The organism is Gordonia prachuapensis (assembly GCF_036350515.1).
Taxonomy (GTDB): domain Bacteria; phylum Actinomycetota; class Actinomycetes; order Mycobacteriales; family Mycobacteriaceae; genus Gordonia; species Gordonia prachuapensis.
Genome location: NZ_JAZDUE010000010.1, coordinates 114,804 through 171,356, shown reverse-complemented (window position 1 = coordinate 171,356; position 56,553 = coordinate 114,804). Strand labels below are relative to the sequence as shown.

Below are 56,553 nucleotides of genomic sequence, written 5' to 3'. Positions count from 1 at the left end.
CGGATGGGTGATCCAGTCGTCATAGGGGAACGGGAAATCCGGACCGAAGATGGTCACCGGCGGATCGGGGTGCACAGGTCCAGCGTATGGCGAGGGCGCACCGGCCGCGGGGTTCCGCGATGCCGACGCGCCGTGACCACCCGATGAAGATCTCGCGATTGCGGACCTTTGCTGTCCGCGATCCGGTTGAGAATGAGGACACCGAGATCAACGAACTACTGAGAGGCACAACCATGGACTGGACACTCGAAGTCGCGTTTCTACCTGTCACCGATGTCGATCGCGCGAAGGAGTTCTACACCAGGATCGGATTCAACCCCGACCACGATCAGTCCCCCAGCGATGACGTCCGGTTCGTCCAGATGACGCCACCGGGATCGTCCTGCTCGATCGCATTCGGGAAGGGGATCGTCGACAGGTCCGGCCCCAATGCGGGACCGCTCATGCTGTGTGTCTCGGACATCCAGGTGGCCCGCAAGCAGCTCGTCGAGGCCGGGGTCGATGCGAGCGAGGTCGACGAGCAGCCGTGGGGCCACTTCGTCTACTTCACCGACCCGGACGGCAATGACTGGAACGTGCAGTACCTGCCGTACCGGTACGAGAGCTGACCGTCCCGAAGCCGAGTGCGTCCGCCGTTTCGTGTGCGGCGGGCGCGCCGGGGCACGACACTGTGAGGTATGCAGTCGGCAGGTGTGCAGGCGGGCACCGTGGGTGCCGAGCCGACCGTGCTGATGGGCACGATCGTCAACCCCGCGGGCCTCACGCTCGCCAAGATCGTGCCGCGGAACCGCATCCCGGTGTTCGCGTCGGCCGGTTTGGGCGCCAGTCCGACGTGGCATGCCTTCGCCGCCGACCAGGTGGGGATCGCCTTCACCGACGCGATCGGCGTCGTCGGCGATCAGCGCATCCGGATCGATCTGGAGGCGATGCGCACCATCGACACCGGTCTGGCCTGGGCGCCGGGCGAGTTCTTCGCCCAGGACGGTGAGCCCATACCCCAGTGCGCACGAGGAACGTTGCGCCGCGTCGTCGACCGGCTCGCGGCGGCAGGTCTACAAGCACTGGTCGGACACGAGATCGAGTTCGTCGTCACCGGCCCGCACGGTGAGCGCGAGCCGTCGGATCTGTGGGCGCAGTACGGCGCCGCGGGGGTGCTGGAGTATGAGGCGTTCGTCCGGGAGGTGCTCGCGGCGTGCGAGTCGGCCGGGATCGGTGTCGAACAGTTCCACCCGGAGTACGGGCACAATCAGTTCGAGCTGTCCGTCGAACCGCTCGACCCGGTGGCCGCCGCCGATCAATTGGTGTTGACCAGGATCGTCCTGGGCCGGGTCGCCCGACGCCACGGCTTGCGAATAAGCCTGTCACCCAAGCCATTCGCCGACGGAGTCGGTTGTGGTGCGCATCAACACATCTCGTTGGGGCGCGACGGGGCGCCGGTGTTCTCGGGCGGTTCGGGCACGGCGGGCATGACCGTCGACGGCGAGCACGCGGTGGCCGGCGTCGTCGACGCGATGATCGACCTGCAGGGCGTGCTGTGCGGATCGGTGGTGTCGGGACTGCGGATGCTGCCCGGCCAGTGGGCCGGCGCCTTCGCCTGCTGGGGTGTGGAGAACCGGGAGGCAGCGGTCCGACTCATCAGCTCCGGCCCGGCCACGCCGCGTGGCGCCAACCTCGAGGTGAAGGCCATCGACGCCTCGGCCAATGTGTACTTCGCGACCGCCGCGATCCTCGGCGCCGCCCTGAGGGGCATCGACGCACGGATGACGCTGCCGCCGCAGGTCACCGTCGATCCGTCGACGCTCACCGAGGTGGAGCGCGCCGACGCCGGCATCCGTCCGTTGTCGGCGGATCAGAGCGCAGTCGTCGACACGATGGACTCGTCGCCTGTGCTGCGCGACATCCTCGGCGACCCGGCTGTCGACGCCCTCGTCGCAGTCCGGCGCTACGAGGTCACGCATTTCCCCGATCACACCGCGCAGACCCTGGCCGACCGGTTCCGGCTCGCGTGGAGTGTCTGAGCGAATGGCGTTGTCCCCCGGTTCGATCGCCGACCACATCGCTGACATCCCGCTGGTGGATCACCACGTTCACGGCTGCTGGACCGGCGGTACCGATCGAACTCGGTTCGAGAACGCACTGAACGAGGGCAACACCGATCTTGTCGAGTCCGACGACGCCCCGTTCGACTCGCAGATCGGTTTCGCCGTGCGCCGTTGGTGTGCACCGGTCCTCGGCCTGCCGGCACACGTCACCGCAGACGACTACTGGCGATGTCGGGCAGCGCTTGCCGAGGACGAGGTGGCGCGGCGATTCCTGGGCGCCGCCGGGGTGAGCGACTGGATCGTCGACACAGGTCTGCCCGGCGTTGCCGATCCGCCCACGCTGGCGGTGTGGTCGGGATCGGCTGCGCACGAGGTGATCCGGCTCGAATCGCTCGCCGAGGACGCCGTCGCCCGCGGCGGCAGCTACGTCGCCGCATTCGACGAGATTCTCGACGACCGGTCCGTGACCGCGGTGGGAACGAAGTCGATCCTGGCCTACCGAGGCGGCTTCGACGGCGACGTGACCGACCCGCACCCGAGCGAGGTCGAGGAGGCCGCCCGGCGGTGGCGTGACGCCGGGCGATCACGGCTGACCGACCGGACGTTGCTGCGCTTCGGTCTGCACCGCGGGCTGCGACTGGGCAAACCGCTGCAACTGCATGTGGGGCTCGGTGACCGCGACGCCGACCTCCACCGCACCAATCCCCTACTGCTACTGGATTTCCTGCGGAACAGTGGCGCCACGCCGGTGATGCTGCTGCACTGCTATCCCTACGAACGCGAGGCCGGTTACCTCGCCCAGGCCTTCAGCAACGTCTACGTCGATGTCGGGCTCGCGGTGAACCACCTCGGCGCACGCGCCCCCGAGCTGATCGCACGCGTGCTGGAGTTGGCGCCGTTCCGGAAGATCCTCTACTCGTCAGACGCCTTCGGCCCGGCCGAACTGCACTACCTTGGTGCGGCGCTGTGGCGCCACGGGTTGGCGACGACGCTTCAGCGCTTCATCGACGCGGATGCGTGGACGCTCGACGACGCGGTGCGGGTGGCCGAACTGATCGGGTTCGGGAATGGGCGGCGGGTGTACGGACTCACTGGACCCTGATGTTCCAGACAATGCCTGCACTTCCGAAAGATCGGATGCCACCGAGCAATCTAGGCGACATCAGAGACACGCCGGACCGCCTCGGCGAACAGGGCGTTGAACTCTTGGAAATCGGGCGTCGCTTGAAATCCGTCGACCTCCTGATAGAACTCGACTTGAAGCGACCCGACCTGCGCATATCCGACAACTGTCTGCCTTCGGGACGGAATTTCACCCGAAGCGGGCAGCGGGTCCGTCGTCACGTCTATCACAATGACCACACTGTCCTCGGCAATGACCTCGGGGGGCGCGGGCAGAACACCGTATGTCTCGATAGCTTTTCCCACACCGGGGACCTCGGTGGTCGTCTCGCGACACGTCTCCGCGAGAGCGCGCTGATCGTCGAGCGTCGGCCCATCAATCACCAACGACTCCGAATAGCGCTCGTCATGAGGCCTCTCGGGTGCCACTGCCACGATTCCCACTCGCTCCGATGCCGCGACCACAGGCACCTGGTCGGACGTTGCCTGGACACACGCCGGATTGTCCGACTCCTGCCCGGTGACCAGTTCGGAGAGGGAGCGCGCTTTGTCCTGTGAGGTCTCGTTGTTCGGTCGGACGCTGTATCCAGGTGGGAAAGCTTCCTGCGTGAGAAGCTTTGCCTCGTCAATCGCGTTGGCCGGCTGCTCTGGCTCCCCCGGACCGTTACATGCAACACATACAGCCATCGCTAGCGCAGCAATTCCGACGACAACGCGTTCGTGTCGGAAACCTCCCAGAGTGCTCACCGATTCGCACCCGGGTCAGGCAGTGGCACACCGCGATTGGCAAGTCCGGCTGCCTCGGCGCCAGAGATCGACTGCCAGTTGGCGCTATTCGAGTCCGGTACTTGTATCCCATTGACTCCGTATGTGCGCACCTTGTCCACCTCGAATTCGTAGTCATACGTGACTGTCAGATAGCTGATCCCGTCGACCTCGACCGACCCGACATGAGAGGGCTGCGCGCCCACCACCCGAACGCGTTGGTTCTCTGTGGCATCGAGATCCAACGATCCGCCAGCACGTCCGCCACCCGTTTCGGGCCGGCCGGCCTTGTTCGGCAATACCCGCCGATCCTCGCCGATTCCCGGGACCCCGACTCCCTGATCGGTGATGCGGTTTCGGCCCAACAAGTTGCCCGACGCGCCGCCCGTCGCCCCGGGAGCGTTTGGGTCCAACGTGATCTCTTTTGCATACATTCTGGCCAGATCCGATGACATGTCTGGATCACTCCAACCTCGGGGGACCTGCACCGGAAGCACTCGGGTGCTCGAGGTCTTGGCGGTCGGACCTACCGTGGTTACACCCGGCGCGGTCTCGAACTCGCGTCCTGGGAGGTGGTCCAAGGTTTCGGCAGGCGGGAGCCCCAGAGACACTCCGCTTGATGCGCGTGAAGGCAGCTGACCTACCGCGACCTGAATCGCCATCGCCAGATCGCGATCAGCATCGTCGGCGGCCAGCATCACCCGGTTCAGCATGACTTGCGCCGTGTCGCGATCGTTCGCCCGGTCGACGTTCATCGTGCTGATCTCCCACGACGGGAGTTCCACGTTCCCCGATGCGTCATCGATCACCAAGCCCTTGGCCGCGGCGAAGGCACGTACCTCCTCGAGTTGCCGCTTGACCGCCTCGACTTCTGCCTGCGCGACCGACGCGGCCTCTGCGACCGCCGCCACCTCGTTTCCGTGGGCGTCGATGTCTGCCCGCTTCTTCCCCGCCGCCTCGTCCGCGGCCTTACCTGCGGTACCACCCCATGTCTCGAAGAGCTCAGGTGATCTGAGTTGTTCACTCGTGGTCGAGCACGCCTCCTGGCGAGCCTGGCACACGCGAAAGACCTCTCCGATCTGCGCGGGGTTCCAGCGGTCGATGTCCTCGGGTGTCATCGCGACTCCGCGCCTTCAGTCCAGATTCAGCAACGGTGGCTGGTCGTCGTCGCCGCTGGTGATCCTGCGGAGCCGCTCCGCGTTCTTCATTTCCTCGTTCTCGAACCTGTTCGCGGCGTCGTGAATCCCACGTGCGTGATCATTGACCGCCGTCACCAAGGTGTCGGCTGTCGCGCGCCACTGCCCTGTGACGGCGGACAACGCCGCCTTCGAAGCGCCGGCCCAGCCGCCGAGAGCCGCATCGAGTTCGCTGTGCTCACGGTCGAAGGTCTCGGAGACGTCACTGGCCGTCTGGCCAATCCGCGTCCCTGCCGCCCGCATGACGCGAAAATCTGCCCTCAGCTCGTCCTCTGAACTCATCTCTCCCCCGCACGTACTGGTAGATCAACCGTATCCACCCTCTGAGTAGGACGCGCGGGAGGGCTTGTCGGTTCCGTCATCCACCGGCCGATTCGCCGCCGATCCGGGTTCGCCATACTGTCCGATGTGCGCGAACCAGGATCAACCGTCATCGAGGCCTTCGACGTCGCCGAACCTGTGTGGGCCACCGCGGGAGCCCTGCTGTTCGTGCTGGTACTCGCGATGGTGTTCGGCACGGTGGCGCGATGGGTGTTGCGGCGTCGGGCCCGGCTGAGCTTCACCGCGTCCGTCGTCCTGTCGATTCTGGGATCGGCGGTAGGCCTCCTGGTCGCCGGCGTGGTGAACCCCGACGCCCGGGTGTGGAGCGCCGTCACCGTCATCCTCTGCCTGCTCAGTTCGATCGGCGCGGTCGCCACCTATGGCGCAATCGCGACCCACTTCCAGCGACAGCACCACGTCCCGATCGCCGAGCTGTTGGCAGCGGGTGAGTCCGACCGCGTCGAGTTCAAGTCGACCGCACGGATCAACATGCGCACCGGCGACAAGGATGCGCGGATGGAGCACGTGATCGTCAAGACCGTGTCCGGTTTCCTCAACGGCGGGGGCGGCACCCTGCTGGTCGGCGTCGACGACGACGGCAACCCGCTGGGCCTCGATCGCGACTACGCCACGTTGAAGGTGCCTGACGCCGATCGGTTCGAGCTGTGGCTGCGGGATCTGTTCACGACGTCGCTCGGCCAGAACGCGGCCGCCGCCATCGGCGTCAGCATCGAGGACGTGACCACAGACGACGGGGCGCAGCCGGTCTGCCGGATCAGCTGCTCACCGTCGACGCGACCGGTGTATCTGCGTGCCGGCAAGAACGCCACACCCGAGTTCTGGGTACGCACCGGCAACTCCACACGCCAGCTCACGGTCGACCAGGCGGCCGACTACGTCATGAACCGGTGGCCACTGGGCGCCGGTTCCGCGGTCGCCGCGCAGGTGCGTGCCGCGGTGCGGTTCTCCGTCGAACGCTGACCCGACCTACTCCGACCGTCCTGCGGCAGCCGCATCGGCGACCTCGCCCACCAGGTGCTCGATGACGTCCTCGAGCATCGCGGCGCCGACGATCGAGTCGTCGTCCGCGGTCACCAGGGCGACATGGGTGCCGCGGACCTGCATCTCCGACAACACCTGCTCCAGACTGTCCGTCTCACGCACCCGGATGATGGAACGGATGTGTTCGTCGGGCAGAACCGAATCGGGGGGCACGTGCAGGATGTCCTTGATGTGGACGTAGCCGGAGATCACGCCCCGGTCGTCGCGGATCGGGAAGCGCGAGAAACCGGTGTCGACGCACAGTTGGTGAAGATCCCCGATCGTGTCGTGCCGATCGATCGCGATCAGTCTCGTCATCGGCACCGCGATGGCGCGAACGGGCGTGCCGGCGATCGCGATCGAGCCTGTCAGCAGGGTGTGCGTGCTGTCGTCGAGCAAACCCTCCCCCTTGGATTCCTCGATGAAGGCCGCAACCTCGTCGGCGGTGAAGGTGGATGCAACTTCGTCGCGAGGCTCCACCTTCAGCAGGGTGAGGATGTGGTTGGCGATCCAGTTGATCAGGCCCAGGAACGGTCGCAACACGGTGACGATCGCGTACAGCGGCGGCCCGAGGATCAATGCCGCACGGCCCGGCCCGGCAATCGCGATGTTCTTCGGCACCATCTCCCCGACCGTCATGTGCAGTGACAGCACGATCGCCAAGGCGATCGCGAGAGCGATCGGGTGCAGCAGTGCCGATGGCATACCGAGGGCCTCCAGCGGGATCTCGAGCGCATGTGCCACAGCGGGTTCGGCGATCGCACCGAGCCCGAGCGAGCACATGGTGATCCCCAACTGAGCGCCTGCCATCATCAGCGACACATTCTCCAGGGCACGAAGCGTCATCCGCGCCGCCCGCCTGCCACTCGCGGCGAGCGGTTCGATCTGCGTACGGCGCGACGCCACCAAGGCGAACTCGGCACCGACGAAGAACGCGTTGCCGGCCAGCAACACGATCCCGACCACCATCCCGACGACGTCAACCACTGTCATCACCCGATGGCGAATCGTCCACGCGCTCGAACACGATCTGGACACGTGCCACGCGGCGCCCATCGACCTGGGTGACCCGAACCCTGACCGTCACCGGCGTGGGGACCCCATCCACATCCGGCCGGTGGATGTCGTGGGCGTCGAGGTGGAGTTCGTCGCCGACTCGAGCGAATCGGCCCAGCGTCTCCACGACGAGTCCGCCGGAGGTCTCGCTGTGTTCCGGTTCGGGCAGCGCTATTCCGGTCACGTCGGCGACCTCGTCGGGGCGCATCAAACCGGGGATCGACCAACCGCCACCAGGAAGGCGCCGGGGCCCACCTCCCGGACGGTCTTGCTCGTCGGTGATGTCGCCGAGTACCTCCTCGACGAGATCCTCCAGAGTGACGACCCCATCGGTGCCGTCCCACTCGTCGACGACGACCGCCAGTTGTAGACCACCGCGCAACTCGCCGAGTACCTCACCCAGCCCCATCGAGCTGGGTACGGCACGAATCGGTGCCATGATGTCGGCCGCGACCGTGGTCGACCGATCCTCGACCGCGACAGCGAGCGCCGCCTTGAAGTGAACGACTCCGACGATGTCGTCCACCGAGTCGCCAGTCACCGGGAATCGGGCATGTCCGGTGCTCGACACCAACGCGAGAACCTCACCGATCGTGGTGTCGCGGTCCAAGAAGGTGACGCGCGGCCGCGGGGTCATGACGTCGGCCGCGGTGCGCTGTGCGAAGACTGCAGCTTCTTCGACCCGGCGCGCGAGCCTTCGATCGAGCACACCCCGCTGGGCGGACCGGACAGCCATCGAACCGAGTTCCCGAGCCGACCTCGCCGAGGCGAGTTCCTCCCGCGGCTCGATGCCGAGCATCCGCACGATGCGGTTGGATGCGCCGTTGAGGACGACGATCAGCGGTTTGGCGGTTGCGGTGAACACGCGCTGCGGGGTGGACACCGCCCGTGCCACTCGCATGGGCTCGGAGATCCCCCAGTTCTTCGGGACCAGTTCACCGAACACCATCTGCACGATGGTGGCGACAAGGAACGCGATGGTGAGCGATACACCCATGCTCGCCCGCTCCGGGACACCCAGAAACGCGATCGGGCCGCGGATCAACGCGGCGACCGACGGCTCGGCAACGTAGCCGACGAGGAGGCTGGACGCGGTGATACCCAGCTGCGCGCCCGACAACTGCGTCGACAGTGCGCGCAACGCCATCGCCACCGACTGCGCGCGCCGATCACCGCCGCGCGCTGCCTCGTGGACGGCGGGTCGATCGACCGCGACAAACGAGAACTCCGCGGCGACGAACAACGCGTTGGCACCTATCAGGAGCACCGCGACGAGCAGGAGTAACCACTCGGTCAGCACGCGCCGTCCTTCGTGCGGACCGAGGCCTCCGAGCGGTTCTCGCCGGTGTAGTCCACAACACGACTCTACCGATCGATGACGAGACGGACCGCGTGCGATTTCGTGCGGGATCTGTCCCTGCGGAGCACCTTCTGGCCGCACCTGTAGGCCCCCGCACTCGAAAGTGTGAGGGCCGTGGGTGTTTCGGCTTGCGTGATCTCGAGATGTCCTCGGCAAGTGGACCGCGTCGAGTTCAAGTCGTCCGCACGGATCAACATGCACACCGGCGACAAGGATGCGCGGATGGAGCACGTGATTGTCAAGACCGTGTCCGGTTTCCTCAACGGCGGGGCGGCACCCTGCTGGTCGGCGTCGATGACGACGGCAACCCACTGGGCCGCGACTACGTCACCCTGAAGGTTCCCCCGCCAGTGGGCGCCGGTTCGGCGGTCGCCGCGCAGGTGCGGGCCGCGGTGCGGTTCTCCGTCGAACGCTGACCCGTACGCTCCTGGCCGACCTGCCTCACTCGCCGTCGAGGATGCGACGCAGGGTCTGGGCGAAGCCTTCGGGTTCGCCGTGCATGCCGTACTCGCCACCCAGGAAACCGTTGTGCCCACTGGGGAAATCAACTTGTTCGAGGCCGGCCGCCGCGGCCAGCGCGGCGGCGCCCCGATGGGCGACCTCGCCTGACGATTCGACGCCCGTGCCGATCACCACCCGGGTCGACGCTGCGCGCAACGCATCGATGTCGAACTCGTAGCTGGTGCAGGTCCTGATGTTCAACCCGATGAGCGGGTCGGAGCGGTCCCCGTCATCCTCCGTCGGCAGACCGAACTGGGCCGGATCCGGTTCCGATTCAACCAGATACGACGAGGTCAACTCCCCCTTCCGGGAGACCAGGGCGATGAACTTCGCCATCGCCGGCCCGAGTCCCCGCACCTGATACGTGTCGTACATGTCGTCGCACACCGCCAGGATCACATCACGGTCGAGCAGAAACTGTGCCGTCGGCGGTTCGTGCGCCACAAGGGTGGTCAGCAGGTCGCCGTCCCCGCGTCCGACCAGCGCCAGCGCGTTGACCGCTCCCCCGCTGCTGGCGAACATGTCCACCGGACCGGCATCGAGTTCGGTGATGACCGCGGCGATGTCGTCGGCATGGACGAGTGGGGTGTACTCCGCGGCGTCGTCGGTCCGGCGGCTACGGCCGACGGCCCGCGGGTCATAGGTGACGATCACCCGATCCGCGAAGTAGCCCGAGAGGGTTGCGAACCCGCTTGCGTCCATGGGAGATCCGACGAGAAACAGTGGTCGGTTCGATGCACCAATGGCCGCGGGGCGGATGTCGTAGGTCAGTGCTGCACCGGACACGTCGAGGGTGTGGGTTTCCGATGTGGTCATGATCAGTCCTTCTGTCTGGATGGACGCCATCGGTCAGACACGTTGCATCGCAGCGTATCCGAGGGTGAAGGGCGCATTCTGCTCATTCGTGCCGTGGACGATGGCGGTCTGTCGCGTGCCGTCCGACGCTGCGGTCCACGACCGGATCGTCCTGGTCGTGTTGCCGGGCCGGGGGCAGGTCTGCACCGGCGGGTCCAGTTTCGCGGTGTTTCCACGGACGAGCATCGACCAGACACAGCCGTCGTCGGTCTGCGCCGTGATGCGGTTGCCGTAGTCCGCGGTCATCAGGACAGCCCCTTGCTCGGGGGCCGGTCGCACGCCGTCCGCGGCACGCACGACGCTGATGTTGCGCATCGACGCGGGGTCTGCGGCATCGAACCGCCACGTCCCGACGAACGCGGAGACCGCCGCCCCGTCGCCGTCGTCGGTTCTCGTTCGCGCCCCGGTGGGCAACGCGAAGTCGAGGTCCCGGTCCGCCCGGTGGCTCTTGGCGGTGATCTTCTCCGTCATGGCGTCCCCGTCGACAGTCGCCGTCCACGATGTGATCGTGTACGAGACGTTGGAGGTCGGGTTGTTGCACAGCTGCGCGGGCGGATCGAGGCGCAATGCGTCTTCGCCGGCGTGGAATCGCCAGGTGCAGCCCACGTCGGTGCGCCCGAACACGATGTCGCCGTTGGGATTCTGCGGATCCCGGGTGAAGACGACATCGCCCACCTGTGGCGCCCGCTGTGGGCCCGTCGGCAGTGCGAGTTCGGCCATGTTCACGCCCGACGACGGATCGGGCTGATCGTAGTTCCACTTCCCGAGGTAGCGGTCGACGGTACTCTGCGCCGATTCATCGGTCGGCGAACTGCACGCGGCGAGGACACCGACGAGCAGGATGGGAATGGATAGCAGTGAACGTCTGGTCATGGGTGGCTCCCGACGATATAGTGACCCGGCTGAAGGAGAGTAGATTACCTATTGACTAGATAAACTAGTTATCAGATTAGCGAGGTATTTACGGGTGTCAAGCGCTCATGCGGATCTCACGCGCGAGATCGCTCAGCGGCTGGGCCGCACGGTGGAGTGGGGAATGCGGATGAACCACTCGGCCGCATCGTCGTTGAACATCAACACCAGTGACATGTTCTGTCTGCAGGCCCTGCAGTCCGGCTCGAAGACAGCCGGCGAACTCGCCAGGCACCTGGGCATTACGACCGCATCGACGACGACGATGATCGATCGGCTCGAGCGCGCCGGGTTCGTCACTCGCACGCGGGATCCGCAGGATCGCCGACGGGTCGCCGTGCAACTCGTCGACGATCGCGCACGTCAGGAGATCGCGCCGCTGTTCGCTCCCCTGGTGCGATCCTGGCTCCAACACCTGGCCGACTACGACGAGGCTGAGCTCCGGGTGATCGCCGGGTTCCTGGCGTCCGTTGAGGAGTCGTTCGCGGCGGAGATCGAGGGGTAGCTGCGGTTCTGGCCGCAGTACGCGACCCCCCGCGCTCTCCGAAGCTGCGGGGGCCGTTGGCGATCCGGCTTACGCGATCTCGATACGCCCTCGGCTAGCGCCTCGGACTACTCGATCGGCGGGTGGGGCGGACTACTCGATCGGCGGGTGGGGCGGACCACTCGATCGGCGGGTGGGGCGGACCACTCGATCGGCGGGTGGGGCGGACCACTCGATCGGCGGGTGGCGGTTCTGGCCGCACCTGCAGGTTCTGGCCGCAGTTTCGGGTCCAAGCCGGAACCTGGAACTGCGGCCGGAAATGCGAACGGCCCCCGCACTCGAAAGTGCAGGGGCCGTTTGCGATTCGGCTTACGTGATCTCGATACGTCCTCGGCTAGCGCCTCGGACTACTCGATCACCGGTGGAAGCTAGCCTCGGACTACTCGATCACCAGTGGGGCCTACCGGTAGTCGTTGGAGAAGCCGTAGTCGTCCAGCGGCACCGCAGCACCGGCAGGAGCACCGAAGGTGCCGTCCGGGCTGTAGTAGGTGTCGTCGTAGGACGGCACCGCGTAGGCCGCGGCGCGTGCCTCTTCGGTCGGCTGCACCTGGATGTTGCGGTACCGGTTGATGCCGGTACCGGCCGGGATCAGCTTACCGATGATCACGTTCTCCTTGAGACCGATGAGCTTGTCGCTGCGGCTGTTGATGGCCGCATCGGTCAGGACACGCGTGGTCTCTTGGAACGACGCCGCCGACAGCCACGACTCGGTCGCGAGGCTGGCCTTGGTGATACCCATCAGCACCGGACGTCCGGCGGCGGGCTCGCCACCCTCGGTCACGACGCGACGGTTCTCCGACTCGAACTCGGCACGCTCGGTGAGCGAACCGGGCAGGAACTCGGTGGCACCGGAGTCGATGATCGTCACGCGACGCAGCATCTGACGCACGATGGTCTCGATGTGCTTGTCGTGGATCGACACACCCTGGCTGCGGTAGACCTCCTGGACCTCGTTGACGAGGTGCACCTGCACCTGACGCGGGCCCATCACGCGCAGCACCTCGTGCGGGTTCGCCGAACCCTCCATGAGCTGCTGGCCCACATCGACGTGGTCACCGTCGGCCAGCAGCCGCTCGGAACCGTCGTCGTGCTTGAACACACGCAGACGCTGACGCTTCGAGATCTTGTCGTAGACAACCTCTTCCGAGCCATCATCGGGGATGATGGTGATCTTGTAGAAGCGGTCGTCGTCCTCGAGACGCACCCGGCCGGAGACCTCCGCGATCGGCGCGACACCCTTGGGCACGCGCGCCTCGAAGAGCTCCTGGACGCGGGGCAGACCGCCGGTGATGTCCTCACCGACGCCACCCTGGTGGAACGTACGCATCGTCAGCTGGGTACCGGGCTCACCGATCGACTGGGCCGCGATGATGCCGACGGCCTCGCCGATGTCGACGAGCTTGCCGGTCGCCATCGAACGGCCGTAGCAGTGCGCGCACACACCGGTGCCGGTGGCGCAGGTGAGCACCGACCGCACCTTGACCTGGGTGATACCTGCAGCCAACAGTGCCTCGATGGCCGGGTCGCCGAGGTCGTGACCACGTTCGACGATGACGTTGCCGTTCTCGTCGAGCGCGTCGGTCGCCAACGTGCGCGCGTAGGTGGAGGTCTCCACGTGCGCGTCGCGGATCAGCGTGCCGTCGGGCTGCTTCTCGGCGATCGTGGTGTTGATGCCACGCTCGGTGCCGCAGTCGGTCTCGCGGACGATGACGTCCTGGGACACGTCCACCAGACGACGGGTCAGGTAACCCGAGTCGGCGGTACGCAGCGCGGTGTCGGCCAGACCCTTACGGGCACCGTGGGTGTTGATGAAGTACTCGGCCACGGTCAGGCCCTCACGGAACGAGGACTTGATCGGACGCGGGATGAACTCACCCTTCGGGTTGGTCACCAGACCCTTCATGCCCGCCAGCGAACGGATCTGGGTCATGTTGCCCGCCGCACCCGACTTCACGATCATCGGGATCGGGTTGTCGTCGGGGTAGTGGGCCTCCATGACCTGGCCGACCTCTTCCGTGGCCTGCTTCCAGATCTCGACCAGCGCGTCACGACGCTCTTCCGGAGTCAACGCACCGCGCTGGAACTTGCGCTCCAGGCCGTCGGCCCGCTCCTCGTACTTGTCGAGGATCTCCTTCTTCTGCGGCGGCACCAGCACGTCGGCCATCGACACGGTCACACCCGAACGGGTGGCCCAGTAGAAGCCGACATCCTTGAGCTTGTCGACGGTCTGGGCGACCACGATCATCGGGTACCGCTCGGCCAAGTCGTTGATGATGACGGCCTGACGCTTCTTCGGCATCTGCTCGTTGACGAACGGGTACTCCACCGGGAGCAGCTCGTTGAACATGACGCGGCCCAGTGTGGTGTCGCAATCCCAGGCCTGACCGTAGGTCCAGCCGTCCGGGAACAGCTCGGCCTCGATGTCGGCCGGCGGGCGCTGATCGGTCAGGCGCACCTTGATGCGCGACTGCACGGTCAGTGCACCGAGGTCGACGGCCATGATGGCCTCGGCCGGAGTGGAGTAGACACCGCGCTCGACGTCGTCGTTCGATGCCGGGCTGTACTCGCCGGTCGCACCCTCCTTGAGGGTGGTCAGGTAGTACAGGCCGGTCACCATGTCCAGACGCGGCATGGCGAGCGGACGGCCCGATGCCGGCGACAGGATGTTGTTCGACGACAGCATCAGGATGCGCGCCTCGGCCTGCGCCTCCGCGGACAGCGGGAGGTGCACGGCCATCTGGTCACCGTCGAAGTCGGCGTTGAACGCCTCACACACCAGCGGGTGCAGCTGGATGGCCTTGCCCTCCACCAGCTGCGGCTCGAAGGCCTGGATGCCGAGGCGGTGCAGCGTCGGTGCGCGGTTCAGCAGCACCGGGTGCTCGCCGATGACCTCTTCGAGGACGTCCCACACGGCCGGACGCTGACGCTCCACCATGCGCTTGGCCGACTTGATGTTCTGTGCCTGGTTCAGGTCGACCAGACGCTTCATCACGAACGGCTTGAACAGCTCGAGCGCCATCAGCTTGGGCAGACCGCACTGGTGCAGCTTGAGCTGCGGGCCGACGACGATGACCGAACGGCCCGAGTAGTCGACACGCTTGCCGAGCAGGTTCTGACGGAAACGACCCTGCTTGCCCTTGAGCAGATCCGAGAGCGACTTCAGCGGGCGGTTGCCCGGTCCGGTGACCGGACGGCCGCGACGGCCGTTGTCGAACAGGGCGTCCACCGACTCCTGCAGCATCCGCTTCTCGTTGTTGACGATGATCTCGGGGGCACCGAGGTCGATCAGTCGCTTGAGGCGGTTGTTGCGGTTGATGACACGGCGGTACAGGTCGTTGAGGTCGGAGGTCGCGAAGCGGCCACCGTCGAGCTGCACCATCGGACGCAGCTCCGGCGGGATCACCGGCACGGCGTCGAGCACCATGCCCAGCGGCGAGTTGCCCGACTGCTGGAACGCGGCGACGACCTTCAGTCGCTTGAGTGCGCGCAGCTTCTTCTGGCCCTTGCCGTTGCGGATGGTCTCGCGCAGCGAGTCGGCCTCGGCGTCGATGTCGAAGTTCTCCAGGAGCTTCTTGATCGCCTCGGCACCCATCGCGCCGGCGAAGTACTCGCCGAAACGCTCGTCGAGCTGACGGTAGAGCTTCTCGTCGATGATCAGCTCGCCCGGGCTCAGCTTGACGAAGCGATCCCAGATCTCCTCGAGCTCGTCGAGCTGACGCTGCGCGTGGTCGCGCATACGACGCATCTCACGCTCGGCACCGTCGCGCACCTTGCGGCGCACGTCGGCCTTGGCGCCCTCTGCCTCCAGCTCGGCGAGATCCTCTTCCAGCTTCTGCTGACGCTCGTTCAGATCGACGTCACGCTGGTCGGCGACGGCCTTCTTCTCGACCTCGATCTCGGCCTCACGGGTCGACAGCTCCGCGTGACGCAGCTCGTCGTCGACCGAGGTGATGACGTAGGCGGCGAAGTAGATGATCTTCTCGAGATCCTTCGGCGCCAGGTCGAGCAGGTAGCCGAGCCGGCTCGGCACACCCTTGAAGTACCAGATGTGGGTGACCGGGGCGGCCAGCTCGATGTGGCCCATCCGCTCACGACGCACCTTGGCGCGGGTCACCTCGACGCCGCAGCGCTCACAGATGATGCCCTTGAAGCGGACGCGCTTGTACTTGCCGCAGTAGCACTCCCAGTCGCGGGTCGGTCCGAAGATCTTCTCGCAGAAGAGTCCGTCCTTCTCCGGCTTGAGGGTGCGGTAGTTGATGGTCTCGGGCTTCTTGACCTCACCGTACGACCAGTTGTGGATGTCATCGGCCGTGGCGAGACCGATCTTCAGTTCGTCGAAGTAATTGACGTCGAGCACTTGTTACCTTTCGAGAGCTCTAATGTCGTGGGTCGGTGAGGGTCAGTTCGCGAGATCGTCGACCGTCGCGGACTCGTTGCGCGACAGGTTGATTCCCAGGTTCGCCGCAGCGCGCTCGAGATCCTCGTCGTCGGAGTCCTGCATCGTGATCGCGGCACCGTCGGACGACAGCACCTCCACGTTCAGGCACAGCGACTGCAGCTCCTTGAGAAGCACCTTGAACGACTCCGGGATGCCCGGCTCGGGAATGTTCTCGCCCTTGACGATCGCCTCGTACACCTTCACGCGGCCGACCACGTCGTCCGACTTGATGGTGAGCAGCTCCTGCAGCGTGTAGGCGGCGCCGTAGGCCTGCATGGCCCAGCACTCCATCTCACCGAAGCGCTGACCACCGAACTGCGCCTTACCGCCGAGCGGCTGCTGCGTGATCATCGAGTACGGACCGGTCGAACGCGCGTGGATCTTGTCGTCGACCAGGTGGTGCAGCTTGATGATGTACATGTAGCCGACCGAGACCGGGTACGGGAACGGCTCGCCGGAGCGACCGTCGAACAGCGTCGCCTTGCCGTCGCTGTTGACCATCACCTCGCCGTCGCGGTTGGGCAGCGTCGAACCCAGCAGGCCCTGCAGCTCCTCCTCGCGCGCACCGTCGAACACCGGGGTGGCGGTGTTGGTGTCGGGCTCCGCGGAGTACATCTCCTCGGGCAGCTTCGACGCCCAGTCCGGCACGCCGGAGGCCACGTTGATGTTCCAGCCGGCCTTGGCGACCCACCCGAGGTGGGTTTCCAGGATCTGACCGATGTTCATACGACGCGGCACACCGTGGGTGTTCAGGATGATGTCGACCGGGGTGCCGTCGGGCAGGAACGGCATGTCCTCCTGCGGGAGGATCTTGCCGATGACGCCCTTGTTGCCGTGGCGGCCGGCCAGCTTGTCGCCGTCCTGGATCTTGCGCTTCTGAGCGACGTACACACGCACGAGCTCGTTGACGCCGGGAGCCAGATCGTCGTCGTCGTCGCGGCTGAACACGCGCACGCCGATGACCTTGCCGGTCTCGCCGTGCGGCACCTTAAGCGAGGTGTCACGAACCTCGCGCGCCTTCTCACCGAAGATCGCGCGGAGCAGACGCTCTTCCGGGGTCAGCTCGGTCTCACCCTTCGGGGTGACCTTGCCGACCAGGATGTCGCCGTCGCGGACCTCGGCACCGATACGCACGATGCCACGCTCGTCGAGGTCGGCGAGGACCTCGTCGGAGACGTTCGGGATGTCCCGGGTGATCTCCTCGGCACCGAGCTTGGTGTCGCGGGCGTCGATCTCGTGCTCCTCGATGTGGATCGAGGTGAGGGTGTCCTCTTCGACGAGACGCTGGCTCAGGATGATCGCGTCCTCGTAGTTGTGACCCTCCCACGGCATGATCGCCACGAGCAGGTTCTTGCCCAGGGCCATCTCACCGTCTTCGGTGCACGGACCGTCGGCCAGGACCTGGCCGGTCTCGACACGCTGGCCCTCGTCCACGATCGGGCGCTGGTTGGCGCAGGTGCCGTGGTTGGAGCGGGCGAACTTCCGCATCCGGTAGGTGTCGCGGCTGCCGTCGTCGGCCATCACGGTGATGTAGTCGGCGGAGACCTCCTCGACCACACCGGTCTTGGTGGACACGACCACGTCGCCGGCGTCGACGGCGGCACGCAGCTCCATGCCGGTACCGACCAGCGGCGACTCGTTGCGCACCAGCGGCACGGCCTGACGCTGCATGTTGGCACCCATCAGGGCGCGGTTCGCGTCGTCGTGCTCGAGGAACGGGATCATCGCGGTCGCGACCGACACCATCTGGCGCGGCGAGACGTCGAGGTAGTCGACCTGATCGGGGTTGACGAACTCGACCTCGGAGCCCTTCTTGCGGACCAGCACACGGCTGTCGGTGATCTGCCCGTTCAGGTCGTAATTGGTGTTGGCCTGGCCGACGAGGTAGCGGTCCTCTTCGTCGGCGGTCAGGTACTTGACGCTGTCGGTGACCACACCGTTCTCGACCTTGCGGTACGGGGTCTCGATGAAGCCGAACGGGTTCACCCGCGCGTACACCGAGAGCGAACCGATCAGACCGATGTTCGGACCCTCAGGGGTCTCGATCGGGCACATACGGCCGTAGTGGCTCGGGTGGACGTCGCGGACCTCGAGGCCGGCACGTTCACGGCTCAGACCGCCGGGGCCCAGCGCCGACAGACGACGCTTGTGCGTGAGGCCCGACAGCGGGTTGTTCTGGTCCATGAACTGCGACAGCTGGCTGGTGCCGAAGAACTCCTTGATCGCCGCCACGACGGGACGGATGTTGATCAGGGTCTGCGGGGTGATCGCCTCGACGTCCTGGGTGGTCATGCGCTCACGCACGACACGCTCCATACGCGACAGACCCACGCGGATCTGGTTCTGGATCAGCTCGCCGACGGTACGCAGACGACGGTTGCCGAAGTGGTCGATGTCGTCGACCTCGACCGGGACCTCGACGCCACCGGGCACCGTCATGAAGGTGGTGGTGTGCGGATCGGCCTCGTGCAGGCGGACCAGGTACTCGACCGTCGCGACGATGTCCTCGCGCGTCAGCACGCCCTCGCCGGACATGGGGTTGTCGGTGAGGCCGAGCTTCTTGTTGATCTTGTAGCGGCCAACGCGGGCCAGGTCGTAGCGCTTCTCCTTGAAGAACAGGTTCTCCAGAAGGTTCTCCGCGGACTCCTTGGTCGGCGGCTCGCCCGGACGCAGCTTGCGGTAGACCTCGAGCAGCGCCTCGTCCTGGTTGGCGGTGTTGTCCTTCTCCAGGGTGGACATCATGATCTCGGAGAAGCCGAAGCGCTCCGCGATCTCCTCGGTGGTCAGGCCCAGTGCCTTGAGCAGCACGGTGACCGGCTGGCGACGCTTGCGGTCGATGCGAACGCCCACGGTGTCGCGCTTGTCGACGTCGAACTCGAGCCAAGCACCACGGCCCGGGATCACCTTGACGGTGTGCAGGTTCTTCTCGGTGGCCTTGTCGATCGAGGAGTCGAAGTAGACACCGGGGCTACGCACCAGCTGGCTCACCACGACACGCTCGGTGCCGTTGATGATGAAGCTGCCCTTGTCGGTCATGATCGGGAAGTCGCCCATGAAGACGGTCTGCGACTTGATCTCACCGGTGTTGTTGTTGATGAACTCCGCGGTGACGAACAGCGGCGCCGCGTAGGTCATGTCCTTGTCCTTGCACTCCTCGACGGAGGCCTTGACCTCGTCGAAGTGCGGGTCGGAGAAGGACAGCGACATCGAGCCGGAGAAGTCCTCGATCGGGGACAGTTCGTGCAGGATGTCCTCGAGGCCGCCGGTCGGGTTGTCGTCACCCCGGGCGATGGCCTTGGCACGCCACTCGGGGGATCCGACGAGCCACTCGAACGAATCGAGTTGGAGGTCGAGGAGGCCGGGGACCTCCAGTGGCTCGTCGATCTTTGCAAACGATGCGCGCTTGGGCGCGCCGGGGATGGTTGAGGTGGACTGGCGGTCGAGTGCCAAGATGCGTCCTTCCAACACGAAGTGTTCTACCTAGCTCGGTGCTTGGCTTGATGGGCCGTTCGCTGGTGACACCTGCGATTTCGGCGATCACCACGAGCACACACAGCAAAGGTGGCCAGAGGAAGGATCGATACATGGACAGGAGGCAGCCAGCGCAACGTCCAACTGTAGCAGAAAATAGACGCACTTTGTCAAGCCGCGTCTTGAAGTGGCTCCGCGCTGATGGCTGCCTGCACGTCGATCACTGGTGACAGACTGGCCCGACGTCGCGGCCACGTCAAGCGGTACACGCAGATTTGTTGCAGAACCGGAGTGGTTTCGACGGGCGACGAGCTGGGCCCGGCGGCCGGCTGGCTGATCGCGGGCAGATCACGTGCGGCCCTCGGCGAATCAATCCTGGTGTCGGGATGGGTGCAACGCCAGCTTCAACTGCACCGATCGCATTGCCGCAAAGGTCTCCTCATCCGAGATGAGACTGAAGTCCGTCCACTCCAGACCCACACCGATGACATTGCTGGCAAAATTGACCTCGGCCGCCGCCAACGTCCGTCTCCAGTCTCGAAGACTCAGCTCTCCTGCTCCCTGCAGTGCATCCAGCAGATCCCGCTTGCGTGCCCTGAATTCTGCGGCGTCGTCGAACCCGATCGCGACAGCCAACGCATCCGACATCGCAACGGGACCGCCCCATTCCACCAGCCCGGTCACCAGAATATCGCGCTCCGGAGTTGTGAGATCAAGCGCCAACAGCCCTTCGCTCACCGATCCTCCACGCTGTCGAAAGAACGCCCTGGAAACGCCCTCGGCCTCGTTGGCGAGGTCGCCTGTGTCGCTCGGAGACTAGAACGCCTCGACCTTGTTGATCAGCCACGCATCGCCCTGCTTGACCATGCCGAACTGATAACGCGGGGCCGCGCTCTGTCCGGCGATCCCGGCCTGCTGCTGGCTGACGATCATGTTGACGACGACCCGTGCGGTGTCGCCGTCATCGCCGCCGCTGAGATCGGCGACGCCGACGGTTTCCACCCGACAATCGGCAACGGCCTGGGTCTGCCCGAGGATCTCGCGCTGCTGTGGCAGATACTGGTCGAATTCGGTGAGCGCCTCGCCGGTCAACACGGCGCGCGCCTGCTCGGCCCATTTGTCGACGTCGACGGTGTTGACCGTCAACGCACATGCCTTGCTCTGCACCTGCGAGGTCAGCTCGGTCGTCGCGGGCCGGTCGACGAAGGCCTTGTTGGGCCCGATGTCGGCGCCGGGATGGAGTCCCGCGATGAGGGCGAAGATCCCCAGCACCGCCGCGATCGCGGCCAGGACGACGACGGTGGCGCGTCGTCGTGAGCCGCCGGGGCGGCGGCCGAGCGATGTCGCCGGTTCCGCCGGTTCCGCCGCGGGTGCGCCGTCGCCGGGGCGAAGGGTGGACACGCGGGACACGGGACGCTTCGACGCCTGCTTCGGCTTGTCGGCGTCGGCGGATTCCGGCGAGTCGGTGGCTTCGGGGGTTTTGTCGGCGGGATCTGGGGTTCCGTCGGCGGCTTCCGGGGTTCTGTCGGCGGGATCTGGGGTTCCGTCGGCGGCTTCCGGGGTTCCGTCGGCGGGATCGGCGGGGACCTGGGTGCTCTCGACGGGCTCCGACGACGACGTCTGGCCGGGGCCCGGACGGCCCGCGACGCGGGGTGTGGACCGCCGCTTCGGTGCCTTGCGCGACGGGCGTGGGTTGTTCGGCATCAGTTGCCCCCTCCCTCGGCGCCCGGTGCCGGGGCGGCCGCGTTGGGGTCCTCGTACTGCAGCGAGTCGAGCGGCACGATGTCGTTGGCCTTCCAGGAGTCGCCCTCCTTGGTCATCGACACGGAGAAGCCCATGGTCTGGGTGACGCCGGCCTCGTTTTCCCGTTTCGACGTGGCGGCGACGTACACCAACACCTTGGCCGATCCCCCGTCGGCGTCGACCTCAGTGGGCGCACTGCGCACCAGACGTGACGTCAGCGTCGCGGCCTGCGGGCCGGCGTCGGTGATCATCGAGTTCAGGTTGCTGACGTCCTGATTGGTGATCTGTTCGCGCGCCTTGCCCGTCAGCGACGCGTCCACCCGGCGCTTCCAGTCCGCGGTGTCCTGCGGATCGACCGTCGTGACGTTGATGATGGCCTGCTCGGCCCCGCCGACCGCGCCATCGCGCGCGTCCTGGATGGGCTTCTGGACGAAGTAGGCCTGGTAGCCCTGATAGCCGAACCAGACGGCGCAGACGGCCGCCGCGATCACCGCGATGATCGCCGCGGCCAGCGCCACCGTGGTTCCGGCGCTGCGCGACTGTGCGGGTCCCGTCGTCGGGGACGCCGATGTGTTACTCGTCATCGGCCGTCACCTAACCATCGGGACCTGAGAGGAACCCAAACACTCACTGCGGGCGGACTCCCAACAACGCTGCCAACTGCCGCGCCAACGGATTCAGGTTCAGCTTGTCCGGATCCTTCTTGGGGGTCTCGTCCCACGGCTGGGCGAACTCCGGATTGGCGTACACGGCCCGCTCGCCGCTGCGCACACCCGTCGGGTTGCCCACCGGCACCGAACATTTGGCGTTCGTGTTGAACGGGAACTCGTCGTAGCGGATGTCGAAGGACGGGTCCTCGCGCTTCATCCGCTGGACCATCTCCTGCGTGCCCTCGTAGCCCCGGGTACAGGCTGCCGGGTTGTTGGTCTCCAGCACGACGCCGAAGTGGATCTGGCCGTCGCCGGGAGCGGGGCTGTGACTGCCCGCCGACAATGCCGACAACATGGCGAACGTCGTCGACGTCGCGAAGCCGGTCGGTTCGATCGTCCGCAACGTGCTCGCCAACTGCTTGACGACGGTGGAGATGTCGCCACCGCTCTCCTCGAGAAGCGCCGAGATCTGGGTCGCCGATGCGGTGCCGGTCGTCAGCAGTCGCCGCAGATCCGGATCGGACTGCGCCAGGGTCGCCGTGATGACGTCCAGATTCCGCGACCACGACAGGATGGCGTCCGACTGCTCGGCCTGGGTACTGAGCACCACATCCGAGTTCTGGATCAGCGAGATCGTCTCGTCGAGCGAGTCATAGCCCGCCCGCGACAGCTTCGACAACGAGTCGACGAGACGGGTCAGGTTGTTCGCCTGACCGTCGAACGCCTTGCCCAGCTCCGTGATCACGGTGTGCAGGTCGTCGACCGGGATCGACGACGTGAAGTCGATGGCCGACGCCACCACGTCCTCGAGTTCTGGCGGCACCGACGTCTCGGTGATCACCGACCCGTCTTCCAGATACGGACCTTCCGACGACGTCGGCTGCAGGTCCACGTACTGCTCACCGATCGCCGAGCGGTTGGCCACCACCGCGGCCGCCGACGACGGGATCTCCGGCCCGCCCGAGTCGAGCTCGAGGGCCACGTTCACACCGTCCTCGGTCAGGCTCAGCGATCCGACCCGACCCACCGGCACGCCCTGGTACGTCACCTCCGCGTTGGTGAAGATGCCGCCCGACGAGGGCATCGACGCGGTGACCGTGTACTGGCCGAAGCCGGCCAGGCGATCGAGCCGCGCGTACTTCGCTCCGACGTAGACCAGCGCGACCAGTCCCACGATGACGAACACGATGAGCTGGATCTTGGCCATCCGGGAGATCATGAGGGCGCTCCGATCATGCTCAGCGGACCGTCGATGAATCGCTGGCCCGGCTGTGCGGGTGGCATCAGCGTGAACTGGCCCTCGCCGCTGTCCGCATCGCCGTTGTCCGCACCATCCGAGTCGGCCGAGGCAGGCGCACGCGCCGAACCGGCCGCCGGGTTCATCGGATACGTGCCACCGGACGGTGGCGTGTTGGGCCCCGGACGCCAGTTGGGGCCGGGCGGCAGCAACGTGATCGTCGGCCAGCCGTAACGCGGACCGTTGTCCCCGACGTACGGGTTGGCCGGATTCACCGGCACGTCGACCCGCTGCGGCGGCGAGTACTCCGGCTCTCCCTGACCCACGCCGAGGGCCTCGAGTTGATTGAGCAGCCGGAAATCCAGGGTCATGAACAGGTTGGTCGAGTCGCCGTGCACCGCGGGCAGCAGCCAGTCGGGGAACGGGTGGGTGAGCATCAGCGGTGCCGCGGTGATCAGATCCGGAGTCGCCTTGGCCAACTCGCTGAGCACGGGACGCAGCGCCTTGAGGTCGGTGATCAGCGCGTCGCGCGACCTGCCGAGGACATCGGTACCCACCTGCCCCAGATCGTCGAGCTTGGTCAGCAGGTCGACGAGCTGCGGACGCTGCTCCTCGAGGACCGCGACACCCTCGGGCAGTTCGGCGAGGATGCGCTCGATCTGCTCGGTCTGGTCCGCCGCCCGGGTGGACAGGCGGGCGAGACCGTCGATGGCGTTGACGATGTCGTCGCGTTGGCGGTTCAGACCGGTGATGAGTTGCTGGGTCTGCTCGAGCAGACTCCGGAACACCGGGCACGTCCGCCCTCGCGGACCCACCTCGCACGGCTGATCCACGGACCCCTCGAGCGCCTTGTTCAGCTCGGTCACGATCGGCTGCAACTGGTTGAGCCCACCACCGTTGAGCAGCATCGACAGCGCGCCGAGTACCTGCTCGATGTCGGTGGCGGTGCGGGTGCGGTCCAGCGGAATGGCCTCGGCCGGGTTCTGACGTGGCAGTTCCTCGGCGTTCTCCGGCTCGGAGAGTTCGATGAACTTCTCGCCGAGCAGTGACGTCTGCTGCACCGCGGCGGTTGCCGCGTCGGACAGGTCGATCTGACCCTGCACCTCGACCTTGACCTGGGCGAACCATTCGTTGTCGGGCACCTCGACCGCTTCCACGCGGCCGACCGGGATGCCGTCCATCTTGACCATCGACTGCGGCACCAGGTCGAGGATGTCGTCGAACTGGATCTGGTAGACGCGCGGGTTGTCGCCGGTGTCCACGCCGCCCGGCAGCGGGATCGACTGGATGCCGTTGCTCCCGCAGCCGGACAGGACGAGCATCATCGCGGCGATCGCGGCACCGACCGCCACCCGCAGTGGATTGCGAGACAGGATGTTACGCATCAGTTCTCACCCGCCTCAGGTCCGTTCGACGGTCGGGTGGCCGCCGGTCCCGTCGGCGGCGCCGACTCCGCACCGGACTCCAGCTGCGGATCCGGGTTGCCCTGGTTGGTGCCGGGCGCCGGGTAGCGCTGCAGTTTGTTGTTGCTCATGATGCCGAACGGCAGCACCGGCAGCAGCGGCTCGAGCACACCGTCGGTGATCTGCTTGCCGATGTCCTCACACTGAGTGATCAGCGGGTTGAGGGTGGTGCTGAACTGTTCGGCGGCCGGGTTGCCGTCGAGCAGCTTGCCCAGGTCGAGCAGTCGGCACTGCGCACCGATCAGATCCTGCAGATCCGGGATCGTCAGGCGCATGGCCAACGTGCCGGACTCCGCGTCGTAGGCGTTGATCAGGTTGCTGATCGTCACCGGCAGAACGGTCAGGATCTCCTTGAGGTGGTCCTTGGTGTCGAGCAGCGCCTGCGTGGTGGGCTGCAGACCGCGGACGGTGTCCCCGAGCAGTTGCCGGTTGTCCTGGACGAACGTCGCGACGTCGCCGAGAGCGATCGACAGCTTGTTCAGCGACGCCGACAACTGGTTGCGCTCCCCGGCGAGGAACTGGTTGAACGAGGCCATCTGGCGGTTGAACTGACGCACCTGCGCGTCGTTCTCGCGCAGCGCGCCGACGAACACGTCGAGATTCTTGACCGTGTCGACGATGTTGCCGCGCGAGTTGCTCAGCGTGGTGGTGGCGCGGGAGAGCTGCTCGATGGTCGCTCCGAGCTTCTCGCCGTTGCCCTCGAGGTTGTCGGCGCCGGTCGCGACGAGGTCGCTGACCGCGCCGTCGCGGTTCGCACCCTCGGGGCCGAGCGCCTCGGACAGCTCCTGCACGCTGGCGTAGATCTGGTCGACCTCCACCGGGACCATCGTCTGGTCGAGCGAGAGCGTGATGTCGTCGGGGGCCTTCTCCCCGCCGGTGTAGGCCGGGGTCAGCTGCACGTAGCGGTCGGCGACCACCGACGGGATGATCTGCACCGCACGCACATCGGCGGGCAGGTCGACACCGCGGTTGACGGTCATCGTGACCTTCACGGTGTCGCCCTGTGGGGTCACCTCGTCGACCTTGCCGACCTCGACGCCGAGGACCCGAACGTCGGAGCCGGAGTAGATACCGACGCTGCGCGCGAAGGTCGCGGTGATCTTGGTGGTCCCGATCATCGAGAAGGCCCACCACAGCACGCCCGCGACGATCAGGGCGACGATCACCCCGAGCACGAGCATCACGATGTGACGGGGGGTGAACCAGCGCCCCGGACCGGAGGTGCGGGTGAGGTCGGGAGCTGTCATCAGCCGGCCTCCGTTCCGCCGTTGTTCTGCAGGACCTTCTTGTTGGGTGGCCGGGTGGTGTTCTGCTGCGGCAGCGCCGGCGGCAGCAGGTTGGTGACCACCGACTCGAACCAGCGTCCGTTGCCGAGCACGTTGGCGTACAGCCGGTAGAACGGCGCCATGTAGGTGATCGTCTCGCGGAGGTTCTGGTTCTGTTCGGTCAGCAGCTCGTTGACCTGTTGCAGAGACTCGAGCGCCGGGCCGATCTGCTCCTGGTTGTCGCGGACGATGCCCGACAGCGAATCAGATAGGGCCGTGGTGGTGGACAACAGGTTGGAGATCGCCTGCTGGCGATTGTTGAGTTCGTCGAGGAGCTGCCCCGCGCCGGCGATCAATCGGACGAACTCCTCGTTGCGGTCGGCCAGGATCTGCGAGGTCGACTTGGTCGCCTCGAGCAGCCGCTGCACCTCCGCGTCCCGGCTCGCGATGGTCTCCGAGAGCCGCGACAGTCCGTCGAGCGACGGGCCGATGTCGCCGGCGGTGCCGGAGAACGCGTCGCGCAGCGACTCCATCGAGTCGGCGAGCTGCGTGGTGTCGAGCTCCTCCACCTGGTCGGCCGCGTCGGAGAACGCCTCGATGACGTCGTAGGGCGACACGGTGTCGGTGAGCACGACGTCGGGGTCGGCCGGTTCGGTGCCCTGCGGGTTCAGCCCCAGATACTTCTGACCGAGGATGGTCTTGATCTGGATCGACGCCTGGGTCTGGTTGCCGATCCAGGTGTTGGTCACGCGGAAATCCACGTCCACGTGGTCGCCGTCGAGGCTCACGCCGTCGACGGTGCCCACCTTGACGCCCGCGACGCGCACCTCGGCGCCCGGCTTGAGGCCGGCCGCCTCGGTGAACTGGGCGGTGTAGCGGGCGGCCGCCCCGACCAGTGGCAGCGAGTTCAGGAAGAACGCCGACACCGCGGTCATCAGGATGATGAGGATGCCGATCGCGCCGATGCTGACCGGGCTGCGTCGCCCGCCGAAGCGGCGGTGCGGGTGCTGTTCGTCGGCGGGCTGGTCCGGCCCGTCCGGGTTCTGCCCATCCCGGTTGTGATTGTCGTCAGCCACAGGTCAGCCCCCCGGCCTTTCGTCTTTCCAGCAGCGGGTGGCAGCGCTGGTGTAGAGCACGTGATTGATGTCGGGCAGCGGGATCAGCGGCTGGGTCAGCAGCGTCGACTTGCCGTTGCCGGCCACCACGTCGATGCCGCACAGATAGAACTGGAACCACGAACCGAATGACGCCGCCCGGCCGATCTTCTGCAGCTTCACCGGCAGGTTCGTCAGGATCTCGGTCACGTCGTCGTCGCGGGCGTTGATCTGGTCGGCGAGCGACTTCAGACCGGCGATGTCGCCCTGGATCGCCGGGCGGGTGGGCTGCAGGATCGACGCCGTCACCGCGGTCAGGTTCGACACCGACTCGATGGCCGACCCGACCGACCCGCGCTGCGCGGCCAGCCCCGTCACCAGCTGCTCGGTGTTGTCGAGCAGTGCGGTGAACTGGTCGTCGTTTCGGTTCACGGTGTCGAGCACGGAGGTCAGGTTGGTGATCAGCTCCCCGATGACCCGGTCCTTGTCGGCGATCGCATTGGTCAGCTCGGAGGTGCTGCTGATCAGCTGCGAGATGGTGCCGCTCTCCCCCTGGAACACCTTGATGATCTGATCGGACAGCGTGTTCACGTCGGCCGCGGACAATTCACGGAACAGTGGTTTGAACCCGTTGAACAGTTCGGTGAGGTTGACCGCGGGGTGCGTGTTCTCGGCGCCGTTGGTGCCGAACGTGTAGCCCGTGCTCACGGTCCTGTCGGGGTCGCCGGCCCCCTTCTCCAGCGCGAGATATCGCAGGCCGGTCAGGTTGCGGTAGCGGATGTAGAGCTGGGTGCCGTCGGGCAGCCGGTCGCGGTCGACGTTGAACTCGACCATCGCCTGGTTGCGTTCGTGCACCCGCACGTCGGTGACCTGCCCGACGCGGACGCCCGCGATCCGGACGTCGTCGCCTGGGTTCAGCATCGCCGCGTCGGAGAAGACCGCCTTGAAGTCGCTGTCGCCGTCGCCGCCGGCGTTGGCGATCGTCAACGCCAACAGACTGGTGGCGATCACGGTGACCACCGCGAAGGTGATCAGCTTGATCAGCGGTCCGGTGATGGATTTCATCGGATGGTGACCTGCGCTCCCTGAAGCGACGCTCCGCCGATCGTGGTGACCCACGTGGGGACCTTCTCGGGATCGGTGCCGTTGGCGCCGCCGTAGATGACCTTCAACTGCTTCACATAATCGGGATCGTCGAACGGATTCCGCGGAATCGCCCCACTCGCCCCGGTGATCGTCCCCGCCGGGGTGGCCGAGAACTGCGGCTGCGGAAGGGTTTCCACGTTGCGCGGACCGGCATTGCGCGACGGTGGCTGATACGAGCCGTCGGCGAGTCCGCCGCCCGGATACTGCGGGAACGGGCGGCCGTCTCGGGCGGGTTCGTAGCAGACCGCGGGCGGGTCACTGTCCAGCAGTCGCGGTTCGTCCTGGTTGGGCAGATAACGGCCGCGCGGGTTGACGAACGTCAGGTTCACCCGCACGCCGGGATTGTCGGTGCCCTGGCCGACGATGGTGCGGGACTCGGGGATCAGGCCCGCGAAGTTGCGGAAGGTGCAGACGAACGTCGGCGACTGCTTCGCGAGACCGACCAGGAACTCCTCGGAGTCGACCGCGAGATCGATCAGGTCGGTCCCGTTCTCCCGCAGGAACGCGGTGGTGTCGGTCGCGGCCACGCCGACCGTCGAGATCAGCGTGCGCAGGTCGCCCTGCCGTTCCACGATGGTGCGGTTGGTGGTGCGGAGGTTGTCGAGGGCGTCGATGACGTCGGGCAGGGCCTCCGAGTACGTCTGCGAGAAACTCGACAGTCCGCGCAGGGTGCTCTGCAGCTCCGGCATGTTGTCGTTGAACCGGCGGAAGATCGTGTCGAGTTCCTGGAACGTCACGCCGAGCTGCTCACCGCGACCGTCGAGCGCCTGCGACAGCGACGTCAGGGTGACGTTCAGGTCGGCGGGCGGGATCGCGTCGAGCACCGGCAGGAGGTCGTCGAACAGTTCCTGCAGTTCCTGGGCGTTGCCGCTCTCGTCGGTGTAGATGGTGTCCCCGGAGGCCAGCATCGCGGCCGACGCCTCGTCGGTGGGCACCTGAAGGTCGACGTAGCGCTCACCGAACAACGTCTTCGGCAGAATTCGTGCCGTGGTGTTCTGCGGCAGCTTCGCGGCCATGTCGGGATCGAGACCGAGGGTGACCGCGACCGAGCCGTCGTCGGTGGGCTCGACGTCACGGACCTCGCCGACGAGGACGCCGCGCGCCTTGACGTCGGCGTTCTGCGGCAGCGCGTTGCCGGTCGAATCGGTCTGCAGGGTGACGTCGGTGAACGTGGTGAAGCCGTCGTTGAACTTGGTGATGGTCACCGTGAAGAACAGCGCCACCACCAGGAAGAACACCACTCCGAGCAGCCGGCGACGAAGCGTCGACATCGATCAGCCTCCCACTCGGACGGTCGTCGTGGTCCCCCAGATCGCGAGACCGAGGAAGAAGTCGAGGATGGCGATGAGCACCAACGCCGCTCGCACCGCGTGACCGACGGCCACGCCGACGCCCGCGGGGCCGCCGCTTGCGTAGTAGCCGTAGTAGCAGTGGACCAGGATGATGACGAACGCGAACACCAGGACCTTGCCGAACGACCAGAGCACGTCGGCCGGCGGCAGGAACAGGTTGAAGTAGTGGTCGTAGGAGCCGCCCGACTGGCCCTGGAACACGGTCGTGATGGTTCGTGACGCCAGGTACGCCGACAACAGGCCGAGCACGTAGAGCGGGATGACCGCGATGAATCCGGCGATGACCCGGGTGGACACCAGGAACGGGATCGACGGCACGGCCATCGACTCCAGGGCGTCGATCTCCTCCGAGATCCGCATGGCGCCGAGCTGGGCGGTGAACCCGCAGCCGACCGTCGCCGACAAGGCGAGCCCGGCCACCAGCGGCGCCACCTCGCGGGTGTTCACGTAGGCCGACAGGAAGCCGGTCAGGGCCTGCGACCCGAGCTGATCCAGGGCGGCATAACCCTGCAGTCCGACGACGACGCCGGTGAATCCCGACATCAGCACCATCACGCCGACGGTGCCGCCGATGACCGCGAGGCCGCCCGACCCGAACGCCACCTCGGCGAGCAGGCGCAGCACCTCGCGGGTGTAGTGCACCAGGGTTCGCGGAATCCATGCGAGGGTGCGCCCGTAGAAGGACATCTGCTCGCCGGCGCCGTCGAGCACCTTCAGCGGCTTGCCCAGCTGCTTGCGGGCTTCGTACATGTAGTACTCGGGGCGCGACTTCGCGATGGTCACGCCGCCCTGATCACCGGCCACGCTAGCCCCCCTTCGGCGGAACGATCTGCAGGTAGACCGCAGTGATGATCAGATTGGCCAGGAAGAGCAGCAGGAACGTGATGACCACGCTCTGGTTGACGGCGTCACCCACGCCCTTCGGTCCGCCCTTCGGGTTGAGGCCCTTGTAGGCGGCGACGACACCGGCGAGCACACCGAAGATGGCCGCCTTGACCGTCGAGATGTACAGGTCGGGCAGCTGCGCCAGCGACCCGAACGACGCGAGGTAGGCACCCGGGGTGCCGCCCTGCACGATGACGTTGAAGAAGTAGCCACCACCGATGCCGACGACGGCGACCAGGCCGTTGAGCAGCATCGCCACCAGCACCATCGCGAGCACGCGTGGGACGACGAGGCGCTGGATCGGGTTGATGCCGAGCACCTCCATCGCGTCGATCTCTTCGCGGATCGTGCGCGACCCGAGGTCGGCGGCCACGGCCGAACCCGCGGCGCCCGCGATGAGCAGCGACGTCACCAGCGGCGACCCCTGCTGGATCACCACCAGGACGCTGGCCGCACCCGTGTAGGACTCCGCACCCAGCTGCTTGATCAGTGAGCCGGTCTGCAGGGAGACGATCGCACCGAACGGGATGGCGATCAGCGCGGTCGGCAGGATCGTGACACTCGCGATGAACCAGGCCTGCTGGATGAACTCCCGCAACTGAAACGGGCGCACGAAGGACTGCCGCGCGACATCGACGAAGAGCTGCACGATGTTGCCGGTCTGGGCGAGCGCGCCCGTTCCGGCCTGAGCTATCCGATCAACGCCACGCGTGGTGGCACTGCTCATCCTTATTGACTCCGACCGTCGTTGGGCTGCTGGTGGCGGCCGGTCTCGATGGGCTGGGTCACCGTGGCATCCCCGACGGGCGGAGTGGCCCAGCTCTGAGTCGGCGCGTCACTACCCGGGTAGTCGTCGCCTCCGGCAGAGGTCCATTCCCCCGACCCCTGTCCGGCACCCACGGCGACGGTCTGCTGCTCGTCGTGGTGTGCCTGCATTTCATCGCGCATCCGGTCTTCTTCCTCCATGCTGCGCCGGATGGCGTCCTGCGCGTTCGGCGGCAGGGTGTGCAGCAGCTCGTGCACCCGCTCGCGGTGGCGCGCGATGGCCTTGCGTTCGGGCATGCCCGGATTGGGCTGCACCTGCGGGATGATCTCGGAGAAGTCGTCCTTGGTGCCGCCACCGCCGATGCCGGCGGCCTGCATGGCCTCTTCCTGCTTCTGGACGGCCTCGTCCTTCTCCTCGGACATGCCGATCGGACCGAAACGGTCACCGGAGAGGAACTGCTTGACCACAGGCTGCTCGGACGTCAGCAGCTGCTCGCGCGGACCGAACATGACCAGTTCCTTGCGGAACAGCATGCCGATGTTGTCCGGGATGGTCCGGGCGATGTTGATGTTGTGCGTGACGATCAGGATCGTCGCGTCGATCTGCGCGTTGATGTCGATCAACAGCTGCGAGATGTACGCGGTACGAACGGGATCCAGACCCGAGTCCGGCTCGTCGCAGAGGATGATCTGCGGGTCGAGCACCAGGGCGCGGGCAAGGCCGGCGCGCTTGCGCATACCGCCGGAGATCTCACCGGGCAGCTTGTCCTCGGCGCCGGCCAGACCGACCAGGTCGATCTTCTCCATCACGATGTCGCGGACTTCGTCTTCCTTCTTCTTCGTGTGCTCACGAAGCGGGAAGGCGATGTTGTCGTAGAGGCTCATCGAGCCGAACAGTGCGCCGTCCTGGAAGAGGACGCCGAACAGCTTGCGGATCTCGTAGAGTTCCTTGGCCGAGCACTTGGTGATGTCGGTGCCGTCGATGACCACCGATCCCTGCTCGGGGTGGAGCAGACCGATCAGAGTCTTCAGGAACACCGACTTGCCGGTACCCGACGGACCCAGCAGGGCCGACACCTCCCCCTTGGGGAGCGTCATCGTGACGTCGCGCCAGATGTTCTGCGATCCGAACGACTTGGTGAGCCCCTCGACGCTGACCTCTACACCCACTGCATCCTCCCAGACATTCGCTGCCCCCTGCGGCGGTCGGTGTGACCACACACGTACCGGCGACAATTGTGGTTGGGGTCACTGTAGCCGAGACCCTCAGCAGCTCACATGTGTGCGCGCCACAATCCTGGACGGTTGACCGAACTCCCCCGAGGCCGATCGCCCGCCCTTACCCGCCGGTAACTTGGCTCGCTGGATGAGCGTAGTCGATGCCACCCCGATCGCAAAAGTGCGCCCGTGATCACAATCCCCGACCCTGGGGATACGCAGCCCTCAGGGCCAACCCGTGTCCGCCGGCATCACCTGTGCCGCCCGTCGCCCCCCGATCCCTGAGGAACGAGGCGCTAGCCGAGTGTCTCGAAGGGCCCCTTCGTGACATCCCTCCGCTAGCGCTCCGGGATTCCTCAGGGAGCAGTAGGAAACCTACTCACGCCAGATGCACCAAAAGGCCCCGAGTCCATTGGGCTCGGGGCCTTTCGTGACGCTCGTTGAGAGCGTGGGGTCTTGCTCGGTCAGAGACCTGAGGTCACTTGACCGAAACCTGAGCGCCGGCCTCTTCGAGCTTGGCCTTGGCAGCCTCGGCGGCTTCCTTGTCGACCTTCTCCAGGAGAGCCTTCGGGGCACCCTCGACGAGGTCCTTGGCTTCCTTCAGGCCCAGGCCGGAGACGATCTCGCGGACCACCTTGATGACCTGGATCTTCTTGTCGCCCGCGCCCTCGAGCACGACGTCGAACTCGTCCTGCTCGGCGGCGGCCTCAGCGGCACCACCGGCAGCCGGAGCACCGGCAGCGGCGACGGCGACCGGAGCGGCAGCGGTGACCTCGAAGACCTCTTCGAACTTCTTCACGAAATCGCTGAGCTCCAGCAGGGTCAGTTCCTTGAACTGATCGATGAGCTCGTCAGCGGTGAGCTTCGCCATGGTGGCGTCCTTCCTGTCAGTCCCCGTACGGGGGTGGTTCATCCCCGTACGGTTCGGGGATTGCTTGTGTGCAGCGGGGCCGAATTACTCGGTCTCGCCGGCTTCGTTCTTCTTCTCCTGCAGGGCCGCGGCCAGGCGCGCCACCTGCGAAGCCGGCTGGTTGAACAGGCCGGCAGCCTTTGCCAAGTTGCCCTTCATGGCACCGGCGAGCTTGGCCAACAGAACCTCACGGGTCTCCAGGTCGGCGATCTGTTCGATCTCGCCCACGGACAGCGCGCGGCCGTCCATGTACCCGCCCTTGACCACGAGTGCCTTGTTGTCCTTGGCGAAGTTCTTGATCGCCTTCGCGGCCATCACCGGCTCGCCTTCGATGAAGGCGATCGCGGTCGGTCCGCTGAACAGCTCGTCGAGTCCCTCAACGCCCGCATCTGCTGCGGCACGCTTCACCAGGGTGTTCTTGGCGACGGAGTAGGTTGCGCCCTCACCGAGCGAACGACGCAGTTCGGTGATCTGGCTGACGGACAGGCCACGGTATTCCGTGACAACCGCCGCCGATGAGCCCTTGAACTGCTCGGCGATCTCCGCAACAGCGGCGACCTTTTCGGACTTGGCCATACTTCGCCTCCTCTCTCATCACTAGAGTTGGGTTCAGACCCAACCGGAGCCGAAGAGGCGGGAAACAGCCGTCGAAACGACAAACGCCCCGGCACGCAGAGGTCCGGGGCGCGACATCAGCACGGCCACCGCCGTACTGTCGTTCCTCGTTCTCCCTGCGCGGGCCGCCGACCCTGTCGCCACCTCGATGACGTGAGCCGGACCTTCGATCGGGAGTACCCGATGACCGACGGTCTCTGGTTGAACCGATACGGCACACGGTTGTGTGCCACACCAAGCGAATAGGCTACCTGACCGTGGGTGACGCATCCAAATCGTCGTCGGAGATGCCCGGGCGGGGCCAGGCCGACGAGCGCGCAGCTCGTGCCGCCGATGCCATCACCGACCGCCACCTGAGGCAGCTTGCCTACCTCCCGGGGACCCGTTTGGCGCGGATCGCATGGCCGTCGGGACGCCTGCCCATGGTGGCAGGTAGCTGGCATTACTGGTGGCAGGCCCATGTCGTCGACCTGCTCGTCGACGCCGCGATCCACCGCTGCGCCACCCTGGCCGACGACGTCGATCGTCTGCTGCGCGGCATCCGCCTGCGCAATCTCGGGCGCTGGACGAACAACTACTACGACGACATGGCCTGGCTCGGACTGGCGATCGAACGGGCCGACCGGCATCTGGGTCTGACGTACGACGATGGGCTCGCCACGCTGGTCACTCAGATGGTCGAGGCATGGATGCCGGCGCGCGGCGGCGGCATCCCGTGGCGAAAGCCCGACGTGTTCTTCAACGCCCCCGCCAACGGCCCGGCGGCCATCCTGCTGGCGCGTGCCGGCGAGGTCGAGCGGGCGACGGCGATGGCCGACTGGATGGACCACACCCTGGTCGACGACGACTCCCATCTGGTGATCGACGGGGTCAAACCTCTCGCCGGGGGCGGCTTCGAGCGGGTCACCGCCATCTACACCTACTGCCAGGGCGTGGTCCTGGGCACCGAACTCGAACTGCTTCGACTGACCGGGGAGCCCGTTCACGCCGACCGTCTCGACCGACTGCTGGGCGCGGTGGAGACGCGCCTGTGTGACGACGGTGTGATCCCCGGAGCGGGCGGCGGCGACGGTGGCCTGTTCTCCGGGATTCTGGCCCGATACCTGGCGTTGGTCGCCACGGATCTGCCACGAGGTCCTGCAACCGACGGACTCCGCCGTCGTGCGACCGCGCTTGTCACGACGAGCGCGGACGCGGCCTGGACGCACCGTTATGACACCGAGAGCGGGCCCGTGTTCGGTCCCGACTGGCGCACACCCGCGCACCCACCGTCGGTCGGCGGCGGAAAAGCCCAGCTCATCGGTGGTGCAGTGCACTCGTCGGAGGTGCCGGAACGAGATCTGTCGGTCCAGTTGTCCGCCTGGATGGTGCTCGAAGCGGCGGCCGCCATCGAACTCGGGTCACGCGAGCATGATGAAACCGACGCCCCCTAGTTAGCGATCCGATATCGGCGCTCAGCTATCCTCGTCCGGCGAGGTGACGAACGCCACACCTATGGTGTGGGTCTCACCTCGTCGTCGACACACCGCAGGTGTCGACGACGAGCCGGCGACGACGCCCGCGATAGATCGGTGGGTCTCGCCCCGGAGGCAGGGTGATGCACCATGACGTACCGATTGGACCACGACCACGCCACGGCCCCGCGACGCCGAACGGGCCGGATAGGCGCCCCGCATTTCGGGTCGCTCCCGCTCGGTGATCCCACCGGCGGCGCCGACGCCATCCGCTGGCGCGAGCAGGTCGACGGCAAGCCGCTCTATCCCCGCGTGTCGATCCAGCGTGACGTCGTGCTCACCATGAGCGACGGCGTCCGGCTGCGGGCGACCGTGGTGCGGCCGGCCAACCGTTTCGGGCAGACCGTCCTCACCCCGTATCCCGCCGTCGTCAACATCAACCCCTACAACCGGCTCGCCGTCGACGTCCTCGACCACACCCTGCACGCACCGGTGCTCGGCAAGGCGCTGCGCACCGCGTCGGCGTCGGTGGACGGCACCGGAACCGGCCTCGAAGGCCTCACCACGCTGACCAAGACCCTGTCCGGCGGCGTGTTCGACGTGTTCGGCGTCAACCGCAACCTGGTGCGAAGCGGCTACGTGCAGGTGATCGTCGACGTCCGCGGCACCGGCGCCAGCCAGGGCAAATGGCAAATCCTCGGCGAACGTGAACAGCAGGACTCGGTCGAGATCATCGACTGGACCGCCGACCAGGACTGGTGCGACGGCAGCGTGGGGCTCGCCGGCTGGTCGTACTCGGCGATCAATTCGCTGCAGGCCGCCGACAAACGACCACCTGCTCTGAAGGCCGTCTTCGCGGTCGAGGGCTGCGACGACATCGTCCGCGACATCTACATCACCGGCGGGATGCCGTCGGCGTTCATCCCTGCCTGGCTGTCGGTGGTGAACCTGCTCAAGTGGGTGCCCAACCCGAGCAGCCCGATCCGGGACGTGTTGCGCGGCGACACGCTGCGCTGGGCGCGGGACCGGATCAAGTCGCCCGCCACCGAGATCGGCTCGCTGATGTGGGGCTTCCTCACCGCCCGCGACGACCGCATCTTCGACGACCCGTACTTCGACGAACGTGATCCGCAGGTGGATCGTATCGAGGCACCCACGTTCACCGTCGGTGCCTGGCACGACCTGTTCGGCCGCAGCGCCACCGGTATCTATGAGCGACTGCAGATGGAGCCGGGCCGTAAGCAGATGCTCGTCGGCGACGGCTATCACGTCGACGTCGGCTCCGGCTATGGCGACAAGAGCTCGCCACCCCGACTCGACGTACTGGAGCGGGCCTGGTTCGACCGGTGGCTCAAGGGCCATCGCAACGGTGTCGAGTACTACGGGCCGGTCACCATGCGGCAGCAGGGCGGTTCGTGGACGTCCGGGCCGAGTTTCCCCCGGCCCGGGGTGCGGCCGCAGCGCCTCTACCTGAGCGCCGCCCCGTCGGGGTCGGCCGAGCACGCCGTGCACGACGGCACGTTGCGTCGGGAACCGGTCGATCACCAGACGTCGCTGCACGTGCAGCCGGACGTGCGCGGCGCGGTGTCGCGCGACATGTCGCAGGTGACCGCGGGCGCGGCGATCGCACTCGGCAAGTCCTTCACCGTCGACGCCCGCTATCAGGAGCGCGGCGGGTTGTCGTTCACCACCGAGGCGGTGTCGGAGTCGACCACGATCAGCGGTCCGATGAATCTGCGGCTCAACGTCGCCACCACCGCGCACGAGGCGATCTGGGCGGTGACGGTGAACGACGTCGCACCCGACGGCACGTCGACGGTGCTGACCAACGGGGCGCTGTCCGCATCGAATCGGGCCGTCGACCGCTCGCAGTCCACCTACACCGCCGACGGCAGCCTGCTCTCCGCGCACCACTATCTCTCGCGCAAGCGCAAGCTGCCGGTCCCGGCAGACGAACCGGTGCGCATCGACGTCGACCTGGTGCCGACCGACGCCGTCCTCGAAGCGGGCCATCGACTGCGAGTCGACGTGTACGCGGCCAGCTTCCCGCGGTATCTCACCGTGGTACCCGACCTGATCAAGGCACGCGGCCGCCGTCAGCGGCTGGTGCTCGACCCGCGTCACCCGAGCTACCTGACGTTCTGCGCGGGCGGGGAGTTCTAAGAAGTTCACCCACCGACCCCTGAGGAACCCCGGAGCCTGCGGAGGGGTGTCACGAAGGGCGCACCGACGTCCCGGCGGGGCGGCGTGTCACGGATGTGGCACGTCGCGCCGCCGGAAGCCGACCAGCCCGCCGGCGACGAGGACCGCCGCGAGCACCGCCAGGGTGACGACTCCCGGGATCGACGCGTCGGCGGCGGGGACCGCACCGACCGAGTAGAGCGGTGAGGCGCGCAGAATCCAGTCCGGCCAGTCGAGACTGCCGCCGAGGAATGCGATGAACGTGGCGTAGCCGAGGAGTGCCCACACGATCGGTTGTGCCCGGGGCCGCCAGCCGAACAACGCCGCCGTCAGCGCGCCGAACACCGCGACGGCCGGCAGATAGGCGATCCCCGCGAGCAGGTTGTCGCCGATCTCGCCGGCGTCGTCGAGCTGGATCGCGGCCACCACACCGAGTCCCAGACTGGGCACGAGCAGCACCAGGATCAGGCCCGACGCCACGACCGTGAGGTGTGTCCCCATCCACCGACCACGCGACACCGACTGGGCGAGTACCACTTCCAGCAGACCAGTCTGCTCGTCGGCGCGCATCCGGCCGGCCGCGGAGATGACGTAGCCGCCGGCCATCAACGCGAGGATCGCCATCGTCAGCGCGAGGTAGGTGTCGATGCCGAAGGAGTCGTTGCCGCCGAAAGCCGCACTGAGCTGCGGGTTGGCGGCGATGGCGTCGGCGACCTCCTGCGCGAGGCCGCCGAACACGACGGCCACCGCGAATCCGCCGACCGACCACCCGATGACCGAACCGCGGTGCTCACCGATCACCCGACGGGTGACCGACCGGGTGCGCTCGGCCGCGCGTGCGGGACCCGGGCGCGTGGCGAGCAGACCCGAGCCGAGATCGCGGGTGGCCGCGGCCCGGACGCCGACCGCGACGAGAGTGGCCGCGACAGCCGCGGCCAGCAGTACCGGCCACCATCGTGGGTCGTCGGCAAATGGTCGCGTCTCCTGCTGCCACGCCAACGGCGACAACCACTTCCACGCATTGTCGCCGACGTCGCCGATCGCGCGGGTGATGTAGGCCAGGCCGAGCAACACCATGCTCACGGAGTAGACCCGGCGGGCCCGCCGCTGCCACTGCGCGCCACACAGAGCGATGCCCGTCCACACCGCGCCGAGCAGGAACAGCGAGATCACGTACAGCAGACCACGATCGGCGGCTACCCCCAGCGCCAGCAGCGCGATGAACATGCCCACCGCCGTGAGTGCGAACGCGACGAGCGCGCCGACGACGGCCGCCACATGCGGCGCCCAGGACGCGACCGCTCGCGAACGCATCAGTTCCAGCAGCCCGGATTCCTCCGGGGTGCGGGTGAACCGCACGACGAGGTGGGTGGCCATCAGCGGGAACGCCGCCGCGGCGATGAACGCGAACTCGTTGGCGACCACGCCACCGAGGTTGTCCGCGCCGTACGGTGTCCCGTTGATCGCCGCGATGGCCGCGTCGTCGCCGACCGTTGCGCCGTAGGTGGCCAGCAGCTCCGGCGTGCCGTAGGTGCGATCGATGGCGATCAGCGTGACGACGTACCCGGCGACGACCCCGAGCACCCACGCCAGGTAGACCTTCCACCCCGTGCGCAGTTGCAGGCGGAGCATCGCCGCCATCCCGGAGACGTCGGCCCGGGGGCGGCGCACCTCGGTGCCGGTAGCGGCCACCGCGGTCATGACGGCGCATCGGCCGGGTCGGGCGCGGCCGAATACGAGCTGAGGAACAGTTCGTCGAGACTCGGTGGCCGCACGGTGATCGCGGTGACGCCGGCGGCCAGCACCGTGCTCAGCGCGGTCTCGAGCGTCGCGGCACCGACGTCGAACCGGACGTCGACGCCGTTGTCGCGCTCGGTGACCTCGAGATGGACGACCTGTTCGAGATCGGCCAGGCCGTCCGGGCGTCGACGGGTGTGGGCCTGCACGTGGGTTCTCGAACCGCGGCGCAGTTCGTCGAGTCCGCCGGTGCGCACCGTCTTCCCGTCGCGGATGATGGTCACCTCGTCGGACAGCGCCTCGACCTCGGCGAGGATGTGGCTCGACAGGAGCACCGTCGTGCCCGCGGCGACCCGTTCACGCACGGCGTCCTGGAAGACCTCCTCCATCAGCGGATCGAGTCCCGATGTCGGCTCGTCGAAGATGAGGAGTTCCGCATCGGAGGCGAGCGCGGCGATCAGCGCGACCTTCTGCCGGTTGCCCTTGGAGTACTCCCCGACCTTCTTGGTCTCATCGAGTCCGAATCGCTCGACGAAGTCGGCCCGGCGCCCCTCGTCGAGACCGGCCCCGCCGTGGGCCAGGATGTCGACGCACTCGCCGCCGGTGAGATCCGGCCACAGGGCGACGTCGCCGGGGACGTACGCGATCCGTCGATGTAGACGGACGGCGTTCTTCCACGGGTCGCCGTCGAAGAGCCGGACGTGGCCGGCGTCGGCCCGGATGAGTCCGAGGATCACTCGGATCGTGGTCGATTTTCCCGCACCGTTCGGTCCCAGGAATCCGTGGACGCGGCCGGCCCGGACACATAGGTCCAGACCATCGAGTGCGCGTGTGCGGCCAAACGATTTGGTCAGTCCCTCGACGTCGACGACGACATCCACGGTGCCTCCAGTGTTGGCGTTCTCCCGCTACCTGCGTAATGACCGTACGGCATTCGCGGACGGATTCGGCGTCACCGCGATCGATCACAGGACATCGCTGTCACCGAACATCACCCGGTAGACCAGGCCCGCCTCCGGCCCCATCACGAGCTCGACGAGGTCGGTGAGGGTGATCGCGAAGCCGCGGCCATGGGCGGGGTCGTCGGAGTCGTCGAGATGATGGGCGAGCTCGTGCAGGACCACCAGTTCGCGCAACGCCCACCGGCCGTCCGCCGACGACGGGATCGCGATCTGGGCTTCGCACGCCGACGATGTCCGATACTCGGCCGAGGTGAATCCGCGACGTTCACGCACGGCGACCGGTGCCGTCGTGCGGGGGAACCGGGCCCGCACGGTCGGCATGGCCAACACCCGCGATACGTAGTCGCGGACGGAATCGACGGATGCGAAGCGGGCCTCGCTCGGTAACGTGATCTCGGCGCCGGCGAGTTGGGCGGTGCGGCTCGACCCGGCGCGGTCGAACATGCGATGAACCAGCCGTTCCGCGGCGTAGAGCCGGGCGCGGCCGACGTCGCGTGGCCTCACATTCACCCTCCCGCTGCCCGTGCACGCCGGACCGGTTCATCGTCACGTCCCCGGCTGCGAGACACTACGATCTGACCGGCGCCCACCGGACACCGGGGCAGGGCGAACCGCGGCTGGGCGAAACGGAGGTGGGCGAGGTGAGCTCTCCGTCGCTGGGTGCGCGGACCCGGGCCCGCACCGCCTCGATGCTCGAACGAGCCATGGCCGTTCCCGGTGCCGGGCTCGTCGTGCGGGTGCTGCGCGACCTCGCCGTCAACGACATCACCGACCGTGCGATGACGCTGGCCGCCCAGGCCTTCACCGCGGTGCTGCCGATGGTGATCCTGATGTCGGCGCTGCCAAGTCACGACATGGTCGCCGGCGCCCTCGACGGGCTCGGTATCAATCCGCAGCAGGTCGATCTCACCGACTCGTCCACGCCCGATTCGGTGACCGCTTTCGGTGTGCTCGGCGCCCTGATGGTGGTGGCCGGCGCGACGTCGCTGTCGCGGGCTCTCGGCCGGATGTACGTGTCGATCTGGCGGGTCGCCAAATTGCCACTCTCCGGGTGGTGGCGGTGGGTGGTGGTGATCCTGCTGCTCCCCATCGGCGTGGTGGCCCAGGGATTCGCCGCATCCCTGCACGGCCTCACCGTCACCGGGATGACCGTGGACGGTTACGGGCTCGTCGGCGTGATCCTGGAGATCGCTGCGACCTTCGTCATCTGGACCTCGATGTTCACCCTCCTGCCCCGACTGCTGGTGTCGTCGCAGGTGCCGATGCGACTGCTGGCCCTCAACGGTGCGGTGACCGGCGCGCTCATCACCGTCTTCCTGGTCGGCTCGCGCATCGCGCTGCCGGCGTTCCTCACCGAGACCACCCAGCACTTCGGAACGCTGGGCCTGGTGTTCGCGGCCATCAGCTGGCTGTTCTTCTTCGCCGGGATCGTGGTGGTCTGCGCGATCGTCACCCACTCGCTGGTGACCGACGAGGGCGCGGTCGGCGGGTGGATCCGCACCCACTTCGGGGAGCCACGTCCGTTCGCCGCTCGCCCGGACACCCTCGACGGCCTGCTCGAGAGTCCCCCGCACCCCGCTGCGGATCAGTCCGCTGCCGACCGCTGAGCCGGCGATCACTCCAACGCACCGCGAGGCGCGCCGAACTCCCGGTCGGGGCCGATCTTGGCGCGCCGGCCCGCCCGGTCGCCGGCCCGGCGTGCGGCCTCCGAATAGCCGGCCGATGCGCTCGACGGACGCCACGTGCCCCGCGCTTTCGACTCCGAACGGTAGAAGTCGGAGACCTCGATCTCTTTGTCGCGCAGCGCCACCGCCGTCGACGACGGACGGTGCGCCTCCTCGGGGTCGGCGCCGAGTGCGTCGGCCCGCGCCTGCTCGCGGGCCTCGTTCAGCCGTTTGCCGATCCGTTCGGCGAAGGCCGACTGGAAGTTGAGTCGCGCCGTGATCGGCGACAGCGGCTTGGTCTCGATGACGCGGCGTGCGCGCCAGCCCGACCCGCGCGTGACGACCCGCGAGAACTCCTCGTCCTTGTAGGTACCCGATCGCAGGTAGGCGTCGCTGGCCGCGACCATCTGCACCACCAACGAGGTGTAGAGCGTCTCGCAGGTGTCGATGTCGGCTGGGAAACCATAGGCGACCACGTACGTCGAGTTACCCGCGACGTCGACCGTGATGTCGTTGGCGCGGGCGATGGCCACGAACAGTTGCACGTAGGTGCGCAGTCCGCGTTTGCCCTTCTCCCCGATCGTGACCTGCCGCGACACCGGCACCGTGGCCCGACGACCGGCCGGATCATGCGATCGGGCGACGGCGAGATCGATCGACGCAGCGGTCGCCAGACGCTGTGCGGCCTGCATGAAGGTCTCGGCCTCGTGCGGGTTGTCGGTGCCCTCGGCCTGATTGAGCAGAGCGGCGATACGGGTGAGCAGCTTGTCATCGCGCATATCTTTCAGACTATCCAGCGGCCCGATCGGTTCCCCTGTTCTCGTTCCTCCCCCCGAAATCCGTTCCTCCCCCAGAAACGTGCGGAGAGTTTGCGAAGACCGGGAGGACGAACCGGGCCAAAGCAATCCGGCACAATTTCTGTCGTGTCACTGATCGATGACCCCGCCGGGTTCTCCTATCCCTGCAACGACCCCGAGGCGAAGGTCGTCTGGGCGCTGCGCAAGGTCGAGGTGTCACCGGACGGAACGGAGACGCCGTCGCAGCTCTACCGGGTCAGCGGGCGCGTCGAGATCGAGCGGATCATCGACGACCACATGCAGCGCGCCGGCGCCGACCTGACCGACGTGGCCGGCACCCTGTGGACCCGCAGCCTGCGCCTCCGTGACGGCGGCCGCATCGAGTTCTGGATCATCCTGGAGGTCATCGACTGGCGTTGCCTGGACTGCGGGTGGAACCTCCAGCGCGTCGACGAGTACTACATGGTGCACGACGAACTCTGGCTCAGCGTCGTGCCCGACCGCAAGGGCCTCCTCTGCGTCGGCTGCCTCGAGGACCGTCTGGGCCGAGAACTGAACGCGGCCGACTTCCCCACCGGCCGGAGCATCGACGGCCGCTACACCGAGCGGCTGTGGGATCGGGTGAATCGAGCGGGGCCGAACGTTTGAGTGGCGTGACGCTTATTCGGCCGGCGCCCACCGAGCGATGTCGTCGTCGGTGATCGCCCGCTCTTGTTCGGGCCGCTGCGTCATGCGGATGTTGTTGCCGAACGGGTCCCGGAACGCGCAGTCGATCCCGTACGGCTGATCCTCGGGTTCCTGGGTGAACTCCACGCCCTTGGCGAGGAGGTCGGCGTAGGTGGCGCGGCAGTCGTCGGTGGAGAGGATCGTCGCGGGCATCGCGCCCTGGGTGACGAGTTCACGCACCCGCGTCGCCGCGTCCTCCGCGAGCGCCGGCGGGCCCGGCCGTTCGAGCAGGATCTGCCGGCCCGGATCACCGGGGGCATGGATGGTGAGCCACCGCATGAATCCCATGTCGACGTCGGTGTCGACGACGAATCCCAGTTTGCCGACGTAGAACTCGAGGGCCGCGTCCTGATCGAGCACGTAGATGGAGTGGATGCTGATTCCGTTGATCATGCCGACGACGTTACGACCGCGTCCGCACGCGACGCTTCTCCGAAACTGCTGAGATCAGCCGGACCGGTCGCCGCGGCAGGCCTGGTCCACTCGCGGACAAAGCAGGACGGCACCGGAACTGGCACCGCGGACCTGCGATAGGCGGTGGGGCTACGGCCGATGATCGCGGTGAACGTCCGGCTGAACGTACCGAGACTGTCGTAACCGACGGCCAGCGCGACATCGGTCACCGACATCTGCCGCCGCAGCATCGCACACGCCCGTTCCATGCGACGCCGCTGCAGATAGCGATGTGGCGTCTCGCCGAACAGATTCCGGAATCGTCGGGTGAAGTGCGCGGGCGACATCACCGCGATGGCGGCCAGGGTGCCGACGTCGAGGGGCTCCGCATACGCGCGGTCGATGGCGTCGCGGGCGCGCAGCAGACGACGGTTCTCGTCCTCCCGTGGCGTGTACACCGATCAGTGTTGCTCGCAGGCGATGCCGTCTTTGTCACGGTCGCGCCCGGACGCGTTGGCGTCGTACAGTTCCTGGTCCACGGTGAAGTCGGTGACCGGCACACCCGATGTGGAGTCCACGGCACCGGGCTCGCCGACGCCGTGCGGATAATCGGCGTTCAGCTCGTCGCAGTCGGAGTAGACCGTCACGGCACTGGCCGGCGCGATCGACACAGCCGGCCCGAGCACCAGTGCTGCGATCGCCATCGCACCCATCATCGATCTGCGCACCCGTCGCATGACAACCCTCTTCCGGACATCCTCGTCGACTGAATCAACGGTAACCGGATCCGACGCCGGGGCGGTCGGGTTGCGTGGGAGTTCGTTCGAACGCCGTACGGCTACAACCCGAATTTGGCCTGCATGCCGCGCAGCGTCTCGGCCGACTTCATCAGCCCGGCGAGTTCGTCGTCGGACATCGGCATCTCCAGGCGGGTCTGCGCCCCGGCCCGATCGACGACGGTCGGCAGCGAGAGGCACACGTCGTCGAGACCCTCGTAACCGGCCGCCACGGTCGACACCGGGAGGACGCGGTGTTCGTCGTTGAGCACGGCCTCGACGATGCGGGCGGTCGCCAGCCCGATCGCGTTGTTCGTCGCGCCCTTGCCCTCGATGATCTTGTAGGCCGCGTGCACCACCTCGTGGTGGATACGGTCACGGGCCGCGGCGTCGATCGGTTCGCCGCCGGGCAGCGGCTTCCAATGGGTCAACGGCACGCCGCCGATGGTCGCCGAACTCCACAGCGGGATCTCGCTGTCGCCGTGCTCGCCGACGATGTAGGCGTGCACGTTCTGCACCGCGACGTCGCAGTGTTGGGCGATCAGCCACCGCAGCCTCGACGAGTCGAGCACCGTTCCGGAGCCGAAGACCTGGGAGTTGGGCAGCCCGCTGAATTTCAGCGCCGCGTAGGTGACGAGGTCCACCGGATTGGTGACCATGATGTAGACGGCGTTCGGCGCCACCTCCAGCACCCCCGGCATGATCTTCTTCGTCAAACCGACTGTGGCCTCGGCCAATTCGAGACGAGACTGTCCGGGTTTCTGCTTCGCCCCCGCGGTGAACACCACCACATCCGCGTCGGCGCACACCGCGACGTCGTCGTCACCGATGACGTCGGCGCGCGGCACGAACTCCAGCCCGTGCGACATGTCGAGCACCTCGGCGGTGACCTTCGCCGTGTTGATGTCCATGAGCGCGATGGTCCGCGCGACACCGCGGATCAACGACGCGTAGGCGACGGCGGTACCGACCGCCCCCGCTCCGATGATGGCCAGCTTCGTCGGTCTCGCATCCATCAGATATCTCCACCTGTCGTCGCAGTCCGTTGTGAGCAGGGCGTCGGTGCGTTGTCGCACTGATCTCCGTCTTATCGGATTTTGTTGCGCGACGCTGCACAAACCCCGATGTCGTCGCCCAACGTTCACACGTCGTCGCCGACGGACGAGACGACACAAGGGGCGACCACGAAATCGTGGTCGCCCCTTGTCGGTGGGTCGTGTTAGATCAGGCCTGCGCCGCCTCAGTGAAGTTGCGGGTCACAGCCGGGTCGACCGGGATGCCCGGGCCCGTGTTGGTGGAGACGGTGACCTTCTTGATGTAGCGGCCCTTGGCGGCCGACGGCTTCGCACGCATGATCTCGTCGAACGCCGCGCCGTAGTTCTCGGCCAACTTCTCAGCGCCGAACGACGCCTTGCCGATGACGAAGTGCAGGTTCGAGGCCTTGTCGACGCGGAAGGTGATCTTGCCGCCCTTGATGTCGTTGACGGCCTTGGTGACGTCGGTGGTCACGGTGCCGGTCTTCGGGTTCGGCATGAGGCCACGCGGTCCGAGGACACGCGCGATGCGGCCGACCTTGGCCATCTGGTCCGGGGTGGCGATCGCGGCGTCGAAGTCGAGCCAGCCGCCCTGGATCTTCTCGATCAGGTCCTCGGCGCCGACCTCGTCGGCTCCGGCGGCCACGGCCTCGGCGGCCTTGTCGCCGGCGGCGAACACGATCACGCGGGCGGTCTTACCGGTGCCGTTGGGCAGGTTGACGGTGCCGCGGACCATCTGGTCGGCCTTGCGCGGGTCGACGCCCAGCCGCATGGCGACCTCGACGGTCGAATCGGTGTTCTTGGACGACGTGTCCTTGGCGAGCTGCGCAGCTTCCAGCGGGCTGTACAGCTTGCTCTTGTCGACCTGTTCCGCGGCGGCGCGGTAGGCCTTGCTCTTCTGTGCCATTGCTCTGTTCTTTCTCCGTGTTGGTGATTCGGGTTGGTGGTTGATGGGCCGAGCCGGCCCTCCCACGCTTTCTCTGTGTCCCTCGCTGATCGAGTAGCGGACTTCCCTCGCTGATCGAGTAGCGGGACTTCTCCTCGCTGATCGAGTAGCTGCGAGCCGCTAGGCGAGCAGCGTATCGAGATCAGGTATCGAGATCTCTCAGCCGTCGACCGTGATCCCCATCGACCGAGCAGTACCGGCGATGATCTTCGCGGCCTGGTCGATGTCGGTGGCGTTGAGGTCTTCCTGCTTGGTCTTGGCGATCTCACGGACCTGGTCCATGCTCACCTTGCCGACCTTGTTGGTGTGCGGCTCGCCCGAGCCCTTCTGCAGGCCGGCGGCCTTCAGCAGGAGCTTTGCGGCGGGCGGGGTCTTCAACTTGAAGTCGAAGGACCGGTCTTCGTAGACCGAGATCTCGACCGGCACGACGTTGCCGCGCTGCGACTCGGTCGCCGCGTTGTACGCCTTGCAGAACTCCATGATGTTCACGCCGTGCTGACCGAGCGCCGGACCGACGGGCGGAGCCGGGTTGGCCTGGCCTGCCTGGATCTGGAGCTTGATGATCCCGGCGAGCTTCTTCTTCTTGGGAGGCATCTCTGTTCCTTGTTTGTTCCTTGCAAATCCACGTCCGCTGGAGACGTGAAAGTCTTGTGTGCGGCCCTTCGTGACGCCCGCTCGTTCCTCGCGGGCTCCTCAGGGACCGGGGTTCACCGTTCCCTGAGGAGCGAGCTTGCGAGCGTCACGAAGGGGCCTTAAATCTTCTCGACCTGGTTGAAGCCGAGTTCCACGGGTGTCTCGCGACCGAAGATCGACACAAGCACCTTGACCTTGCGCTGTTCGGCGTTGACCTCGCTGATCGACGCGGGCAGCGTCGCGAACGGGCCGTCCATGACGGTGACCGACTCGCCGACCTCGAAGTCGACCTCGATGACGGCGGTTGCCGCAGCGGCAGCGGCCTCGACGCCCTCGGCCGCGGTGCCCTTCTGCGCGGCCGGCTTCTTGGCCTCGACACGCGGCATCAGGAACTGCAGCACCTCGTCGAGCGACAGCGGCGACGGCTTCGACGTCATGCCGACGAACCCGGTCACGCCGGGCGTGTTGCGCACGGCACCCCACGACTCGTCGTTGAGGTCCATGCGCACCAGGATGTAGCCCGGCAGCACCTTGCGGTTGACCTTCTTCGGCTGGCCGTTCTTGATCTCGGTGACCTCTTCGGTCGGCACCTCGACCTGGAAGATGTAGTCGCCGACGTCAAGGTTCTGGACGCGGGTCTCGAGGTTGGCCTTCACCTTGTTCTCGTAGCCGGCGTAGCTGTGGATGACGTACCAGTCACCCGGGGCCCGACGAAGCTGCTTGCGCAGCTCCTCCACCGGGTCGGCTTCCTCGGCGGGAGCCTCTTCGGCAGCGACCTCGTCGGCCACGTCGACCTCGTCGGCGACGGCGTCCTCTACGGCCTCGGCTTCTTCGACGGCGACCTCGCCACCGTCGACGGCTGCTTCGTCATCCGCGGCGGCCTCGATCTGGGCCTCGACTGCCGGGTCGTTGGTCTCGTCGACAGCGTCGATCGCCGCGACGTCGACCGACTCGGGGGCCGATTCGATCTCGTTCTCCGGGGTGCTCATTGCAGCCCACGCTCCTCTTTCGTTTCCGGTCGTCCAGGCTCGGCCGCGGTCCCACTCACGTGGATCGTCAGCCGAAGAGCCAGAGGACTCCCCTGGCGAAGACCAGGTCGAGACCGGAGATGAAGGCGGTCATGATGATCACGAAAATCAGCACGACGATCGTGTAGGTGATCATCTCCCGGCGGGTGGGCCAGATGACCTTCTTCAGTTCGGCGACGACCTGCTGCAGAAAGACCCAGATCCGAACGAACGGATTGCGGCTCTGGCCTGCATCGGCCTTCTTCTTGCGTTCCTTGACCGCGACGTCGGAACCGGTGTCGGTGTCCGAGCCGCTGTCGGTGCTGGGGGCACCCGCCGACGAGCGACGGCGCGACGAGCGCTTGCCCGAGGGACGGAGTTCGCTCGACTCCGTGCCACCCGACTCAGCGCCGGTCTCCTCGACGTCGCGACTCTCGAGCTCCTCCACCGATTCGGTGGCGGTGTCGTCCGCAGCGCCTTTGGCGCGGGCGGCTCGATCTCGCTTGCTCACTTTCGAGGTCCTCTCGTCAACGTGTGCCCTCACCAGGGCAGGGGCGACAGGACTTGAACCTGCAACCTGCGGTTTTGGAGACCGCTGCTCTGCCAGTTGAGCTACGCCCCTTTGCGACTGTGCCGCGGCTCTCGCCACGCTACAGCTGCCATCTGGGCCGACCCTGAGGAAAAGCTCCTCACACAACCAACGCGCCACCCTATGGGTAGCGCGCAAGTCTCAAGTCAATCCAGACACTTCAGTGTAGAACACTCGTCGCCCGGAACCCAAAACGGGTTCGGGGGCCCGGCTACCCAAGAGCAAGACCTGGCGACCCATGTCCGTGGACGTCACCGCTGAGCGTGCTCGGCTGGATTATCCAGTCGAGCACGCTCACAGGTGATGCGGACGGTCACCCTCCACAGCTCCAGGAGCCTGTGGACAACCCCGTCGGATGTCGGCCGATCCGCACCACAATCTAGCGGCATGAACGATCTCGGGGTCTACCACCGACGCGAACTCCGCAGCAACGGTGTCACCGACGCGGACCTACGCCGCGGGCTCCGGCAGGGGGTGTACACGCGTGAAGGCAACGGCTGGTACTCCATCCCGTCGGCCGACCCCAAAGCCCTGGCGGCGGTCCGCAGGGGCGGCGTACTGAGCTGCGTCACCGCACTCGAGCGCTACGGGGTCTGGATCCCCCCGCAGGTCGACAAACTGCACCTTCGCGGCAACTCTCAGGCCAACCGCGATCACCCGGGCCGGTACTGCCGGCAGTTCGGGCGGCCGCTCCCGGTGACGACCATCCTCGACGATCCACTCACCGCACTGCGTCACGCCATACGCTGCCTCGACGCCGAGGGCATCACGGTCGTGTGCGACTCGCTGCTGAACATGTCACTTCGAATGCGCAGCGGATTGCTCGCCTCCGAAGTCCTGACACCCCGCGAGGTCGAAGCGGCGTTCACCGGCGCGCCGAAGTACGTCGTGGCATGTCTCGACAGATGCGACGAACGCGCTGCCTCCGGCACGGAGACGATGGCTCGGCTCCGGCTGCGAAGTCTGGGCCTCAAGGTCGAGGTGCAGGTCTACGTGCCCGGGCTCGGACATGTCGACCTGAAGGTGGGCGACCGCCTCCTGCTCGAGATCGACAGCAGGGCACACCACACCGGCAGCGAGGACTACCAGGAGGACCGTCGGCGCGACCAGATCGCCACCAGCCTCGGACTCCACCGCATGCCGATGACCTACAAGGACATCGTGTACGGCTGGCAGACGATGGAGGACCGCGTGCTCGACGCGGTTCGCGGCGGCCACCATCTGGCCCCGCGTCGCCGCAAACTGTCCGGGAACATCACCGGAGACGGGCGCGAACTGGATTATCCAATTGACCCCGCTGCCACGTGATGTAGGCGGACACGTTCGGACCGTCGATGCCGCCTACCGCCCGGCGAAGATCTCAGTTGAACTGCACGTGCGCCAACGCGCGACCGAAGATCTTGCGATCGCCCTGCTTGGCGACGATCGCGATCACGCCGCGGCGGGTCTCCGGATCGAGCGACTTGATCTTTCCGGTGAAGTCGACCTGCGCGTATCCCTCGGCCGGCACGTAGACCGGGCTGGTGAAGCGCACGTTGTACTCGTAGATCGCGGCCGGGTCGCCGACGAAGCTGCTGACGAAGCTGGCACCGAGACCCATCGACTGCATGCCGTGCGCGACGACGGTCTCCAGGCCGATCACCTTGGCGACCTCGTCGGAGAAGTGGATCGGGTTCGGATCGCCGGCCACGCCCGCGTAGTTGACCAGGTTGCCGCGGGTCAGCGTCTTGGTCATTGCCGGCAGTTCCTGGCCGACGGTCAGGTCGTCGAAGTTGATCGCCGAATACGGCTTCGGATCGACCTGCGGATCGGGAAGCGAATACCGCTCGAACGGTCCGTGCACGGTCTTGGGCATGACCGCTTCGCGGTCGACCTTCATCATCACGTGCTCGAGCTTGTCGAGGACCTCGGGATCGGCCTCGACGGCCGGCCGCGCGACGAGGCTGGTCCAGGTGGTCATCACCGGCTCGTCGTGCTGATTCCAGATGATGTTCTTGGTGACCATCACGTCGGTGCCGGCCATCTGGCGGAAGGACTCGAGCGAGACGTCGCAGATGAGCTGATCGCCCACCTTGACGGGCTGGTGGAACACCAGACGCTGATCGGTCTGCATGATCTGCCACAGGTCGTAGCCGGTGACGATGTCCTCGAACAGCCGACGCTGCGCGATGATGCCGAGGACGGAGACGAACGTCGGCGCGGCGATGAGGGTGTCGTGCCCCATCTCGGCGGCCATCTGCTCGTTCCAGTGGACGGGGTGATCGTCCTGGACGGCGCGGGCGTGCTTGCGGACCTCTTCGCGGCCGACCTCGTAGTAGTCGTCGACGGTGTAGTTGTAGCCCACCATCTCCTTGGTGTGGGCCGCGATCTCCTCCGGAGTCAGCTTGACACCGTTCTTCAGATCCTCGATCCGCTGCGCGATCTCGGTTTCGGTCACTGACATCGGGTGCCGCTCCTTCACTCCGCCAAACCCCGTGGCGACTTCTGGCTGTCGGGGCCGTCGGGCGAAAGGCCGGTCAGTGCGGACCGGTTCGCCGCCCTACGGCTGCGGGCCACCTCTTGCGTCAAGAGGCAGCCCGCATGGTCGTTCATACCGGAATCGCCGGTGCTGTGCTCAGCGCGATTCCTTATGCGCCTGATGCTTGCCGCAGTTCGGGCAGAACTTCTTGATCTCGAGACGATCGGGATCGTTGCGACGGTTCTTCTTGGTGATGTAGTTACGGTGCTTGCACACCTCGCACGCCAAGGTGATCTTGGGGCGAACATCTGTTGAGGAGGCCACTTCGTTGCCTTCTTTCGGGTGGTACGTTCGGCGGGCTCGGCGCGCCCTTTGCGTGTCGGCTCCGAACTGGTTCGGCACCGATGTGTAGCGGTGGAGGGGCTCGATCCCTCGACCTCACGATTATGAGTCGTGCGCTCTAACCAGCTGAGCTACACCGCCATGTGGACTGGGGTCCAGCGAGCCCCCTGACGGAATCGAACCGTCGACCTTTTCCTTACCATGGAAACGCTCTGCCGACTGAGCTAAGGGGGCGTGTCCCCGGGCATTTCTGCTCGAGAGCCTTAACGAGGTTACACACCAAAACCGGCGCTCACCAAATCGCACATCACGACCGGTGGCGAGCGCCGACTTGTCAGCGTATGACCACGTTGTGGCAGGTATAGGATTCGAACCTATGTAGCTTGCGCGACGGATTTACAGTCCGCTCCCTTTGGCCGCTCGGGCAACCTGCCGGTGCTGTCCATCCAACCGCCGGACGGCTGTGAGAACAACGCCGTGAAGAATACAACGACGTGCCGGTATCCACGCAAACCGGCTGCTCAGCGCCGTCCCCGATGGGTTCCGGCCAGACGTCCCCGGCCCGCCCGATAGGCTGTCGGGCATGGCTGATTCATCGTTCGACGTGGTGAGCAAGATCGATCGCCAGGAGGTCGACAACGCCCTCAACCAGGCGGCCAAGGAGCTGTCGCAGCGTTACGACTTCCGCGGCACCAACACCGGCATCGAGTGGTCCGGCGAGGAAGCGATCGTCATCACCTCCGACGCCGAGGAACGCGCCCAGGCCGGGCTCGAGGTGTTCAAGGAGAAGCTGATCCGCCGCGACATCTCGCTCAAGGCGTTCGACGCCGGCGAACCCGCCGCCTCCGGCAAGACGTTCAAGATCACCGGCACCCTGGTCCAGGGCATCGATTCCGACCACGCCAAGAAGATCTCCAAGAAGATCCGCGACGAGGGCCCCAAGGGCGTCAAGGCGCAGATCCAGGGCGACGAACTCCGCGTCTCCAGCAAGAAGCGCGACGACCTCCAGGCCGTCATCTCGCTGCTCAAGGGCGAGGACTTCGGGATCGCGCTGCAGTTCGTGAACTACCGCTGACCCTGGGCCCTCATCTCGCCGACAGAACCCGGTTTCGCGCCGACGGAACCCGTTGCCCGGTCACGGCAATGTGCAGACGAGACGCTGATCGGCGGACGCGAGCACGGGCGCGATCTTCGCGTCGAAAGTGACCAACCGGGCCGAATGACGTGCGGCCAGATTCACCAAGTGGAGATCGGTAACCTGCCGGAAACCAACGAGGCCGCTGAGGTCGATGTCCGCACCCCCCAATGAGGAGTCGTCCGGCAGGAACACAGAGCGTTCGTGCCCGCGAAGGGAGCGGAGTGTCGCCATCGCCGCGTCCCGGTCGACCACCCTCCCCATCACGGCGGCGTTCAGCGCAAGGCGTAGCAAACCCGTCTCAGTGACCGGCGTCGTCGCGAATCTGGTCACCGAGGCGAACCACTTCTGCGCTGCGTGATGGTGAACATGCCCTGGCTGCATCAGCGCGACCAGCACGTTGACGTCAGGCAGGTCCAGGTCACTCATCGAGGAGCGCCTGGGCGACCATGTCGTCCGTGATGACATGGCCAGGCGCCGAGGGCAACAGCACCAGGCCCTGCGCGTCAGCAGTGTGGCGACCGCCCGTGGTCATCCCGGCAATTGCCAGCTCGGATACCGCCTCGCCGATGCTTCTGTTTCGCCCCTCATTGACACGCGCTCGAGCGGCTGCCAGCACGCGAGAGTCGATGTCGAGCGTGGTTCTCATGGCAACGATGGTAGCGCATCACGCATCACGCATCATCGTCCGGCATGCGGACCCCGCCTCGCCATCTCATGCAGCCGCGCGATCCGGTCCTCGGTCGGCGGATGGCTGGAGAAGAGTTTGGCGACGCCGCCACCACGGAACGGGTTGGCGATCATCAGGTGCGACTGCGACTCGATCTTCGGGTCCTCGGGCAGCGGCGCGCGGTCGATGCCGCCGCTGATCTTGGCCAGCGCCGACGCGAGCGCGAGTGGGTCGCCGGTGAGCTCGGCACCCGACTGGTCGGCCTGATACTCGCGCGAGCGTGACACCGACATCTTGATGACCGTCGCGGCCAACGGCCCGAGCAGCGTGATCAACAGCACGCCCAGGATTCCCGGGCCGTTGCCGTTGCGGCCGCCGCCGAAGAAGAAAGCGAAGTTCGCCAGGCCGGTGATGATGGACGCCATCGCGCCGGCGATCGAGGAGATCAGGATGTCGCGGTTGTAGACGTGCGACAGTTCGTGGCCGAGGACCGCACGCAACTCCCGCTCGTCGAGGAGGCGCAAGATGCCCGCGGTGCAGCACACGGCGGCGTTCTTCGGGTTGCGGCCGGTCGCGAAAGCGTTGGGTGACTCGGTCGGACTGATGTAGAGCGCCGGCATCGGCTGACGTGCGGTGGTCGCGAGCTCGCGCACGATGCGGTACAGCACCGGCGCCTCGACCTCGGTGACCGGCTGCGCACGCATCGACCGCAGGGCCAGCTTGGCGGAGTTGAAGTAGACGTAGGCATTGGTGCCGATCGCGAGGACCACCGCGAACAGCAGGATCGTCGGGCTCTGGAACATCGCGCCGATGCCGACGATGATCGCCGACATCAGCCCCATCAACGCGGCCGTCTTCAGACCATTGAAGTGCATGTGTCCCTCGTTCTCCCGCATCGCCCGACGCCCGTCGCCGGGGTGCTGTCACTGTGCCAAACGTTCGAGGGGTCGGCAGAGTTTCCGCGGCGTCACGAGCCATGCCGACAAACCACAGGAAATGAGGTAGTCCACTACTCACGACCTGGGGGTCGACGCTCCGTAACGTCGCTGGTCAACAGCCCGCCGACGCAAAGGACACGCTCATGTTCAGCAAGTTCCGCCACACCGGCGAAGTCGCCACGCAAGACGAACTCCTCTTCACCACACCGTTCGGCTACATGTTCCCCGACGCCGCACACTCGGCGTCACATCTGCTGCCGGAGTCGCCGGAGACGTTGACCGCCCTCCGACAGCTGGGGGATGCGATGGCCAGTGATGTGATCGCCGCACCCAACGACTCCGACATCCCGGCGATGTTCACCTATCTGGGCCAGTTCATCGACCACGACCTCACGGCGCGCACGGATCGCGAGTCCGCCACCTCCACACTCGGTCGGGGCGAGCCGGTGACGCCTCGTGACCCCGACGAAGTGGTGGCGCATCTGCGCAACGGACGACGGCCCCAGTTCGACCTCGACAGCGTCTTCGGCGACGGCCCGTCGCTGGCGCAGGGATCCGAGACCGAATCGGACACGCTCTACACGCCGGATTTCCACCTTCACGTGTTCAACCCCACCGCAACCCGCCGAGACGTCCCCCGCGGCCCGAGCCGCGGCGCCGTCATCGCCGACGGCCGCAACGACGAGAACCCCAACATCTCGGCGCTTCACTGCGCATTCTTGTTGCTCTACAACAAGATCTACGACGCCCAGGTGGCCGGCACCCCCGCGTGCAAGCACATCCGCGCCCGCCAACTGACCCGCTGGGCCTACCAGTACGTGGTGGTCCAGGACTACCTGCCGACGGTCTGCGACCAAGCGATCGTCATCGACACCCTGGTCAACGGGCCGCGCTATTACGGCAACACCGCCGGACATGGCCAGAACTTCATGCCGCTCGAGTTCTCCACCGCCGCATTCCGCTTCGGGCACACGATGATCCGCCCGGAGTACCGCCTGCAGACGACCGAGCCGACAATCTCGGTGATGGACCTGCTGGGGCCGTCCCGCCCAGACGTCAACGGCGATCCGATCGGCACCTTCTTCGACACCACCGACGCCGTTCCGCACCAGTTACGCGACAGCGCCATCCTCGATTTCACCTTGTTCGCCGGCACCGGACCCAACGTCCAGATGGCCCGCAAGATCGACTCCAACATCGCCCGCGGGCTCGGCATGCTGCCCCTCGGGGACCGGCAAGGCGACCCCATCCTCGGCCACCTCGCGAAGTCCAACCTCATCCGCGGCTACAGCCTGTCGGTGCCGACCGGTCAGGCCTGCTGTGAGGCGATGGGTGTGAAGCCGATGAGCCGCAAGGACATGGCCGATGGTGAGTCGGCCGATGTCGCGGCGGTCCTCACCGACACCGCCCTCGGCCAACGCACCCCGCTCTGGTACTACATCCTCCGCGAGGCGGGAGCGCAGGCGGGCGGCAACCACCTCGGCGAACTCGGCAGCCGCATCGTCTGCGAGACCATCGTCGGTTCACTCAAGACCGACCCGAACAGCTACCTCAACGCCAACGATCTCGCGGTGACGCCGCTGGGCATCAACGTCGGGGGCGCGGTGATCAGCACCCTCACCGAGCTGCTCAACCACGCCGGCGTCGGTCCGGTCGCCTGACCCGAGTGACAGTTCCGGCCGCACTTCCAGGTTCCGGCCCGGACTCGGAACTGCGGCCAGAAGCTGCAGGTGCGGCCAGAACCGGTCTGGCTATCCCGTCCGGTCGATGGTGTAGCGCACCAGCGAGCTCAGCGCGCCGTGGGCGGGGCCGTCGGGCAACTCGGCGAGCACCGACTCCGCTTCGTCGGCGTAGGCGCGCAGCCGGTCGTGTGCCGCCTTCATCCCCGACGACGCGTTGAGCACCTCGATCGCCTCGGCGACGGCGGCGTCGTCGGTGACCGGTCGAGCCGCACCCGTCGCGGGGTCGAGCAGCAGGTCCCGAAGTCGTTTCGCCTCGGCGTCGTCGTCGCGCAGGGCGTACAGAACCGGCAGCGTGTGCACGCCTTCGCGCAGGTCGGTGCCCGGCGTCTTGCCGGAGTCGCCACTGACCGAACTGATGTCGATGATGTCGTCGGACACCTGGAATGCGGTGCCGATGATGTC

55 protein-coding genes and 4 tRNA genes (2 of these 59 running past the window's edge) are annotated in these 56,553 nt (G+C 66.6%); 13 read left to right on the top strand and 46 right to left on the bottom strand.

Annotated features, from left to right (window positions below; translation table 11 throughout):
- Positions 1–75, bottom strand: partial view of a flavin monoamine oxidase family protein gene (locus tag V1Y59_RS13770; RefSeq protein WP_330505531.1) — the start only. The gene continues 1,587 nt to the left of window position 1, outside the view; the window shows 75 of its 1,662 coding nt (coding positions 1–75); it begins with the start codon at positions 73–75; its stop codon lies off the left edge, out of view.
- Positions 76–233: 158 nt separating this feature from the next.
- Here V1Y59_RS13770 and V1Y59_RS13765 point away from each other — a divergent pair, with 158 nt between their 5' ends.
- From V1Y59_RS13765 to V1Y59_RS13755, 3 genes are all read left to right on the top strand, one after another.
- Positions 234–608, top strand: coding sequence for a VOC family protein (locus tag V1Y59_RS13765; protein ID WP_330505530.1), 375 nt, complete (start codon positions 234–236; stop codon positions 606–608).
- Between the two features lie 69 nt (positions 609–677).
- Positions 678–2,018: a glutamine synthetase family protein gene (locus tag V1Y59_RS13760; protein WP_330505529.1), complete on the top strand. Its 1,341-nt coding sequence runs from the start codon at positions 678–680 to the stop codon at positions 2,016–2,018.
- A gap of 4 nt (positions 2,019–2,022) precedes the next feature.
- On the top strand, positions 2,023–3,144 hold the full coding sequence (locus tag V1Y59_RS13755; protein WP_330505528.1) for an amidohydrolase family protein: 1,122 nt from the start codon (positions 2,023–2,025) through the stop codon (positions 3,142–3,144).
- A 50-nt stretch (positions 3,145–3,194) separates the two neighbouring features.
- Here V1Y59_RS13755 and V1Y59_RS13750 read toward each other — a convergent pair whose 3' ends face one another.
- From V1Y59_RS13750 to V1Y59_RS13740, 3 genes are read right to left on the bottom strand one after another with little or no spacing between them, the layout of a single operon-like run.
- A complete protein-coding gene (locus tag V1Y59_RS13750) occupies positions 3,195–3,911 on the bottom strand; it encodes a hypothetical protein (protein WP_330505527.1) in 717 nt (238 codons plus the stop codon).
- The gene (locus V1Y59_RS13745; RefSeq protein ID WP_330505526.1) at positions 3,908–5,047 is read right to left on the bottom strand and encodes a hypothetical protein; all 1,140 of its coding nucleotides are present in this window, start codon (positions 5,045–5,047) and stop codon (positions 3,908–3,910) included. The genes V1Y59_RS13750 and V1Y59_RS13745 overlap by 4 nt, the downstream gene beginning before the upstream one ends.
- A 15-nt stretch (positions 5,048–5,062) precedes the next feature.
- Positions 5,063–5,407, bottom strand: coding sequence for a WXG100 family type VII secretion target (locus tag V1Y59_RS13740; RefSeq protein ID WP_330505525.1), 345 nt, complete (start codon positions 5,405–5,407; stop codon positions 5,063–5,065).
- Positions 5,408–5,533: 126 nt separating this feature from the next.
- Here V1Y59_RS13740 and V1Y59_RS13735 point away from each other — a divergent pair, with 126 nt between their 5' ends.
- Complete coding sequence (locus V1Y59_RS13735; protein ID WP_330505524.1) at positions 5,534–6,427, top strand: AlbA family DNA-binding domain-containing protein; 894 nt, start codon at positions 5,534–5,536, stop codon at positions 6,425–6,427.
- A gap of 6 nt (positions 6,428–6,433) precedes the next feature.
- Here the strand turns inward: V1Y59_RS13735 and V1Y59_RS13730 are convergent, their stop codons facing one another.
- Both V1Y59_RS13730 and V1Y59_RS13725 read right to left on the bottom strand, forming a co-directional pair.
- Positions 6,434–7,480 (bottom strand): hemolysin family protein, encoded by a 1,047-nt coding sequence (locus tag V1Y59_RS13730; RefSeq protein WP_330505523.1) that lies wholly within the window; start codon positions 7,478–7,480, stop codon positions 6,434–6,436.
- Complete coding sequence (locus tag V1Y59_RS13725; RefSeq protein WP_330505522.1) at positions 7,467–8,843, bottom strand: hemolysin family protein; 1,377 nt, start codon at positions 8,841–8,843, stop codon at positions 7,467–7,469. Before V1Y59_RS13725 ends, V1Y59_RS13730 begins: the two co-directional genes overlap by 14 nt.
- Positions 8,844–9,059: 216 nt before the next feature.
- Between V1Y59_RS13725 and V1Y59_RS13720 the strand changes: the two genes are divergently transcribed.
- The gene (locus V1Y59_RS13720; RefSeq protein ID WP_330505521.1) at positions 9,060–9,239 is read left to right on the top strand and encodes a hypothetical protein; all 180 of its coding nucleotides are present in this window, start codon (positions 9,060–9,062) and stop codon (positions 9,237–9,239) included.
- A 105-nt stretch (positions 9,240–9,344) separates the two neighbouring features.
- Here the strand turns inward: V1Y59_RS13720 and V1Y59_RS13715 are convergent, their stop codons facing one another.
- Together V1Y59_RS13715 and V1Y59_RS13710 are read right to left on the bottom strand one after the other, a co-directional pair.
- Positions 9,345–10,220, bottom strand: a complete 876-nt coding sequence (locus tag V1Y59_RS13715) for an alpha/beta fold hydrolase (protein ID WP_330505520.1) — start codon at positions 10,218–10,220, stop codon at positions 9,345–9,347.
- Positions 10,221–10,253: 33 nt separating this feature from the next.
- Complete coding sequence (locus V1Y59_RS13710) at positions 10,254–11,132, bottom strand: hypothetical protein (RefSeq protein WP_330505519.1); 879 nt, start codon at positions 11,130–11,132, stop codon at positions 10,254–10,256.
- Between the two features lie 94 nt (positions 11,133–11,226).
- Between V1Y59_RS13710 and V1Y59_RS13705 the strand changes: the two genes are divergently transcribed.
- Positions 11,227–11,676 carry a MarR family winged helix-turn-helix transcriptional regulator gene (locus tag V1Y59_RS13705; protein WP_330505518.1) on the top strand — a complete coding sequence of 150 codons (450 nt, stop codon included), beginning with the start codon at positions 11,227–11,229 and terminating at the stop codon, positions 11,674–11,676.
- Between the two features lie 439 nt (positions 11,677–12,115).
- On the opposite strand, the gene V1Y59_RS13700 is transcribed toward V1Y59_RS13705, so the two are convergent.
- From V1Y59_RS13700 to rplJ, 16 genes are all read right to left on the bottom strand, one after another.
- Positions 12,116–16,072, bottom strand: coding sequence for a DNA-directed RNA polymerase subunit beta' (locus V1Y59_RS13700; protein ID WP_330505517.1), 3,957 nt, complete (start codon positions 16,070–16,072; stop codon positions 12,116–12,118).
- A 42-nt stretch (positions 16,073–16,114) separates the two neighbouring features.
- The gene (gene rpoB, locus V1Y59_RS13695; RefSeq protein WP_330505516.1) at positions 16,115–19,603 is read right to left on the bottom strand and encodes a DNA-directed RNA polymerase subunit beta; all 3,489 of its coding nucleotides are present in this window, start codon (positions 19,601–19,603) and stop codon (positions 16,115–16,117) included.
- A gap of 390 nt (positions 19,604–19,993) precedes the next feature.
- Positions 19,994–20,362: a hypothetical protein gene (locus V1Y59_RS13690; RefSeq protein ID WP_330505515.1), complete on the bottom strand. Its 369-nt coding sequence runs from the start codon at positions 20,360–20,362 to the stop codon at positions 19,994–19,996.
- Between the two features lie 78 nt (positions 20,363–20,440).
- Positions 20,441–21,328, bottom strand: coding sequence for a hypothetical protein (locus V1Y59_RS13685; RefSeq protein ID WP_330505514.1), 888 nt, complete (start codon positions 21,326–21,328; stop codon positions 20,441–20,443).
- Positions 21,328–21,951 carry a hypothetical protein gene (locus tag V1Y59_RS13680; RefSeq protein WP_330505513.1) on the bottom strand — a complete coding sequence of 208 codons (624 nt, stop codon included), beginning with the start codon at positions 21,949–21,951 and terminating at the stop codon, positions 21,328–21,330. Before V1Y59_RS13680 ends, V1Y59_RS13685 begins: the two co-directional genes overlap by 1 nt.
- 43 nt (positions 21,952–21,994) lie before the next feature.
- Positions 21,995–23,236 (bottom strand): MCE family protein, encoded by a 1,242-nt coding sequence (locus V1Y59_RS13675; protein WP_330505512.1) that lies wholly within the window; start codon positions 23,234–23,236, stop codon positions 21,995–21,997.
- The gene (locus V1Y59_RS13670; RefSeq protein WP_431309170.1) at positions 23,233–24,627 is read right to left on the bottom strand and encodes an MCE family protein; all 1,395 of its coding nucleotides are present in this window, start codon (positions 24,625–24,627) and stop codon (positions 23,233–23,235) included. The genes V1Y59_RS13675 and V1Y59_RS13670 overlap by 4 nt, the downstream gene beginning before the upstream one ends.
- Before the next feature lie 11 nt (positions 24,628–24,638).
- Complete coding sequence (locus V1Y59_RS13665; RefSeq protein WP_330505510.1) at positions 24,639–25,964, bottom strand: MCE family protein; 1,326 nt, start codon at positions 25,962–25,964, stop codon at positions 24,639–24,641.
- The gene (locus tag V1Y59_RS13660) at positions 25,964–27,058 is read right to left on the bottom strand and encodes an MCE family protein (RefSeq protein ID WP_330505509.1); all 1,095 of its coding nucleotides are present in this window, start codon (positions 27,056–27,058) and stop codon (positions 25,964–25,966) included. The genes V1Y59_RS13665 and V1Y59_RS13660 overlap by 1 nt, the downstream gene beginning before the upstream one ends.
- A gap of 3 nt (positions 27,059–27,061) precedes the next feature.
- Positions 27,062–28,141, bottom strand: coding sequence for an MlaD family protein (locus V1Y59_RS13655; RefSeq protein WP_330505508.1), 1,080 nt, complete (start codon positions 28,139–28,141; stop codon positions 27,062–27,064).
- Complete coding sequence (locus tag V1Y59_RS13650; RefSeq protein WP_330505507.1) at positions 28,138–29,493, bottom strand: MCE family protein; 1,356 nt, start codon at positions 29,491–29,493, stop codon at positions 28,138–28,140. Before V1Y59_RS13650 ends, V1Y59_RS13655 begins: the two co-directional genes overlap by 4 nt.
- Positions 29,494–29,496: 3 nt before the next feature.
- Entirely contained in the window at positions 29,497–30,324 is an 828-nt protein-coding gene (locus tag V1Y59_RS13645; protein WP_330505564.1) for an MlaE family ABC transporter permease, read from the bottom strand.
- A gap of 55 nt (positions 30,325–30,379) precedes the next feature.
- On the bottom strand, positions 30,380–31,186 hold the full coding sequence (locus tag V1Y59_RS13640; RefSeq protein WP_330432936.1) for an MlaE family ABC transporter permease: 807 nt from the start codon (positions 31,184–31,186) through the stop codon (positions 30,380–30,382).
- Between the two features lie 2 nt (positions 31,187–31,188).
- A complete protein-coding gene (locus tag V1Y59_RS13635) occupies positions 31,189–32,394 on the bottom strand; it encodes an ABC transporter ATP-binding protein (protein WP_330505506.1) in 1,206 nt (401 codons plus the stop codon).
- A 526-nt stretch (positions 32,395–32,920) separates the two neighbouring features.
- Positions 32,921–33,313 carry a 50S ribosomal protein L7/L12 gene (gene rplL, locus V1Y59_RS13630; RefSeq protein WP_330505505.1) on the bottom strand — a complete coding sequence of 131 codons (393 nt, stop codon included), beginning with the start codon at positions 33,311–33,313 and terminating at the stop codon, positions 32,921–32,923.
- An 84-nt stretch (positions 33,314–33,397) separates the two neighbouring features.
- The gene (rplJ, locus tag V1Y59_RS13625) at positions 33,398–33,928 is read right to left on the bottom strand and encodes a 50S ribosomal protein L10 (RefSeq protein WP_330505504.1); all 531 of its coding nucleotides are present in this window, start codon (positions 33,926–33,928) and stop codon (positions 33,398–33,400) included.
- Between the two features lie 296 nt (positions 33,929–34,224).
- On the opposite strand from rplJ, the gene V1Y59_RS13620 reads away from it, so the two are divergent.
- Both V1Y59_RS13620 and V1Y59_RS13615 read left to right on the top strand, forming a co-directional pair.
- Positions 34,225–35,400, top strand: a complete 1,176-nt coding sequence (locus V1Y59_RS13620; RefSeq protein ID WP_431309167.1) for a glycoside hydrolase family 76 protein — start codon at positions 34,225–34,227, stop codon at positions 35,398–35,400.
- 171 nt (positions 35,401–35,571) lie between these two features.
- The gene (locus V1Y59_RS13615; RefSeq protein ID WP_330505503.1) at positions 35,572–37,584 is read left to right on the top strand and encodes a CocE/NonD family hydrolase; all 2,013 of its coding nucleotides are present in this window, start codon (positions 35,572–35,574) and stop codon (positions 37,582–37,584) included.
- An 87-nt stretch (positions 37,585–37,671) separates the two neighbouring features.
- Here the strand turns inward: V1Y59_RS13615 and V1Y59_RS13610 are convergent, their stop codons facing one another.
- From V1Y59_RS13610 to V1Y59_RS13600, 3 genes are all read right to left on the bottom strand, one after another.
- Complete coding sequence (locus tag V1Y59_RS13610) at positions 37,672–39,303, bottom strand: ABC transporter permease (protein ID WP_330505502.1); 1,632 nt, start codon at positions 39,301–39,303, stop codon at positions 37,672–37,674.
- Entirely contained in the window at positions 39,300–40,220 is a 921-nt protein-coding gene (locus V1Y59_RS13605) for an ABC transporter ATP-binding protein (RefSeq protein WP_330505501.1), read from the bottom strand. The genes V1Y59_RS13610 and V1Y59_RS13605 overlap by 4 nt, the downstream gene beginning before the upstream one ends.
- Positions 40,221–40,304: 84 nt before the next feature.
- Positions 40,305–40,805 carry a TIGR04338 family metallohydrolase gene (locus V1Y59_RS13600; protein WP_330505500.1) on the bottom strand — a complete coding sequence of 167 codons (501 nt, stop codon included), beginning with the start codon at positions 40,803–40,805 and terminating at the stop codon, positions 40,305–40,307.
- Positions 40,806–40,942: 137 nt separating this feature from the next.
- Between V1Y59_RS13600 and V1Y59_RS13595 the strand changes: the two genes are divergently transcribed.
- Positions 40,943–41,908, top strand: a complete 966-nt coding sequence (locus V1Y59_RS13595) for a YhjD/YihY/BrkB family envelope integrity protein (RefSeq protein WP_330505499.1) — start codon at positions 40,943–40,945, stop codon at positions 41,906–41,908.
- 8 nt (positions 41,909–41,916) lie between these two features.
- Here the strand turns inward: V1Y59_RS13595 and V1Y59_RS13590 are convergent, their stop codons facing one another.
- Entirely contained in the window at positions 41,917–42,744 is an 828-nt protein-coding gene (locus tag V1Y59_RS13590) for a DUF2786 domain-containing protein (RefSeq protein ID WP_330505498.1), read from the bottom strand.
- 144 nt (positions 42,745–42,888) lie between these two features.
- Here V1Y59_RS13590 and V1Y59_RS13585 point away from each other — a divergent pair, with 144 nt between their 5' ends.
- On the top strand, positions 42,889–43,410 hold the full coding sequence (locus V1Y59_RS13585) for a hypothetical protein (protein ID WP_330505497.1): 522 nt from the start codon (positions 42,889–42,891) through the stop codon (positions 43,408–43,410).
- A 12-nt stretch (positions 43,411–43,422) separates the two neighbouring features.
- Here the strand turns inward: V1Y59_RS13585 and V1Y59_RS13580 are convergent, their stop codons facing one another.
- From V1Y59_RS13580 to V1Y59_RS13540, 9 genes are all read right to left on the bottom strand, one after another.
- Entirely contained in the window at positions 43,423–43,881 is a 459-nt protein-coding gene (locus V1Y59_RS13580; RefSeq protein ID WP_330505496.1) for a VOC family protein, read from the bottom strand.
- The gene (locus V1Y59_RS13575; protein WP_330505495.1) at positions 43,878–44,339 is read right to left on the bottom strand and encodes an AraC family transcriptional regulator; all 462 of its coding nucleotides are present in this window, start codon (positions 44,337–44,339) and stop codon (positions 43,878–43,880) included. Before V1Y59_RS13575 ends, V1Y59_RS13580 begins: the two co-directional genes overlap by 4 nt.
- Positions 44,340–44,342: 3 nt before the next feature.
- Positions 44,343–44,585, bottom strand: coding sequence for an excalibur calcium-binding domain-containing protein (locus V1Y59_RS13570; RefSeq protein WP_431309166.1), 243 nt, complete (start codon positions 44,583–44,585; stop codon positions 44,343–44,345).
- Positions 44,586–44,719: 134 nt separating this feature from the next.
- A complete protein-coding gene (locus V1Y59_RS13565; RefSeq protein ID WP_330505493.1) occupies positions 44,720–45,673 on the bottom strand; it encodes an L-lactate dehydrogenase in 954 nt (317 codons plus the stop codon).
- Positions 45,674–45,881: 208 nt separating this feature from the next.
- Entirely contained in the window at positions 45,882–46,598 is a 717-nt protein-coding gene (gene rplA, locus V1Y59_RS13560) for a 50S ribosomal protein L1 (protein WP_330505492.1), read from the bottom strand.
- Between the two features lie 198 nt (positions 46,599–46,796).
- Entirely contained in the window at positions 46,797–47,231 is a 435-nt protein-coding gene (gene rplK, locus V1Y59_RS13555; protein WP_330432954.1) for a 50S ribosomal protein L11, read from the bottom strand.
- A gap of 158 nt (positions 47,232–47,389) precedes the next feature.
- A complete protein-coding gene (nusG, locus tag V1Y59_RS13550; protein WP_330505491.1) occupies positions 47,390–48,259 on the bottom strand; it encodes a transcription termination/antitermination protein NusG in 870 nt (289 codons plus the stop codon).
- A gap of 67 nt (positions 48,260–48,326) precedes the next feature.
- A complete protein-coding gene (gene secE / locus V1Y59_RS13545; RefSeq protein WP_330505490.1) occupies positions 48,327–48,788 on the bottom strand; it encodes a preprotein translocase subunit SecE in 462 nt (153 codons plus the stop codon).
- A 38-nt stretch (positions 48,789–48,826) separates the two neighbouring features.
- Positions 48,827–48,899, bottom strand: a tRNA-Trp gene (locus tag V1Y59_RS13540).
- A 354-nt stretch (positions 48,900–49,253) separates the two neighbouring features.
- Here V1Y59_RS13540 and V1Y59_RS13535 point away from each other — a divergent pair.
- Positions 49,254–50,174 (top strand): hypothetical protein, encoded by a 921-nt coding sequence (locus tag V1Y59_RS13535; RefSeq protein WP_330505489.1) that lies wholly within the window; start codon positions 49,254–49,256, stop codon positions 50,172–50,174.
- A 52-nt stretch (positions 50,175–50,226) separates the two neighbouring features.
- Here the strand turns inward: V1Y59_RS13535 and V1Y59_RS13530 are convergent, their stop codons facing one another.
- The 5 genes from V1Y59_RS13530 to V1Y59_RS13510 form a co-directional block, all read right to left on the bottom strand.
- Entirely contained in the window at positions 50,227–51,309 is a 1,083-nt protein-coding gene (locus tag V1Y59_RS13530) for a fused (3R)-hydroxyacyl-ACP dehydratase subunits HadA/HadB (protein ID WP_330505488.1), read from the bottom strand.
- A 171-nt stretch (positions 51,310–51,480) separates the two neighbouring features.
- Positions 51,481–51,648, bottom strand: coding sequence for a 50S ribosomal protein L33 (rpmG, locus tag V1Y59_RS13525; RefSeq protein ID WP_003929651.1), 168 nt, complete (start codon positions 51,646–51,648; stop codon positions 51,481–51,483).
- A gap of 85 nt (positions 51,649–51,733) precedes the next feature.
- Positions 51,734–51,807 (bottom strand) — tRNA-Met (locus V1Y59_RS13520).
- Between the two features lie 20 nt (positions 51,808–51,827).
- Positions 51,828–51,900: transfer RNA gene (locus V1Y59_RS13515), tRNA-Thr, on the bottom strand.
- Positions 51,901–52,019: 119 nt separating this feature from the next.
- A tRNA-Tyr gene (locus V1Y59_RS13510) sits at positions 52,020–52,100 on the bottom strand.
- Between the two features lie 149 nt (positions 52,101–52,249).
- On the opposite strand from V1Y59_RS13510, the gene V1Y59_RS13505 reads away from it, so the two are divergent.
- Positions 52,250–52,741, top strand: a complete 492-nt coding sequence (locus V1Y59_RS13505; RefSeq protein ID WP_330432990.1) for a YajQ family cyclic di-GMP-binding protein — start codon at positions 52,250–52,252, stop codon at positions 52,739–52,741.
- Between the two features lie 60 nt (positions 52,742–52,801).
- On the opposite strand, the gene V1Y59_RS13500 is transcribed toward V1Y59_RS13505, so the two are convergent.
- The 3 genes from V1Y59_RS13500 to htpX are packed head-to-tail and all read right to left on the bottom strand — an operon-like array spanning position 52,802 to position 54,346.
- The gene (locus tag V1Y59_RS13500) at positions 52,802–53,230 is read right to left on the bottom strand and encodes a TA system VapC family ribonuclease toxin (protein ID WP_330505487.1); all 429 of its coding nucleotides are present in this window, start codon (positions 53,228–53,230) and stop codon (positions 52,802–52,804) included.
- Entirely contained in the window at positions 53,223–53,450 is a 228-nt protein-coding gene (locus V1Y59_RS13495; RefSeq protein ID WP_330505486.1) for a hypothetical protein, read from the bottom strand. Before V1Y59_RS13495 ends, V1Y59_RS13500 begins: the two co-directional genes overlap by 8 nt.
- A 32-nt stretch (positions 53,451–53,482) precedes the next feature.
- Positions 53,483–54,346: a zinc metalloprotease HtpX gene (gene htpX / locus V1Y59_RS13490; protein WP_330505485.1), complete on the bottom strand. Its 864-nt coding sequence runs from the start codon at positions 54,344–54,346 to the stop codon at positions 53,483–53,485.
- A gap of 206 nt (positions 54,347–54,552) precedes the next feature.
- Between htpX and V1Y59_RS13485 the strand changes: the two genes are divergently transcribed.
- Complete coding sequence (locus V1Y59_RS13485) at positions 54,553–56,070, top strand: peroxidase family protein (RefSeq protein WP_330505484.1); 1,518 nt, start codon at positions 54,553–54,555, stop codon at positions 56,068–56,070.
- 90 nt (positions 56,071–56,160) lie between these two features.
- On the opposite strand, the gene V1Y59_RS13480 is transcribed toward V1Y59_RS13485, so the two are convergent.
- Positions 56,161–56,553 carry the end of a polyprenyl synthetase family protein gene (locus V1Y59_RS13480; protein ID WP_330505483.1) on the bottom strand. The gene runs 627 nt beyond the window's last position, so the window shows 393 of its 1,020 coding nt (coding positions 628–1,020); the start codon falls outside the window, past its right edge; its stop codon occupies positions 56,161–56,163.

Bases quoted from the DNA above. Each gene is read 5' to 3' on its own strand.
- rplK (WP_330432954.1), bottom strand. From the start codon at position 47,231: ATGCCTCCCAAGAAGAAGAAGCTCGCCGGGATCATCAAGCTCCAGATC.
- V1Y59_RS13580 (WP_330505496.1), bottom strand. From the start codon at position 43,881: ATGATCAACGGAATCAGCATCCACTCCATCTACGTGCTCGATCAGGAC.
- V1Y59_RS13485 (WP_330505484.1), top strand. From the start codon at position 54,553: ATGTTCAGCAAGTTCCGCCACACCGGCGAAGTCGCCACGCAAGACGAA.
- rplA (WP_330505492.1), bottom strand. From the start codon at position 46,598: ATGGCACAGAAGAGCAAGGCCTACCGCGCCGCCGCGGAACAGGTCGAC.
- V1Y59_RS13615 (WP_330505503.1), top strand. From the start codon at position 35,572: ATGACGTACCGATTGGACCACGACCACGCCACGGCCCCGCGACGCCGA.
- nusG (WP_330505491.1), bottom strand. From the start codon at position 48,259: ATGAGCACCCCGGAGAACGAGATCGAATCGGCCCCCGAGTCGGTCGAC.
- V1Y59_RS13685 (WP_330505514.1), bottom strand. From the start codon at position 21,328: ATGCCGAACAACCCACGCCCGTCGCGCAAGGCACCGAAGCGGCGGTCC.
- V1Y59_RS13715 (WP_330505520.1), bottom strand. From the start codon at position 10,220: ATGACCACATCGGAAACCCACACCCTCGACGTGTCCGGTGCAGCACTG.
- V1Y59_RS13730 (WP_330505523.1), bottom strand. From the start codon at position 7,480: ATGACAGTGGTTGACGTCGTCGGGATGGTGGTCGGGATCGTGTTGCTG.
- V1Y59_RS13650 (WP_330505507.1), bottom strand. From the start codon at position 29,493: ATGTCGACGCTTCGTCGCCGGCTGCTCGGAGTGGTGTTCTTCCTGGTG.
- V1Y59_RS13590 (WP_330505498.1), bottom strand. From the start codon at position 42,744: ATGCGCGATGACAAGCTGCTCACCCGTATCGCCGCTCTGCTCAATCAG.
- V1Y59_RS13745 (WP_330505526.1), bottom strand. From the start codon at position 5,047: ATGACACCCGAGGACATCGACCGCTGGAACCCCGCGCAGATCGGAGAG.
- V1Y59_RS13495 (WP_330505486.1), bottom strand. From the start codon at position 53,450: ATGAGAACCACGCTCGACATCGACTCTCGCGTGCTGGCAGCCGCTCGA.
- V1Y59_RS13645 (WP_330505564.1), bottom strand. From the start codon at position 30,324: ATGTACGAAGCCCGCAAGCAGCTGGGCAAGCCGCTGAAGGTGCTCGAC.
- V1Y59_RS13680 (WP_330505513.1), bottom strand. From the start codon at position 21,951: ATGACGAGTAACACATCGGCGTCCCCGACGACGGGACCCGCACAGTCG.
- V1Y59_RS13640 (WP_330432936.1), bottom strand. From the start codon at position 31,186: ATGAGCAGTGCCACCACGCGTGGCGTTGATCGGATAGCTCAGGCCGGA.
- rplL (WP_330505505.1), bottom strand. From the start codon at position 33,313: ATGGCGAAGCTCACCGCTGACGAGCTCATCGATCAGTTCAAGGAACTG.
- V1Y59_RS13500 (WP_330505487.1), bottom strand. From the start codon at position 53,230: ATGAGTGACCTGGACCTGCCTGACGTCAACGTGCTGGTCGCGCTGATG.
- V1Y59_RS13765 (WP_330505530.1), top strand. From the start codon at position 234: ATGGACTGGACACTCGAAGTCGCGTTTCTACCTGTCACCGATGTCGAT.
- V1Y59_RS13760 (WP_330505529.1), top strand. From the start codon at position 678: ATGCAGTCGGCAGGTGTGCAGGCGGGCACCGTGGGTGCCGAGCCGACC.
- V1Y59_RS13740 (WP_330505525.1), bottom strand. From the start codon at position 5,407: ATGAGTTCAGAGGACGAGCTGAGGGCAGATTTTCGCGTCATGCGGGCG.
- V1Y59_RS13535 (WP_330505489.1), top strand. From the start codon at position 49,254: ATGAACGATCTCGGGGTCTACCACCGACGCGAACTCCGCAGCAACGGT.
- V1Y59_RS13655 (WP_330505508.1), bottom strand. From the start codon at position 28,141: ATGAAATCCATCACCGGACCGCTGATCAAGCTGATCACCTTCGCGGTG.
- rplJ (WP_330505504.1), bottom strand. From the start codon at position 33,928: ATGGCCAAGTCCGAAAAGGTCGCCGCTGTTGCGGAGATCGCCGAGCAG.
- V1Y59_RS13665 (WP_330505510.1), bottom strand. From the start codon at position 25,964: ATGACAGCTCCCGACCTCACCCGCACCTCCGGTCCGGGGCGCTGGTTC.
- V1Y59_RS13505 (WP_330432990.1), top strand. From the start codon at position 52,250: ATGGCTGATTCATCGTTCGACGTGGTGAGCAAGATCGATCGCCAGGAG.
- htpX (WP_330505485.1), bottom strand. From the start codon at position 54,346: ATGCACTTCAATGGTCTGAAGACGGCCGCGTTGATGGGGCTGATGTCG.
- V1Y59_RS13610 (WP_330505502.1), bottom strand. From the start codon at position 39,303: ATGACCGCGGTGGCCGCTACCGGCACCGAGGTGCGCCGCCCCCGGGCC.
- V1Y59_RS13710 (WP_330505519.1), bottom strand. From the start codon at position 11,132: ATGACCAGACGTTCACTGCTATCCATTCCCATCCTGCTCGTCGGTGTC.
- V1Y59_RS13565 (WP_330505493.1), bottom strand. From the start codon at position 45,673: ATGGATGCGAGACCGACGAAGCTGGCCATCATCGGAGCGGGGGCGGTC.
- V1Y59_RS13530 (WP_330505488.1), bottom strand. From the start codon at position 51,309: ATGTCAGTGACCGAAACCGAGATCGCGCAGCGGATCGAGGATCTGAAG.
- V1Y59_RS13675 (WP_330505512.1), bottom strand. From the start codon at position 23,236: ATGATCTCCCGGATGGCCAAGATCCAGCTCATCGTGTTCGTCATCGTG.
- V1Y59_RS13755 (WP_330505528.1), top strand. From the start codon at position 2,023: ATGGCGTTGTCCCCCGGTTCGATCGCCGACCACATCGCTGACATCCCG.
- V1Y59_RS13570 (WP_431309166.1), bottom strand. From the start codon at position 44,585: ATGGCGATCGCAGCACTGGTGCTCGGGCCGGCTGTGTCGATCGCGCCG.